The 57,671-nt window shown below is 62.2% G+C and carries 38 protein-coding genes, 1 tRNA gene and 1 pseudogene (2 of these 40 only partly in view); 19 read left to right on the forward strand and 21 right to left on the reverse strand.

The annotated features are described in order from the left end of the window. The 3 genes from JQ848_RS13470 to JQ848_RS13480 all read left to right on the forward strand — a co-directional run. Window positions 1-48, forward strand: the 3' end of a protein-coding gene (locus JQ848_RS13470; RefSeq protein WP_160627856.1) for a DUF1615 domain-containing protein. Its footprint begins 1,059 nt before the window's first position; only the last 48 of its 1,107 coding nucleotides appear in the window; the start codon falls outside the window, past its left edge; the stop codon is at window positions 46-48. 126 nt (window positions 49-174) lie between these two features. Beyond that, complete coding sequence (locus JQ848_RS13475) at window positions 175-576, forward strand: MbcA/ParS/Xre antitoxin family protein (RefSeq protein WP_003446239.1); 402 nt, start codon at window positions 175-177, stop codon at window positions 574-576. Continuing rightward, window positions 576-1,250 carry an RES family NAD+ phosphorylase gene (locus JQ848_RS13480; RefSeq protein ID WP_003446243.1) on the forward strand — a complete coding sequence of 225 codons (675 nt, stop codon included), beginning with the start codon at window positions 576-578 and terminating at the stop codon, window positions 1,248-1,250. The genes JQ848_RS13475 and JQ848_RS13480 overlap by 1 nt, the downstream gene beginning before the upstream one ends. A gap of 34 nt (window positions 1,251-1,284) precedes the next feature. On the opposite strand, the gene JQ848_RS13485 is transcribed toward JQ848_RS13480, so the two are convergent. From JQ848_RS13485 to JQ848_RS13500, 4 genes are all read right to left on the reverse strand, one after another. Beyond that, on the reverse strand, window positions 1,285-1,887 hold the full coding sequence (locus tag JQ848_RS13485; protein ID WP_202210825.1) for a hypothetical protein: 603 nt from the start codon (window positions 1,885-1,887) through the stop codon (window positions 1,285-1,287). Between the two features lie 1,307 nt (window positions 1,888-3,194). Next, entirely contained in the window at window positions 3,195-3,356 is a 162-nt protein-coding gene (locus JQ848_RS13490; protein WP_156428477.1) for a hypothetical protein, read from the reverse strand. Then, window positions 3,353-3,577 carry a hypothetical protein gene (locus tag JQ848_RS13495; RefSeq protein WP_003446247.1) on the reverse strand — a complete coding sequence of 75 codons (225 nt, stop codon included), beginning with the start codon at window positions 3,575-3,577 and terminating at the stop codon, window positions 3,353-3,355. The genes JQ848_RS13490 and JQ848_RS13495 overlap by 4 nt, the downstream gene beginning before the upstream one ends. 40 nt (window positions 3,578-3,617) lie before the next feature. Beyond that, on the reverse strand, window positions 3,618-4,994 hold the full coding sequence (locus JQ848_RS13500; protein ID WP_202210826.1) for an aminotransferase-like domain-containing protein: 1,377 nt from the start codon (window positions 4,992-4,994) through the stop codon (window positions 3,618-3,620). A gap of 85 nt (window positions 4,995-5,079) precedes the next feature. On the opposite strand from JQ848_RS13500, the gene JQ848_RS13505 reads away from it, so the two are divergent. From JQ848_RS13505 to JQ848_RS13530, 6 genes are all read left to right on the forward strand, one after another. Then, on the forward strand, window positions 5,080-6,045 hold the full coding sequence (locus JQ848_RS13505) for a threonine dehydratase (protein WP_003446249.1): 966 nt from the start codon (window positions 5,080-5,082) through the stop codon (window positions 6,043-6,045). A 56-nt stretch (window positions 6,046-6,101) separates the two neighbouring features. Next, on the forward strand, window positions 6,102-6,503 hold the full coding sequence (locus tag JQ848_RS13510; RefSeq protein WP_003446250.1) for a hypothetical protein: 402 nt from the start codon (window positions 6,102-6,104) through the stop codon (window positions 6,501-6,503). 125 nt (window positions 6,504-6,628) lie between these two features. Further along, window positions 6,629-6,967: a hypothetical protein gene (locus tag JQ848_RS13515; protein WP_010656936.1), complete on the forward strand. Its 339-nt coding sequence runs from the start codon at window positions 6,629-6,631 to the stop codon at window positions 6,965-6,967. A 119-nt stretch (window positions 6,968-7,086) separates the two neighbouring features. After that, entirely contained in the window at window positions 7,087-7,641 is a 555-nt protein-coding gene (locus tag JQ848_RS13520) for a UPF0149 family protein (RefSeq protein ID WP_202210827.1), read from the forward strand. Between the two features lie 102 nt (window positions 7,642-7,743). Next, a complete protein-coding gene (locus JQ848_RS13525; RefSeq protein ID WP_003446253.1) occupies window positions 7,744-8,424 on the forward strand; it encodes a hypothetical protein in 681 nt (226 codons plus the stop codon). 67 nt (window positions 8,425-8,491) lie between these two features. Continuing rightward, window positions 8,492-9,343 (forward strand): CAP domain-containing protein, encoded by an 852-nt coding sequence (locus tag JQ848_RS13530; protein ID WP_003446254.1) that lies wholly within the window; start codon window positions 8,492-8,494, stop codon window positions 9,341-9,343. Between the two features lie 79 nt (window positions 9,344-9,422). Here JQ848_RS13530 and mqo read toward each other — a convergent pair whose 3' ends face one another. Continuing rightward, the gene (mqo, locus tag JQ848_RS13535) at window positions 9,423-11,069 is read right to left on the reverse strand and encodes a malate dehydrogenase (quinone) (RefSeq protein WP_003446255.1); all 1,647 of its coding nucleotides are present in this window, start codon (window positions 11,067-11,069) and stop codon (window positions 9,423-9,425) included. 1,109 nt (window positions 11,070-12,178) lie between these two features. Between mqo and JQ848_RS13540 the strand changes: the two genes are divergently transcribed. Then, window positions 12,179-12,538: a hypothetical protein gene (locus JQ848_RS13540; protein WP_003446259.1), complete on the forward strand. Its 360-nt coding sequence runs from the start codon at window positions 12,179-12,181 to the stop codon at window positions 12,536-12,538. Between the two features lie 6 nt (window positions 12,539-12,544). Here JQ848_RS13540 and yghX read toward each other — a convergent pair whose 3' ends face one another. Then, window positions 12,545-13,429 (reverse strand): YghX family hydrolase, encoded by an 885-nt coding sequence (gene yghX / locus JQ848_RS13545; protein ID WP_003446261.1) that lies wholly within the window; start codon window positions 13,427-13,429, stop codon window positions 12,545-12,547. A 65-nt stretch (window positions 13,430-13,494) separates the two neighbouring features. Continuing rightward, entirely contained in the window at window positions 13,495-15,687 is a 2,193-nt protein-coding gene (locus tag JQ848_RS13550) for a GAF domain-containing protein (protein ID WP_202210828.1), read from the reverse strand. 263 nt (window positions 15,688-15,950) lie between these two features. On the opposite strand from JQ848_RS13550, the gene JQ848_RS13555 reads away from it, so the two are divergent. Then, window positions 15,951-16,421, forward strand: a complete 471-nt coding sequence (locus JQ848_RS13555; RefSeq protein ID WP_010657436.1) for a hypothetical protein — start codon at window positions 15,951-15,953, stop codon at window positions 16,419-16,421. 5 nt (window positions 16,422-16,426) lie between these two features. Here the strand turns inward: JQ848_RS13555 and JQ848_RS13560 are convergent, their stop codons facing one another. Then, window positions 16,427-18,430 carry a sigma-54-dependent Fis family transcriptional regulator gene (locus JQ848_RS13560; protein WP_202210829.1) on the reverse strand — a complete coding sequence of 668 codons (2,004 nt, stop codon included), beginning with the start codon at window positions 18,428-18,430 and terminating at the stop codon, window positions 16,427-16,429. Window positions 18,431-18,632: 202 nt separating this feature from the next. On the opposite strand from JQ848_RS13560, the gene JQ848_RS13565 reads away from it, so the two are divergent. The 3 genes from JQ848_RS13565 (at window position 18,633) to JQ848_RS13575 (ending at window position 21,518) form a co-directional block, all read left to right on the forward strand. Then, complete coding sequence (locus JQ848_RS13565) at window positions 18,633-19,640, forward strand: Gfo/Idh/MocA family oxidoreductase (protein WP_127196422.1); 1,008 nt, start codon at window positions 18,633-18,635, stop codon at window positions 19,638-19,640. An 11-nt stretch (window positions 19,641-19,651) separates the two neighbouring features. After that, complete coding sequence (locus JQ848_RS13570; RefSeq protein ID WP_003446276.1) at window positions 19,652-20,446, forward strand: TIM barrel protein; 795 nt, start codon at window positions 19,652-19,654, stop codon at window positions 20,444-20,446. 145 nt (window positions 20,447-20,591) lie between these two features. Then, window positions 20,592-21,518 (forward strand): sugar ABC transporter substrate-binding protein, encoded by a 927-nt coding sequence (locus tag JQ848_RS13575; RefSeq protein WP_010657438.1) that lies wholly within the window; start codon window positions 20,592-20,594, stop codon window positions 21,516-21,518. Window positions 21,519-21,527: 9 nt separating this feature from the next. Here the strand turns inward: JQ848_RS13575 and JQ848_RS13580 are convergent, their stop codons facing one another. Continuing rightward, complete coding sequence (locus JQ848_RS13580) at window positions 21,528-22,433, reverse strand: LysR substrate-binding domain-containing protein (RefSeq protein WP_029613017.1); 906 nt, start codon at window positions 22,431-22,433, stop codon at window positions 21,528-21,530. A gap of 158 nt (window positions 22,434-22,591) precedes the next feature. Here JQ848_RS13580 and ydiJ point away from each other — a divergent pair, with 158 nt between their 5' ends. Continuing rightward, complete coding sequence (gene ydiJ / locus JQ848_RS13585; RefSeq protein ID WP_202210830.1) at window positions 22,592-25,645, forward strand: D-2-hydroxyglutarate dehydrogenase YdiJ; 3,054 nt, start codon at window positions 22,592-22,594, stop codon at window positions 25,643-25,645. Between the two features lie 153 nt (window positions 25,646-25,798). On the opposite strand, the gene JQ848_RS13590 is transcribed toward ydiJ, so the two are convergent. Then, window positions 25,799-25,874, reverse strand: a tRNA-Asn gene (locus JQ848_RS13590). Between the two features lie 64 nt (window positions 25,875-25,938). Beyond that, window positions 25,939-27,135 carry an amino acid aminotransferase gene (locus JQ848_RS13595; RefSeq protein WP_010657441.1) on the reverse strand — a complete coding sequence of 399 codons (1,197 nt, stop codon included), beginning with the start codon at window positions 27,133-27,135 and terminating at the stop codon, window positions 25,939-25,941. Between the two features lie 334 nt (window positions 27,136-27,469). Here JQ848_RS13595 and uvrB point away from each other — a divergent pair, with 334 nt between their 5' ends. Further along, the gene (uvrB, locus tag JQ848_RS13600) at window positions 27,470-29,485 is read left to right on the forward strand and encodes an excinuclease ABC subunit UvrB (protein ID WP_003446281.1); all 2,016 of its coding nucleotides are present in this window, start codon (window positions 27,470-27,472) and stop codon (window positions 29,483-29,485) included. 114 nt (window positions 29,486-29,599) lie between these two features. Here the strand turns inward: uvrB and JQ848_RS13605 are convergent, their stop codons facing one another. Further along, complete coding sequence (locus JQ848_RS13605) at window positions 29,600-30,022, reverse strand: RidA family protein (protein WP_010657442.1); 423 nt, start codon at window positions 30,020-30,022, stop codon at window positions 29,600-29,602. A gap of 148 nt (window positions 30,023-30,170) precedes the next feature. Here JQ848_RS13605 and JQ848_RS13610 point away from each other — a divergent pair, with 148 nt between their 5' ends. Then, window positions 30,171-31,322, forward strand: a complete 1,152-nt coding sequence (locus JQ848_RS13610) for an MFS transporter (protein ID WP_010657443.1) — start codon at window positions 30,171-30,173, stop codon at window positions 31,320-31,322. A 178-nt stretch (window positions 31,323-31,500) separates the two neighbouring features. On the opposite strand, the gene JQ848_RS13615 is transcribed toward JQ848_RS13610, so the two are convergent. Next, window positions 31,501-32,523, reverse strand: a complete 1,023-nt coding sequence (locus JQ848_RS13615; protein WP_202210831.1) for a zinc-dependent alcohol dehydrogenase family protein — start codon at window positions 32,521-32,523, stop codon at window positions 31,501-31,503. A 105-nt stretch (window positions 32,524-32,628) separates the two neighbouring features. Between JQ848_RS13615 and JQ848_RS13620 the strand changes: the two genes are divergently transcribed. After that, the gene (locus tag JQ848_RS13620; protein ID WP_202210832.1) at window positions 32,629-33,510 is read left to right on the forward strand and encodes a LysR family transcriptional regulator; all 882 of its coding nucleotides are present in this window, start codon (window positions 32,629-32,631) and stop codon (window positions 33,508-33,510) included. A gap of 341 nt (window positions 33,511-33,851) precedes the next feature. Here the strand turns inward: JQ848_RS13620 and JQ848_RS13625 are convergent, their stop codons facing one another. The 3 genes from JQ848_RS13625 to JQ848_RS13635 all read right to left on the reverse strand — a co-directional run bounded on the left by JQ848_RS13625 (window position 33,852) and on the right by JQ848_RS13635 (window position 37,918). Next, window positions 33,852-36,269 carry a TonB-dependent siderophore receptor gene (locus JQ848_RS13625; protein WP_202210833.1) on the reverse strand — a complete coding sequence of 806 codons (2,418 nt, stop codon included), beginning with the start codon at window positions 36,267-36,269 and terminating at the stop codon, window positions 33,852-33,854. 159 nt (window positions 36,270-36,428) lie between these two features. Then, entirely contained in the window at window positions 36,429-37,400 is a 972-nt protein-coding gene (locus JQ848_RS13630; RefSeq protein WP_010657398.1) for a FecR family protein, read from the reverse strand. A gap of 23 nt (window positions 37,401-37,423) precedes the next feature. Further along, entirely contained in the window at window positions 37,424-37,918 is a 495-nt protein-coding gene (locus tag JQ848_RS13635; RefSeq protein WP_010657397.1) for a sigma-70 family RNA polymerase sigma factor, read from the reverse strand. Between the two features lie 187 nt (window positions 37,919-38,105). On the opposite strand from JQ848_RS13635, the gene JQ848_RS13640 reads away from it, so the two are divergent. Then, window positions 38,106-38,873, forward strand: a complete 768-nt coding sequence (locus JQ848_RS13640; RefSeq protein ID WP_003444899.1) for an ATP-binding cassette domain-containing protein — start codon at window positions 38,106-38,108, stop codon at window positions 38,871-38,873. A 15-nt stretch (window positions 38,874-38,888) separates the two neighbouring features. Here the strand turns inward: JQ848_RS13640 and fhuF are convergent, their stop codons facing one another. From fhuF to JQ848_RS23090, 5 genes and pseudogenes are all read right to left on the reverse strand, one after another. After that, a complete protein-coding gene (fhuF, locus tag JQ848_RS13645) occupies window positions 38,889-39,653 on the reverse strand; it encodes a siderophore-iron reductase FhuF (protein ID WP_202210834.1) in 765 nt (254 codons plus the stop codon). 85 nt (window positions 39,654-39,738) lie between these two features. Next, window positions 39,739-41,088: a lysine N(6)-hydroxylase/L-ornithine N(5)-oxygenase family protein gene (locus JQ848_RS13650; RefSeq protein ID WP_161719974.1), complete on the reverse strand. Its 1,350-nt coding sequence runs from the start codon at window positions 41,086-41,088 to the stop codon at window positions 39,739-39,741. A 73-nt stretch (window positions 41,089-41,161) separates the two neighbouring features. Beyond that, window positions 41,162-45,220 carry a non-ribosomal peptide synthetase gene (locus JQ848_RS13655; RefSeq protein ID WP_202210835.1) on the reverse strand — a complete coding sequence of 1,353 codons (4,059 nt, stop codon included), beginning with the start codon at window positions 45,218-45,220 and terminating at the stop codon, window positions 41,162-41,164. A 1-nt stretch (window position 45,221) separates the two neighbouring features. Then, window positions 45,222-57,536: a non-ribosomal peptide synthetase gene (locus JQ848_RS13660; protein ID WP_202210836.1), complete on the reverse strand. Its 12,315-nt coding sequence runs from the start codon at window positions 57,534-57,536 to the stop codon at window positions 45,222-45,224. Window positions 57,537-57,622: 86 nt separating this feature from the next. Continuing rightward, window positions 57,623-57,671: pseudogene (locus JQ848_RS23090) on the reverse strand (amino acid adenylation domain-containing protein); its annotated part runs 3,020 nt beyond the window's last position; the annotation flags it as partial.

A 57,671-nucleotide genomic window follows, 5' to 3' on the forward strand; every position in this document is an offset into this window, starting at 1 on the left:
GAGCGGCGCCAGCGCTGCATGAACCGGGCAAGCGCCTTGAAATCCTGAAGGGCCACGGGAGCCTTGTCGCAGCCTGCAGCAGCAAGCCCCCAGACTTATTCGCTTGCGAACATAATGATTGAAAAAGTTCATATGCGGAGTAAGGTAAGTATGACCTTATCCTAGGAGAGCGCCATGGGTCTCGCCGCCAGAAACACCGAACCCGACATCACCACCGGTGATGCCGGCCGCGTCGCCCTGACCTTTTTCTTCAATCTCATGGAGCATTGGGGTTGCAGCAAAGAGCAGCAATGCACGTTGCTGGGGGCGATTGGCAACACCACCTATTTCAAATACAAAAAGCTGCCCAACGTGCGCTTGCCCCACGACACCCTGGAGCGTATTTCGTATCTCATGGGGGTGCACAAAGCGTTGCGCATCCTGTTCAGCAACCAGCCTGAGCGCGCCTACGAATGGGTGCACAAACCCAATGCCGCGGCGCCGTTCAATGGCCTCACGGCCCTGAGCTACATGCTCGGCGGTCAGGTTGTCGACCTGGCTGACGTACGCCGCTACCTCGACGGGGTGCGCGGCTGATGCCCGGGGTTTTGCCCGACTGGGACAAAGCCTGGCGCCTGATCAACAGTGCGTTCCCGCCGATCTCGGTGTTTGAAGACACCCTCGACCCGGCAGACCTCGAACTCGCCTATGCCCTGGAAGGGCTGACCAATGACCGCCTGCGCGATGAAGCCGGCCTGCTCGCCCGGGTCAGGCCTGAAGACCGGCTGTCTGGCCAGGGCTCAACCCCGGTGATGGCGGCCTTTACCCATATCGGCCGGGCCAGCCGTTTTACCGATGGCAGCTACGGGGTGTATTACTGCGCCAGCAGCCTTGAAGCGGCGATCGCCGAGACCTGCTTTCATCAGGAGCAATTCTGGCGAGCCACCCGGGAAGCCAGTATTGAAATCACCCTGCGCACCTATATCAACAAGGTGTGCCGGCCAATGCTCGACGTACGCGCAGAACCCTCCCTACATCAGCCCTCTCCCGCCACTTACGGCATCCCCCAGGCCTTTGCCCGGCCACTACGGGAAGAAGGGGCATGGGGCTTGCTGTACAACAGCGTGCGCCTCGAAGGCCACGAATGCGTGGCCGCGTTTCGCCCGCCGGCACTGACGTTGCCGGTGCAGGGGCCGCATTTTCGTTATGTGTGGGATGACAAGAAGCAGGCAATCGCCTGGGTATTGCAGGTCAGCGAGGTGGTGTTTTAAACCGCCGGGGGTGACATCCCCCCGGCGTATTCACTTACAAGCCATCGCCAGGCTTGAGGGTGCGCTCGGCAACAGCTTCGGCGCTCTTTTCCTGCCATACCGGCCAGTACTCGGCACGTTTTTTCTCAACGCTGGCCTTGACCCGCTCGTACCAGGCCAGGGACTTGGGCGAGTTGGTCACCAGGTCAGTGTCTTCAACCCAGTCCTTGAAGTTTTTCGACTTCAGACTGTGGGACGCATCCGGGTCGTTACTGACCGGCCACAGAGAGAAACGGGCTTTCCACAACCCCATACGCGGTGTTACCAGGGCGTAGTAGGTTTTGCCGGCCACCAGGTCAGCTTCCATAAAGTCAGCCGCCTCGGACACCACCATAAAGGTGTGCTTGCCCGCTGTGACCGGGTGCGCGATTTTCGTACCGTTGGCCATCACCCCAATAAATCGGGTCTTGCCATCCGTCACTTCATACAGCGACGAGGTAATCGCCTTACCGGTAAAGGCGTCGCGCATAAAGACCACTTGTGCCATGTCCGGGGCAGCGGCTGGCAGCGTCTGGTCGGCCACCGGGGTCATCGGGTTGCCGGCGCAGCCGGTCAACAACAGGGTGCCCAACAAGGCAAATACATATAACGCGCGCATCTACAGCTCCTTTGAGTCGCTATTTCCTTACCCGGCGTCTGCCAGGCCGGCGGCATTATCGGTACTCGTTGCCTTGAAGGGAACCTGTGAACTCTTCAGGCCGTCGCAACCCGGATCAACGGAGCCAGGGTTTAGGTGATCGCATTCAAATACTGCCCCGTATGCCACTGAAGCCTGCACCCACGGTCGGATTTGCTTTTTCATCCGAAACGTCCGAATAACTGAGCAGCCGCCTACTACGTCTATAGGAACCGTAGTTAATTGTGAACATAGCTATTCAAAAGACTTCCGCGTCTGGGACGAGGGGGTGGATACAGCAAAAAGCAGGTCGAGGAGCCGTTGAATAGAAAGCGCTTATCACTCGCGCTCACAAAACATCGACCCCTGCCATCTTAAACTTACCTGCGTGCAAACCAACGCTTCGACGGTGTCTTTCCGGGAACACACGCGACTTGCAGAACAGCGCCAACAAAAGCAATCCACCTGACTATAGAGTCACCCTCAAAGCAACCCTTGAAAGGCAAATACAATAAAATATAGCCATCGCGTGCCACACCAAGCTGGATGCCTCCCCAAAGTACGAGAAATATAAAGAAAAACCAAAACCTTCGAGGTGTAAGATTAGCACCCGAGAGGCTTCGTGAGATTGAGTAAAAGATCAGAAAGGCGCCCAGGGATAAAAGAAAATACACGACCACTGCAATGAATTGATTACTGGTCACGACTGCTGGCCTCCACAGACAGGGTGTTTATTGTTGTGGCGTTGGAAATAACTTCAAATGTGAGTGCCGCCTTACTTGAGTGTTCATATCCACGCACAAAATCGGCGCGTACATACCTGAACAAGCGCCATGCTTACAGACGGCCGAATAATCGCAGCGACTGGATTTAGAGGTACCCTTTAGTTGACCCATCTTTCACTCCCAACAACGGTACCCGGCGCTCCCTGTCTGACAACCTTATGGTATCGAACAGCAAAGTATTCCTGCAGATTGACGTCATTAGCCAAGAGTGCGTGACCTTAACCGTCGATCGTCATGTAACAGTCATTATCCATATGCACCACGTCTTTTAATCAGCGGAGCATTCTATGACACGCAACTCATTCAGACCGTAGGATACATCCGAAAAACAACCTGCATAGTTCGAGATCAATAACAGCATATTATTGAAAGACCTGACCCGGCATTTTGCGGGCAGGCTATAAAATTGAATACTCACTTTATGTTGCACTGTTGCCAAACCCAAAAGGTTTAAAAACGGCGTAAACGGTACCTCTAATACCAGAATACTGATTTTGCTGGTAATCAATCCCCTTGGATATCACTGGCGTTGTATACGACATTCAATGCCTGATTTTCTTGCTCGATGGCAACGCTGAAAGACACCAGGCGAGCACTGCAGACATGGAGCAGGCGGTGGACAGCAATGCCATTGCCGTCACCGATATCCGGAAGTGAATCCTTCACACAGTGTATTGCTTGAACAGCTCCTCCTTGATAATCAGCAACGCGTCTTCGTAGTAACGCTCGCCCCGGGCCTCGCTGAGCAATACTGAACGCACACTGCCTTCGCCTTCGCCAGGGGTGTGTTCGCAGGTCAGGTAGAACTCGGCCGTTTCGGGCCTGAATTCCAGGTAGTAAAACAACTCGCGGCCTTCGCGGTGCCAGTAGCCTATTTCTCTGCGCATGGGTGTCCCTGGTCGGAGTTTGCGGCTGATCGCGGCGATGCTATCGCGAGCACGCCCGCTCCTGGAGGTTTTTATCCAGGCCGATGATACCGGCGATGCGCTGCAGTGCCACTTTCAGGGTCAGGGCACTTTCGGCAGCCGTCAGGCTGATGCGCACGCCATTGATGGTGGTGGATTTCACCGCAAACACGTCCCCGGGCACTACATCCACACCGGCGCCGCGACAGGCCTCGGCGAGCGATACATCGCCCTGGGCAACGCTGAGCCAGATATGCGGCGACGGAGTGTCGGACTGGTACATGGCCGCCCCCAGCAGTTTTTTCGCCAGACGCCAGCGCCGGGTCACTTCAAGGGTTTGCCACTGCGCGCGCTCATGGGCCGTTCCATCGCTTATCCACTGGCAGGCAATGGCCACGCACAGCGGCGCAACCCCCCAGTGAGCGGACTGGGCATGGGGGTCAATGCGCTCCAGCAATGGCGCACTCGCCACGATCCAGCCCATGCGTACCCCCGCGGCGACAGTCTTGGACAAGCTGCTCACCAGCACCCCGAAATCCGGTAAATAGCGGTACAGCGGCGGACTGTCGGTCAGCGCCCCGTAGACATCATCTTCGACCACCCAGACCCCGTGGCGCCGGGCGATCCGGGCAATCTCCTGTTTGCGCTCGACACTCATCAGCGCTGAAGTCGGGTTTTGCAGGGTTGGCGTGAGCACTGCAATCCTGGCGCCCGTGGCGCGGATCATGCGGTCAAAATCCTCCGGCACGATACCTTGGCAATCCATCACCACGCCGTGCATCGGCAGGCGTAACTGCGCGCAGGCGGCCTTGATTCCCGGTGCGGTAAAGGCTTCGACCAGGACCGGTTCACCGGCCTGGCATAACGACAGCAACACCGTGAACAGGCCTTGCTGGGCACCGGTGCAGAGCATGATGTTATCTACTGCCAGTTCCAGGCCCCGGCCCTTGAACCATAGCGCTCCCTGCACCCGCGCCCGCAGCAGGTCCGCGGCACTCAGATAACCTTGCAAGCGGATTGCATGGCCGCTAGCCAGCAAGCCCGACAATGCCTGCGCATCGCTTTGGCCGATGTGATCAATGGCCGGGACATTGGTTCGCAGATCGATCCGGGCAGCCTGCTCGTCGACCTGCTGCAAACGAAACAGGGTCGCCTCCTGACTGCCCGCCAGCACATAGGTCCCGCGCCCGACTTCACCCGATACCAGATGCCGGCGCGCAGCCTCGCGGTAAGCCTGCATGGTGGTGCTGGGGTTCCAGCCCAGGGCCCAGGCCAGCCGCCGTTGCGGTGGCAGGCGCGCCCCCGGCTTGAGATCGCCACAGGCAATGGCCCGGGCAATGGCCTCCACCAGCGCCAGATAGCGCGGTTGCGGGGATTCGCCGAGGTCAGGTATCCACATTTATTGTTGGCCATGCAATATAAGGGTCGGCCCATACAATGCCGCGCGCCTAGAATCGAGTCAAACCCCTGGATGACGGTGCGCCATGTTTGATTTGAACTCCCTTCGCCTCGCCGCTACTGATGTGTACCGCAGCATGGCGCCTACCCCGCAACTGGCCTGGCCGCTGCTGGCCGATCGCCTGGGCTGCACGGTGTGGGTCAAGCACGAAAACCACACCCCCACCGGCGCCTTCAAAGTGCGCGGCGGCCTGTTGTATGTGCAGGGCCTGCTTGCGCGCGAGCCCGCTATCAAGGGGCTGGTTACCGCAACCCGTGGCAATCACGGGCAAAGCCTGGCACTGGCCGCCAGCCGCATGGGGCTGACAATCAGCATCGTGGTGCCCGAGGGCAATTCCCTGGAAAAAAACGCCGCCATGCGCGCCATGGGCGCCACCGTGATCGAGTGCGGCAAGGACTTCGATGAAGCCCGCAGCAAAGCCGCCGCCCTGGCCCAAAACCATGATTTGCATCTGGTTCCGGCCTTCCATCCCGACCTGATTCGCGGAGTGGCGACCTACGCTCTGGAATTATTCGAAGCCGTAAGTGAACTGGATACGGTGTATGTACCCATCGGCATGGGCTCGGGAATTTGCGGGCTGATCCGCACCCGTGATCTGCTGGGGCTCAAGACCAGGATCGTCGGCGTGGTGTCGAGCCATGCCGATGCCTTTGCGCAAAGTTTTGAACAGGGCCGGGTCATCTGCACCGATACCGCGCACACCTTTGCCGATGGTCTCGCCTGCCGCCAGCCATTGCCCGAGTCGCTGGCAATCATCGCCAAGGGCGCGGCACGGGTTATTCGGGTGTCGGACCGGGAAATAGCCAACGCCATGCGCCTGTGCCATGAAACCACCCACAACACCGCCGAAGGCGCAGGTGCCGCCGCGCTGGCCGGCTTGATCCAGGAACAGGCGCAGCAGCAAGGCCGGCGGGTGGCGGTGATTCTGAGCGGAGCCAATATTGACCGCCAGCTGTATGCCGGGATTCTGGACGAAGGTTTTGACGCATAAGCCTCTGATAGCGCTGCGTCTGGACGCCTGAACCGCAGCGCGACTATGCTGGGCCGATGACTCCTTCCCCGGCCGTGCGCTCTCCCTGCCCTCCCGGCGCCTGCAATTGCGAGCGGGAACAGCTGTTGGCGACGCCTGAGACCGACCTGCGCATCCTCAGCCTGACCCGCCAGGCTGAGAAAGTCCTGCTGCAACGACTGGAGAACATTCAAAGCCTCAGCGACCTCGAACATATGCAGCGCCGGATGCACGAGCAGTTGGGCATCCGGGTGGCCATCGAGCCCGGCTTCAATGAGGTGCGGACCATGCGCGGGATCGACATCCGGGTGCTGGAGCAACCCGGCCTGTGCCGCAAAACCCGCCAGGAGATCCCAGCAGCCATCCGCCGTGCACTGCAAAAACACCCCGAAATTGCCTACAAGCTGCTGGACAGTCACGACCTGCTGCGCGACACCTGAGTCGCACCGCCCATGGGCTGTTTGATGGCAAAAAGGCCTTATTTGGTAACAGCACACTGAATTAGCTTGCCATCATCGGCGTAGCACCCTATAAGCGCGTCTTTCAAACCAATTAGAGTCTTAACATGAGCTCCGGATTCACCGAGGACGAAATGCGCAGAGCGCTCGGCCTTGACACTCCTGCCACCCCCGTTGCGCCCCCTGTCGTTGTGAAACCCGAGCCTGTCCCGGTCAAGCCTGCGCTGCTGTCGCCCAAGACACCGACCAAGGAGCCGGTCAAGCGCCGCGGCCCGATGCTGCGCGTCACCCTGCAGGTGAGCAAAGAGTACGACGGAGAAGAAACCCGGTTCGTGCATGATGCCAAGACCTTGAGCCGGTTCGATGCGGAACAGGCCGCCAAAAAAGCCCTGGCCAAAGCCGGGTTTAAATACTTTGTGGTCGAGTCTATTGTTCAGGTTGATTGACTTGCAGACCCCATAGGCAATTGGCTCTGGATTAAAGTCGCGGCAGAAGGCATTCTCCGCGACTTTTTAACGCTCAGCCCTGCGTCCCCAAGATGCGCAACCGGTCAAGGAACCTGCCCATGCAAACTCAACCGCTGAACGACGCCGATTTCGAAATCCTCGACGACATCCTGCTCAAACATGGCGACGACCACTCCGTGCTCAACACCTGCGAGCTGGATGGTTTCTTCACCGCGCTGGTCTCCGGCCCGGCACAGGTCGACATCGCTGACTGGTTCCCGGCTATCTGGGGCGGCCAGAACCCGAACTGGGAAAACACCGGTGAAGCCAAGCAGTTCATCGAGCTGAGTGTGCGCCACATGAACACGCTGGCCCGCCAACTGGCCAATGGCAGCGAAGTATTCGCCCCCCGCTTCGAACAAACCGAGCATAACGGCCAGCCCGTTACCCTTGCCGAAGAATGGTGCTTTGGCTACTTGCGCGGTGTCGCCGTGGCCAACTGGACACCCTTGCCTGTGATTCAGGCGCAGCTGCTGCAGGGCATTTCCGAATGTGCCGAACAGGACAACTTCGAGCTGCCGCAGGATCTGGACGTGGCCGCCCATCAGCAACAGGTTGCTGAAATCGAGCCGGCAGCACGTGGCCTGCATGACTTCTGGTTGAGCCAGCGCTAAACCCGCCTGCGCAGTAGCAGCAAGCTTGCTCGCGAGTTGTTGAAGAGCTCGCGAGCAAGCTCGCTCCTGCAGATATATTGCGGCACCCGGAGACAATGATTCATGACCACCCTCACCCACTTCGACACCCCCTGCCCCGAGTCCGTCAACGGCCAGATCCTGCAACTGGTGGTCGACCACCTGACCGACATCAGTGCCATGGAGATTGCCCCGAGCAATCTGCTGTACAGCATCTATCAATATGCAATCGGCTTTGAAGTCCATCTGTACCTGGAAGCACTCGGCGGTGGCAAAGGGATAGCCGTTGAGCTGATAGTCGCCACCGATGACCAGGACCCGGAAAAAGTCACCGGTTTCGTGCTGTACCTGCCGGTCAAGGATGACCCGCAAGCCTGCGGCATCGCTTACATGGCAGAGCTGGCCAGTCATCGACACCTGGGAGTGACTCAGGCAATGGTCCGGGAAGTGGTGCGCCGCTACCCCCATTGCGAATTGACCTGCAGCGTGAGCAAGGTCGCGGCTTTTGAACAATCGGGGTTTCAGGTGCTGGGCACCCGCGGCCCGCAAGTACTGATGAACACCCGCGACCACAGCACTGATGGCCTGATGGGTGTGCTCGACGTGGCCGCCGTCTATAACTCGACCGAAGTGCGGCAGATCCATACCTATCTGCTACAACGCAACGGCAAAAAAGCCATGCTCGATGCCGAGAAAAAGCGCGACCGCCAGATCGATCAACTGAGCGCCAGGGCCAGGGCTTTTGTGGCGCAGGTAAAAGGCTGATAAAGCGATTGCCCCTGCCGGGGTGAAATAACGCATCATGGGCGCACTCCGGACAGAGGAAACCTTTATGCGTGTTCATTTCACCCTGACCCGTTTTGCCGCCCTGGCCCTGGGGCTGGTATTGAGCGGCACGGCTGCAGCCAGCGAAGAGTCGCAACTGGTGGACGCGATCAACGCCTACCGTAGCCAGATCCAGCCCTGTGCAGGCCAGGCCTCGCAAGAGCTGCCGCCATTGGCCGCGGATACCCGCCTGATACTGCCGCCCACCCGCTTTGGTGATCTGCAGGAAGCCCTCGGGCGGGCGGCCTACCCCATGGTTAACGTGCAGGCGATCAATCTCTCCGGGCCACGTGATGCCCAGGCCGCCATGCAGGCCGTCCAGGAAAGCTTCTGCAAAGTGGTACTGGACCCGCAATTTGTCGATATCGGCGTCAGCCATAACGAGCGCGACTGGCGCATCGTGCTGGCGCGCCCCTTGTTGACCGGGCGCCTGGGCGACGCGCAAGCCGAAGGCCAGAAGGTGCTTGAGCTGATCAACAGCGCCCGTACCCAGCCCCGCCAGTGCGGCACCCAGGCCTTCAGTCCCACGACACCCGTCACCTGGAACGCGACACTGGCCACAGCTGCCCAAACCCATACCCGGGACATGGCCAATAACAACTACTTCGATCACAAGGACCGCACCGGTGGCACGCCGGGGGATCGCGCCGAGATGGCGGGCTATATAGGTCAGCAAATCGGCGAGAATATTGCCGCTGGCCTGGACACACCGCGCAAGGTGGTCGATGGCTGGCTGGCCAGTCCCGGACATTGTGCCAATGTGATGAATCCGCAGTTCCGCGAATTGGGTGCCGCTTACGCGGTAGACCCGAAAAGTGACGCAGGGATTTACTGGACCGCGTTGTTCGGTACGCAGTGAGCTGAGCGAGGGGGATGTTGCGAGGGGGTGATACGAAGAAAACAGCCCCGCCCGACCTGCGTCGGGCGGGGCTGATTTTTTACAGCGCCATGTCGGCCGCTGGATTGCTCGGCGCAGGCTTGGCCTGTGCGTCAGCAGGAGTTGCAGTGTGCGTTGCAGCCGGGATTGCCGGCGGCGGAGTCAGTTGCAGGACTTCGGCGGTGTAGGCCCATTCCTTGGCAACGCGATCCGGATCGCCATTGAGCTTGGTGCCATAGCTCGGCACGATCTGGTGCAGCTTGGCTTGCCACTCAGGGCTCGCAACCTTGTCCTTGAACACGGTTTCAAGCACGGTCAGCATGATTGGCGCGGCGGTCGATGCACCAGGCGAAGCGCCCAGCAGACCGGCGATGCTGCCATCTTTGGCGCTGACAATTTCGGTACCCAGTTTCAGCACGCCGCCCTTCTCTTCATCACGCTTGATGATCTGAACGCGCTGGCCGGCCTGCCACAGGCGCCAGTCTTCAGACTTGGCATCCGGGAAGTACTCTTTCAACGCATTGAAGCGGTCTTCGTCCGACAGCATCAGCTGACCGGCCAGGTATTCAACCAGCGGGTACTGTTCGATACCGACTTTGGTCATTGGCCAGATGTTGTGGGTGGTGGTGCTGGTCAGCAGGTCCAGGTACGAACCTTCTTTGAGGAACTTGGTGGAGAAGGTAGCGAACGGGCCAAACAGGATGACGCGCTTGCCATCCAGCACGCGGGTGTCCAGGTGCGGAACCGACATCGGTGGCGCGCCTACCGAAGCCTTACCGTAAGCCTTGGCCAAATGCTGCTGGGCAACAGTCGGGTTATCGGTCACCAGGAACGAGCCGCCAACCGGGAAGCCTGCGTATTCCTGGGCTTCAGGAATGCCGGACTTCTGCAGCAGGTGCAGTGCACCGCCGCCTGCGCCGATAAATACAAACTTGGCGTCGGTGGCAGTTTCAGAACCGTCTTTCAGATTTTTGTAAACCACATGCCAGGTGCCATCAGCGTTGCGAGTGATGTCCTTGACTTCACTCGACAGCTTCAGCGAGAAGTTGGGCTTGGTTTGCAGGTAAGCCGCGAACTGACGCGTGATTTCGCCGAAGTTGACGTCGGTACCCAGTGGAGACCAGGTGGCCGCGATTTTCTGGTTCGGGTCACGCCCTTCCATCATCAGCGGAACCCACTTCTTGATCTGAACCGGGTCTTCGGAGTACTGCATGCCGGCGAACAGAGGGCTCGCCTGCAGTGCTTCGTAGCGCTTCTTCAAGAACTTGATGTTGTCATCGCCCCACACAAAGCTCATGTGCGGAGTGGAGTTGATGAACGAACGCGGATCTTTCAGTACGCCGTTCTTGACCTGCCAGGACCAGAACTGACGCGATACCTGGAAGGCTTCATTGATTTCAATGGCCTTCGGGATTTCGACGTTACCGTTCTTGTCTTCCGGGGTGTAGTTCAGCTCGGCCAAAGCCGAGTGACCGGTACCCGCGTTGTTCCAGCCATTGGAGCTTTCAAGGGCAACGCCATCGAGACGTTCAACCATCTCCATGGACATGCCGGGTTCCAGCTCATTGAGCCAGACACCCAGAGTTGCGCTCATGATGCCGCCGCCGATCAGCAGAACATCCACCTGTTTGGTCTCGGCAGCCTGCACGGACGTAAGTCCCATGGTCAGCGCCAGGCCCAGTAGCCCCTTATTCATTTTTTTAAACATTTTTGGTACCTAAGATAAAACGCCATCTACCCGGCACGCGGTTCATGACAGAGCTCGACCCGGTGCAGGCATGTGGCCTGCAATCGAACCGGTCTTCAAGCCTTGAACGGGTAGAGTTATAAGGCCTATGTACACTATAGACCTCACTTTTATGTACCTTGGGCGCTGATCTCTTATTGATTTTGGCTTCAGCTACTTGGGTGACATTCATGCTTGCAACTTATGCGATCCCTTTGCTCTGCGACCTGCCCGCAGCTCCTTCCGGGGAGCCTGCGTGGACCTTGTAGCCCGGGGCGGCCAGTCTGAAGCCGCGACATTCTACCTCAGGTGGCACTTTGGACGAAAACCGATATTTCAGCGCTGCGCCAGTACCCGGATCGCCGGCAAGCCGGCTCCCACAACAAATGCATCAAACCTGTGGGAGCGGGCTTGCCCGCGATGATTTCAGCGCTGCGCCAATGCCCCCATCGCGGGCAAGCCGGCTCCCACAACAACTGCCGCAAACCTGTGGCAGCGGGCTTGCCCGCGATGATTTCAGCGCTGCGCCAGTGCCTCCATCGCCGGCAAGCCGGCTCCCACAACAAATGCATCAAACCTGTGGCAGCGGGCTTGCTCGCGATGATTTCAACGCTGCACCAGCGCCCCCATCGCCGGCAAGCCGGCTCCCACAACAACTGCCGCAAACCTGTGGGAGCGGGCTTGCCCGCGATGATTTCAGCGCTGCGCCAATGCCCGAATCGCCGGCAAGCCGGCTCCCACAACAACTGCCGCAAACCTGTGGCAGCGGGCTTGCCCGCGATGATTTCAGCGCTGCGCCAGTGCCCCCATCGCCGGCAAGCCGGCTCCCACAACAACTGCGTCAAACCTGTGGGAGCGGGCTTGCCCGCGATGATTCCAGCGCTGCGCCAATGCCCGAATCGCCGGCAAGCCGGCTCCCACAACAGCTGCCGCAAACCTGTGGGAGCGGGCTTGCCCGCGATGATTTCAACGCTGCGCCAATGCCCGAATCGCCGGCAAGCCGGCTCCCACAACATCTGCCTCAACCAGACCCAAAACTCCAAACTCACGTATGATTGGCCCTTTGCCCCGCCCGCCAACAGGATTCACCCATGTCTTTAAGCAAAGCCAACCAGGCCAAAATTGAACGCCGCCTGGTTAAAGCCCTGACCATTGCCTGTGAAAAGGCGAAAAATGAAATCCCGGGGTTTGTCTGGCTGACCCACACCGTCAACTATGAGGCCTTCCCTGCCAGCCTGAAGATAGTCTGGGTGTTCGATACCAAGGACAGCAAAGACTTTGCCCTGGCCGATGGCGAGGCGCACTTCATGGTCGAGTTGACCGACAAGGCCCTGGCTGACGCCGATGTGCGGGTGCGCAACGCCGCCACCCACGTGTATTACGATTCCGAAGAAGAATGCCAGCGGGCCTGTGGCGGCAATTGGCCAAAACGCCTGTCGAACAAAGGCTGAGGCCGGTTACGACAGGTACTTGCCAAACCAGTCCAGGGTTCTGCTCCACGCCAGCGTAGCGGCTGCTTCATCGTAGCGAGGCGTGGAGTCATTATGAAAACCGTGGTTTACATTCGGGTAGATAAACGCCTCGTAGACTTTCCCGTTGGCCTTCAAAGCCTGTTCATAGGCCGGCCAGCCCTCGTTGATGCGCGTATCCAGCCCGGCGTAATGCAGCATGACGGGAGCCTTGATCCGGCTCACTTCATTGGCGCCAGGCTGACGCCCGTAAAAGGACACCGCTGCCCCCAGCTCCGGATACGCCACCGCCGCCGCATTGGCCACCCCGCCCCCATAACAGAATCCTGTGATCCCGACTTTTCCGGTACCGGCATCGTGCTGCATCAACCATTCAATGGCGGCGAAAAAGTCATTCATCAGCTTTTCCGGGTCCACCGTCTGCTGCAGCGCCAGACCTTTTTCGTCGTTGCCGGGATAGCCCCCCACCGACGACAGGCCGTCTGGAGCCAGGGCGATAAAACCCTGCTTGGCCAGCCGCCGCGCAACATCCTCGATATAGGGGTTGAGCCCGCGATTTTCGTGAACCACTACCACCGCGGGCAACTTGCCCTGCGCCTTGGCTGGACGTACCAGATAACCGCGCACCTGCCCGTGCCCCTTGGGCGAGGGATACGTGATGTACTCGGCCAGGATGTCCGGATCGGTGAAAGCCACCTGCTCGGCAAGGGCATAATCGGGGCTGAGTGCGTTCAGTATCGAGAGTGCTGACACGCCTGCGCAAATGACCGCCGCCCGATCCAGAAACTGGCGCCGGTTGATTTTACCGTGGGCGTAATAGTCATAGAGTTCAAGCAATTCAGGAGCAAAGTCTTTAGCAGTGAGACGGGGCATCTGTGCGCTTCCTTTTGAACCTGGTTGAACGTGCATGAGCAAGCGCATCAACCCTGCGCCGGCAGTTATTTTTTTCTGATGGCCTTGAGCAAAATACGGGAAACCTGATCCGCCGAATACGGCTTGGCTAAAAACTCAACGCCCTCGCAAGCACTGCGGGCCAACTCATCACTGTAGCCCGAGGCCAGAATCACAGGCAGTTCGGCGCGCCGCAGACGCAGCTCCCGGGCCAGCGCCACCCCGCTCATGCCGGGCATGACCACGTCCGAAAAAATGGCATCGAACGCCATTGCGTCCGGTCCCACCATCAACAATGCCTCTTGCCCATTGGCCGCCCATGCGGTTTCGTAGCCCAGATCCTGGAGGATCTGATTGGCAAAACGCCCCACTTCAAGATTGTCTTCTACGATCAGCACCCGGTATTTACCCTCCTCTGCGGATGGCTCGCCCCACTGCTGGCCATCGGCAGGCAGCTCATCGACCCCGCTCCCGTCGACCTGGGGCAGATACAGGGTGAACCGCGCGCCCTGGCCGGCAATACTGGACACATCAACGTTGCCGCCTGACTGCTTGGCAAAACCGAAAACCTGGGACAGCCCCAGCCCGGTACCCTTGCCCACCTCCTTGGTGGTAAAAAACGGCTCGAAAATATGCTCCAGCACCCGGGCGTCAATCCCGCCACCGGTGTCCTGCAAGGAAATGGCGGCGAAGCTGCCCCGGGATCCGGCATGGCCACGGATTGGCGGCAACGCAACATTGTGGTCCAGACGAAGTATCAGGCTGCCCTGGCCTTCCATCGCATCGCGGGCGTTCAAGGCAATGTTGATCAGCGCGGTTTCAAACTGGCTGGAGTCGGCACGGATGTAATACGCCTGCTCGGGCAACTGGACATTCACTTGAATACGCGCCCCCGTGAGCGTATTCAGCATGTCGCCAATATCCTGGATCCGCTGCCCGACATTGAACACCTGCGGGTTCAGCGGCTGGCGCCGGGCGAAAGCCAGCAGCTGGCTGGTGAGCTTGCTGGCACGCTCGACGGTGTCGGAGACCGCACTCATGTAACGCTCCCGGCGTTCGTCCGAGAGGTTGGGCATGCGCAGAAAGTCCACCGAGGAACGAATAATGGTCAGCAAGTTGTTGAAGTCATGGGCCACACCGCCGGTGAGCTGGCCGATGGCTTCGAGCTTTTGCGACTGACGCAGGGCCGCTTCGGCAACCAGCAGACGCGCGCTGCGCTCCTGTACCCGCTCCTCCAGGGTCAGGTTCAAGTGCTCCAGTGCGGCCAGCCCCTCACGCACAGCAGCATCGGCCCGGGCACGCTCAATATGGGCCCAGGAACGCTCGGCCACCTCACCCAGCAAAGCCAGCTCGTAAGGTGACCAGGTACGTGGCGCCTTGTCGTGAATGGCCATCAGGGCCGTCAGCTTGCCGCCCTTGATCAGCGGCAGGCACAGGGCGGAGACAATCCCGAACGCACGGAAAGTGGCTGCAACCCCGGGGGCCAGATCACTTGCAATATCATTGATCACCAGCGGCTGGCCGGCGCGAAGGCTGGCCAGCGGCCCCTCCCCGAAATCACCCAGGCGGTATTGACCGAACAGGCTGGTAGCGTCTTCGACGAGCCAGTTGTCACGAATGAAAAAGCCGTCTTCATCGTCCTCCATGTCCGCATAGGCGCAATGGGTGACCTTCAGATACCCGGCCAGTGTGTCCATGGTGGCCTGCATGATTTCCCGGGGGTCGCTGGTCTCGGTCACGGCACTGCCGATGGCATCCAGCACCGCCAGGCGCTGGGTCATAAGAACCGTGGCTGTGGTTTCAGTCACCGTGTTGAGCATCCCCACCACCTGGCCGAACTGATCGCGGATCGGGCTGTAGCAGAAGGTGAAGTACGCCAGCTCGGGCCGGACGCTGCGCTGAATCACCAGGGGAAAGTTTTCGATATAGGTGGCCTGCCCGGCAAATGCGTCATCGGCGATGCCACTGATTTCGCTCCAGGCCTCTTTCCAGACATCACTGAAGGGCCGCCCCAAGGCTTCAGGCTTGGTCCCGAGAATGGGCACAAACCCATCGTTGTAGAGGGTGATTAAATCCTCTCCCCAGACAATCGACTGCGGAAAGTGCGAGGCCAGCACCAGTGCCACGGTGGTTTTCAATACATCCGGCCACCCATCGAGGGGGCCAAGAGAGGTACTGGCCCAGTCATGATTTCTGATCTTTTGGGCCATTACACCGTCGTGCTGGAGCCAGTCAGCCATTGCGCTCTAATCCTGTTTACCACTGGTTGCCGGAAAGGCACCGCCAATTATGGGGCAGGCCATCAGGCCAGTAGACATATTTTGAAAATACTTGGTTCCACCCTGCACACCTAATGAATGCGCCGCGTCCCTGCCTGTCCGGCTCCGGGTGAACGGGCGCCATGACTTTACCGCTGTCACCGCACCGGCCGCACAGCTACCATCCCCGCCGCGCAGGTCTGATGAGGCGCGAACACACAACCTGAATCAGGAGGGAGTAAACGGTGAAAATTGCACTTGTACTGCTGTTGAGCGCGCTGTCCATGCCGGCTTTTGCCGCCAACATCGGTGATCACCTGACACCCTGGACTCTGCAAGACCAGCATGATCAACCCTATACCCTGGATGCCCAGACCCGCGTGCTCCTGGTGGCGCGCAACATGGACGGTTCCAAGCTGGTGAAAGCCGCGCTGGAAAACCAGCCAAAGGGCTACCTGCAAGCCCGCGATGTTGCCTTCCTTGCAGATGTACAACGCATGCCATCGTTGATCGGCAAATTCATCGCCATCCCGGCCATGCGTGACTACAACTACCGCGTGATACTGGATCGCGATGGCAGTATTGCCGCCAACTACCCTGGCGCCGAAGACAAGGTGCTCTGGATGCAACTGGACAACGGCACCCTGGTCGCACAGCAGGAGTTTGCCGATGCCGATGCGCTGCGCGCAGCCCTGGAACAACTGCCGGCCCGTTGAAGGGGCTAATCGGCCCCCGGGCGATAGGCGTCGACGCTGAGCCCGAAGCGCTTGATCTTGTTGTACAGGCCTGCGCGGGACACCTGTAACTGCTGCGCGGCCAGGCGGATATTGCCTTTTGTATCTCGCAGCGCCGCGCAGATCGCATTCGCTTCCACGGCCCCCAAACCCGGCCCGGCGCCAGGCTCGGGCACATCTTCCAGCGCGGCCCGCGGTTGCCCCTGAACGATGTCCAGTGGCAGGTCGCCCACCTCGATCTGCGCGGTTGCGGCCAGATTGGTGGCGCGTTCGATCACGTTTTCCAGCTCCCGGACATTTCCCGGCCAGCTATGGGCCGTCAACATGGCCAGAGCCTGCGGGGATATGCCCAGCACCGCCTTGCGCAGTGAACGGGCGCAACGGCCGAGGAAATGCCGGGCCAGCAGCGCAATGTCTTCACGGCGCATGCGCAATGGCGGAACCGTCAGGTTGAGCACATTCAGGCGGTAATACAGATCCTCGCGAAAAGCTCCATCAGCCACGGCCTGACTCAGGTTGCGGTGGGTGGCGGCAATAATCCGCACATCCACCCGTTGCGACTTCTTGGCCCCCACCCGCGTCACTTCACCCTCCTGCAGCACCCGCAACAGGCTGACCTGGGCATCGAAGGACATATCGCCGATTTCATCCAGAAAAATGGTGCCGCCATCGGCCAGTTCGAACTTCCCCGCCGAGCCTCCACGCGCCGAGCCGGTAAAGGCCCCTTCGACATGACCGAAGAGTTCGCTTTGCACCAGATCACGGGGGATGGCGCCGCAATTGACCGCCACGAAGGCGCCACTGGCCCGCTCGCTGGCATTGTGGATAGCCTGGGCGAAGAGTTCTTTGCCGGTGCCGCTTTCGCCCAGAATCAGCGTGGTTGAATCGCTGCGGCTGGCAATCCGCCCCAGATGCAAAGCATCTTCAATAGCCCGGGACTGCCCCTCAATGGTGTCAAAGGTATAGGTCGCCTGGGTGCCGATGATGCGCCGGGTGATTTCACGAATTCGTCGGTGCTCGCGCAGCGACACAATGCGTCCGCCCTGCTCCAGGGAACACACCGAGACCAGACAGGCCAGGTGGCTGCGATCAGGCAGTACAAAGGTGCAATCCAGATCGCGCAGGCTTTCCCCTGAGTGGAGCAAAATCTCATCCGTCAGCTCGCTTTGCCCCAGCTTGCGGAACGGGCAACCCAGCACATCCAGCCCGACGCGGAACAATTGCCGGCCATAGCGGTTGATGGCCTTGATCCGACCTTGACCGTCCAGCACCACCAGCCCCTCGTTGAGTACCTCGAGCACCGCCTGTTGCTGCTCCAGCAGTTCCTGCAGCGCCAACTGCCGCGATACCGCCTCGGCCGCCGCCTGCACCGTGCCCAGGGTGTGAAAGTGGAACCACCCCGGCTCGGCCGTCAGGGTCAGCATGCCCTGGGTCTTGCCCTGGGCATCGCGGATCGGTGCCGCAGCGCAGTGCATGCGGCGCTGGCGCAAAGCCGTGGCAAAATTTTCTTCAGCCAGTACATACACCGGACGGTCCTCGGCGATGGCCAGCCCGGTGCAGTTGGTGCCCTGCACCGTCTCCAGCAGGCGACTGCCGACCGGCGTCAGGTCCAGGCCACAAAAGTGCAAGGTCACGCCCTCGGCATCGGTGAGATTGATGTGCCCGCGGGGGTTGTAGGCCAGCAACCCGGTCATGACCTGTGCTGCGCCGGCAATCAGATGGCGATTGATTTCCAGCCTGGCGGCCAGCACCTGCGGGTCGACAAAACGGTAGGCGCAATCCTGCGGATCTATCCCGCAAGTCAGGCTGCGCTGCCACGAGTCCCAAATCACCTGCCTTACCCCGGCCGGCCGCGCTGCACTGCCACTGAGGCAATCCTGCCAGGCCTGCTGCACCTCAACGATGGGCCCCTCCCCCAGTGAGGCAGGCCCCAGGGCGGTAATGTAATTGAGGTCTTCGGAACTAAACGCCATCAGTTGATCAACCGTCATGTGTGGTCGCTTCCATGTCCATGTTTTAGACATGTCAGCATAGACATGTCTTAAATATGGACATGACTGCTTAAGCATTTAATTTTAAATCGTTATTTTTCAATGACTTGAACATTGGCACAGGCTTTGCTCCTGGGTCTGGTGAGCACCTGCGCTTCCAGCTGCTCAGCCAACCGCGAACAACAATAAAAGGAGTCATTACATGAGCACGCTTAAAACTATCCGCCTGGGCCTCATCGGTGCCGGGCGCATGGGCAGTTTTCATGGTCAGACGGCTGCCCTGCATATTCCGGGCGCACGTCTGGTTGCCATCGCCGACCCGACCCCGGGCCAGGCTGCGCGACTGGCCGAGACACTGGGGGTACAACGGGTCTACAGCGATCCGCAGCAACTGCTGGATGATCCACAAGTCGACGCCATCCTGATTGCCGCCCCCGCCCGCAGCCACGCCGAACTGGTGATCAGCGCCGCCGAGGCCGGCAAAAGCATTTTTTGCGAAAAACCCATGGCCATCACCTTGGAGGAAGCCGACCGTGCCATCGCTGCTGCCGCCAGGGCCAACGTGACCTTGCAGGTGGGTTTCAACCGCCGTTTTGTCCGGGGCTTTCGTGATGCCCACCTGGATGTACTCGCCGGCCGCATCGGCACTGTGCAATTGCTGCGTTCGCTGACCCGGGACCCCGGCCTGAGCAACCCGGCCGGGGTGCCCCAGTGGACGATATTCCTGGAAACCCTGATTCATGACTTCGACACCCTGCGCTACTTGAACCCCGGTGCCGAAGCGGTCGAAGTCTTCGTGATGGCCGACGCGCTGGTCGCGCCCGCCTACAAAAGCAAGGGCCTGCTGGACACCGCAGTGGTGACGATCCGCTTCGACAACGGTGCGATCGCCACCGCCGAGGCCAACTTCCAGGCCGTGTATGGTTATGACGTGCGCGGCGAGGTCTTCGGCAGTGGCGGCATGCTGACCATGGGCAGCATCGCCCGATCGGACAAGGTCGGCTACCTGGGCGACGGGATCCAGATAGAGACCCGGCGCCTCGACACTGAGCTGTTGCGCGATGCCTATATTGCCGAGCTCAATCATTTCGTCGACTGCGTTCGCACGGGCAGCAAACCACTGGCCAGCGGCGAAGACGCCCGCGCCGCGCTGGCCATTGCCCGCGCCTGTATCGAGTCAGTGCAACAGGCCGGACCTGTCCGCCTTTAAGGAGCAACAGCATGGGTTTTATTCCGTTCAAACTGGCGGTGAGTGCCGAAATGGTGTTTCTCGACCTGCCGTTCACCGAACGCGTCAAACGTATTCATGCCCAGGGCTTCAGCGTTGAAATCTGGGACTGGACCAACAAGGACATCGCCGCCCTGATTGCCACCGGCGCCGACTTCACCTCCATGACCGGCTACATCTCGGGCACCCTGACTGAACCCGAAGGCATTCGCCAGTTGCTCGACAGCGCCCGGGAATCACTGGCCGTGGCCGCGCAGCTGAACTGCCCGAGCCTCAACCTGCACGGCACCGGCCTGGGCGACCAGGGCTTGCCGGTCAAGCCGGTCAGCCATACCACTGGCCGCATGTGGCTGAGTGCCTGCAAGACCCTGGAGCAAATTGCCAGGCTGGGGGAAGCGGCCGGCAAGGTGTTCTTGCTGGAAAACCTCAACACACAGGTGGACCACCCCGGCACCCCGTTCGCCCGCGCCGAGGACACCCTGGCGTTGATCGAAGCCGTTGCCAGCCCGCACCTGAAACTGAATCTGGACCTTTACCATGCACAGATCGGCGAAGGAAACCTCATCGAGCTGATCCAGCGCGCGGGGCCGGCCATTGGCGAAATCCAGGTGGCGGATGTTCCGGGGCGCAAGGAACCCGGAACCGGCGAGATCCATTACCCGGCCATCGCCAGAGCCTTGCACGGCATCGGCTACAGCGGCGTGGTGGGACTGGAAGGCTGGGCCTCGGGCGACAGTGAGCTGGCCCTTGAGCGCTTCCGGCAAGCGTTCACCCTGCCCCGCCCGTAGTCGCTGACGAGGAACGAGGCTGCGAGCCGTTGCAATCGATGGATTCAATTACGGCTGCGGCGCCCCCGATCGCAGCCTCACGACTCGTCAACGATTACAGGTTTCAACGTAAAGGCCTGTTCATAACAACAAAAGGAAAACCCCCATGCGCTGCCGCTCTCTTTTTCTTGCCCCGCTGCTATTGCTCGCCAGCTCACTGGCGCTTGCCGATTACCGTATCGGCGTGAGCATCGCCAAGGTCGACGATAACTTCATGACCTATATCCGCAGCGGCCTGCAAGACGCCGCCAGGCGGGAAAACATCCAGATCCAGTTCGTCGACGCCCAGGGCGATGTGGTACGCCAGCTCAATCAGGTGCAGGACTTTCTCAGTCAGCAGGTGGATGCGGTGATAGTGCTGCCGGCCGACACCGGCGGTACCGCACGCATGACCCGGGCGGCCGTCGAAGCGAAGATTCCACTGGTGTATGTCAACCGCCACCCCGACACCAGGGAGCTGCCCGCAGGCGTGGTCACAGTGGCCTCCAATGACATCGAGGCCGGCCAGCTACAGATGCGTTTTCTGGCCGAGAAGCTCGGCGGCAAAGGCAATGTGGTCATCATCAAGGGCGATCTGGCGCAGAACGCCACCCATGATCGTACCGAAGGGGTCAAGCAGGTGCTCAAGGATTATCCCGGGATCAGGATTGTCGAGGAACAAAGTGGCGAATGGACCCGCAACAAAGGGATGGATCTGACCAGTAACTGGTTGCTGGCGGGCATCCCGTTCGATGCCATCATCGCCAACAATGACGAAATGGCCATTGGCGCCGCCATGGCGTTGCAGCAGGCCGGCAAGACCAAGGGCGAGATCCCGGTGGTCGGCATCGACGGGCTGCCCGACGGCCTCGCGGCGATCAAGCGCGGCCAGCTCGCAGCCTCGGTATTCCAGGACCCCAAAGCCCAGTCAAGCAAGGCCGTGGATGTCGCCCTGAAGCTGATCAAGGGCGAGCCCGTCGAGCCTGAAATCTGGGTGCCCTTCAAGCTGATCACCCCGGATCAGGTGGCGCTGTTTGAACAGAACTTCAACTAGGGGGCGCTCTCAATTGTCCGGAAACGGCAGGCTTTGCAGCCATTCACTGAAGGCAATCAGTGACGGCAGGTTCTGGTACCGGTTGGCATAGGCCAGGTAGTAGCTCCTGCCGCTTTCCAGGGGCTCGAACAGTGTCACCAGGGTGCCCGCCCTGATTTCGTCCTGCACCAGCACCCTTGGCACCAGGCCAATACCGATGCCTGCCACTACCGCCTGAATCAGATGCCCCGTCAGCTCGAAACCCGGCCCCGGACGCATCGCCCGATGATCCAGGCCGTGGCGCTCAAACCAGTCCGACCAGGCGTTGGGCCGTGACACCACACTGAGCAGCGAATGACTGGCAGCAAGGTCTGCCGGACTCATCCCGGCGTATTCAGGCAGCGCGGCAGGACTGGCCACCACCACCAGTGTTTCAGTCAGCAGCTTGTGCGAGATAAAGCCCGGCCATGGCCCTGCGCCCGCCACGATGATCGCGTTCATCTCGCCCGCAGCGCTGGCCAGGTCGGCGTGCATGATGCGCGAATGGATATGCACCACGATCTCGGGGTGCCGGGTGTAGAAGTCATTCATGCGCGGCAGCAACCACTTCGAACCGAACGTGGGCAGAACCGCCAGGTGCAGTGTCCCGCCCCGGGAGCTGAAGGCAATGGTCTGCAGCGTCGCGCTACGAATTCGCCCCAGCGCCGCTGCCAGCTCATGTTGATACAGGGCTCCGGCAGCCGTCAGCTCGATACGCCGCCCTTCGCGATGGAACAGCTCGACCCCGAGCAAAGCCTCCAGTGCCTGCACCTGGCGGCTGACAGCACTTTGGGTCAGTGACAGTTCATCCGCTGCCTTGGTGAAACTGCAATGCCTGGCCGCTGCTTCGAAAGCCACCAGTACCGACATCGAGGGGGTGAGGCGCCTCGGATTCATTCATAAACCTCATGCAAATGCTGCGTGTTTTACGTTTGTCTGCCCAAGTCGTAGCCCTGACAATGGGGTTATACCCAATTTCGCTCTAAGCCCGACTGACAAACGAGCATACGTTAAGCGAATACAGAAACGAATTCACTCAGCAGGAAACGCCGTCAATGATCGCCCGCCTCGCCCCCACGAACAGCCCGCAAGACATCTACCAGGCTTTTGTGCAGCAACTGAAAAACGAAGGGTTCGAAGGCGAGATCGCCAGCGATCATGGTTCACGCACGGTGCTGGCCACCGACAATTCAATCTATCAACGTCTGCCCCGGGCCGCCGTGTTTCCAAAGCATGACGCTGACGTCGGGCGAGTGGCCAGACTCGCAGCTCAGCCCCGGTTCCGCTCGGTGGTACTGACGGCCCGCGGAGGCGGTACCGGCACCAATGGCCAGTCCCTCACCGACGGCGTGATTGTCGACCTCTCAAGGCACATGAACCGGATTCTCGAGATCAACGTTGAGGAGCGCTGGGTGCGGGTACAAAGCGGCGTGGTCAAAGATCAGCTGAACGCTGCGCTCAAGCCCCACGGCCTGTTCTTTGCCCCCGAGCTGTCCACCTCGAACCGGGCCACCATTGGCGGAATGATCAATACCGATGCCAGCGGCCAGGGCAGCTGCACCTATGGCAAAACCCGCGACCACGTATTGGCGCTGTCCACCATCCTGCTGGGCGGCAACAGGCTCGACAGCCAGGCCGTGGAGGCCGGCCATGCCCGGCAGCAAGCCAGCCGCCAGGACATGATCGGCGAGGTCTATCGCTGCACCCAGGAGATTGCCGACAACCAGCAACAGCTGATCCAGGACATCTTCCCCAAGCTCAATCGCTGCCTCACCGGCTACGACCTGGCCCACCTGCGCGAACCCGATGGCCGCTTCAATCTCAACAGCGTGCTGTGCGGTTCCGAGGGCAGCCTGGGGTTCATTGTCGAGGCCCGGCTCAATGTGCTGCCGATCCCCCGCCATAGCATTCTGGTCAACGTGGGCTACGCCGGTTTCATGGACGCGTTGCGCGATGCCAAGGCACTGATGGCGCTCAAGCCGCTGTCGATCGAGACCGTGGATTCAAAAGTACTGATGCTCGCGATGCAGGACATCGTCTGGCACGGCGTGGCTGAATATTTCCCCCAGGACCCCGCCCGCCCCACCCTGGGCATCAACCTGATCGAATTCAGCGACGATGACCTGCAGCGCCTGGAGCAGCGCGTGCATGACTTCACCCGGCACCTGAAGTCCGACACCAGCGTCAGCCGTCTGGGGCATACCCTGGCCGTCGGCAGCGAGGCGGTGAAGCGTGTCTACAGCATGCGCAAACGCTCAGTGGGGCTACTGGGCAATGTCCAGGGCGAAGCCAGGCCCCAGCCATTTGTCGAAGACACCGCCGTGCCACCGGAGAATCTGGCGGACTACATCGCCGAGTTTCGCGACCTGCTCGATAGCCACGGCCTCGAATACGGGATGTTCGGTCATGTGGATGCCGGCGTCCTGCACGTCAGGCCGATCCTTGATATGAAAGACCCGCAGCAGGCGGCACTGATCCGCCCGCTTTCGGACGCCGTCGCGGCACTGACGAAAAAGTACGGTGGCCTGCTGTGGGGCGAACACGGCAAAGGCCTGCGCTCTGAATATGTGCCTGAGTTTTTTGCCGGGCTTTACCCCTCGCTCCAGGCCATCAAGGCAGTATTTGACCCGTTCAACCAGTTGAACCCGGGGAAAATTGCCACACCGGCGACGCTGGCTGCAGCCGCATTGACCCGGGTCGACGAAGTCCCGTTGCGCGGCGACCTCGATCGCCAGATAGATCAACGGGTGTGGCAAAGCTATCAGACCGCCGTTCAGTGCAATGGCAATGGCGCCTGCTACAACTTCGATCCCGATGACGCCATGTGCCCATCCTGGAAAGCCACCCGCAACCGCATCCACTCACCCAAGGGCCGCGCCTCCCTGATACGCGAATGGTTGCGCCTGCAAGGGGCCCAGGGCGTGGACGTACTGGGCAATCAAGCGCCAGCTTCGGCCCTCGGGCACTGGCTTGGCAAAGCCCGCAACACCCTCGCCCGACAGTTGGGGCAAAAGGATTTCTCCCACGAAGTCTACGAGGCCATGAGCGGTTGCCTGGCCTGTAAATCCTGCGCCGGACAGTGCCCGGTCAAGGTCAATGTCCCGGACTTCAGGGCGCGCTTTCTTGAGCTTTATCACAGTCGTTACCTGCGCCCGCTCAAGGATTACGTGGTCGGCTCACTGGAGTTCAGCATTCCCGTTATTGCCCGCTTCCCGAGGCTGTACAACGCCCTGCTGGGCGCCAGGCCGGTCAAGTGGATGCTTGAACATGGGGTCGGCATGGTCGATAGCCCGCTGCTGAGCCTGATGAACTTCGAGCAGCTGTGCGCCACATGGAAGGTGCAGACGGCGACAGTCAAAACCCTGTCCCGACTGACCCCGCAGCAGCGCAAGCGCAGCGTCATCCTGGTGCAGGATGCATTCACCCGCTACTTCGAGACGCCGCTGGCCGCACAGTGGATAGAGCTGATCGCGCGGCTTGGCTATCAGGTCTACCTCGCGCCGTTCTCGGCCAATGGCAAACCCCTTCAGGTGCAAGGCTTGCTGGGCGCCTTCAAGAAAGCCGCAACCCACAATGCCCGGGGCCTGCTGGCCCTGCAAAACTGCGGCGTGCCGCTGGTGGGACTGGACCCGGCGATGACCCTGGTCTACCGCCAGGAATATGCCAAGACCCTGGATCACGGCACGGTGCCCCAGGTTGCCCTGGCGCAGGAGTGGCTGGTGAGCGCCATGCCGATCCAGCCACCGGCCGCCCCGCAAAAGGTCTTTCACTTCTTGCCCCATTGCACAGAGCGCACCAATGAGCCCGCGAGCATTGATCTGTGGCAAAAGGTATTCGCAGGATGGGGGCTGAGCCTCAAGGTTTTGCCCAGCGGTTGCTGTGGCATGTCCGGCACTTACGGCCATGAAACACGCAACGTCAAAACTTCGCAGATCATCTACTCGCAATCGTGGCAGCCACTGGTAGAACAGCATCACGGCGACGGTACGCTACTGGCGGACGGGTATTCCTGCAGAAGCCAGGTCAAGCGCCAGGACGGCAAAGAATTGCTGCATCCCCTGCAGGCGCTGCTTGGGCATTTGCGTGAGGGCGATCACCCCCCCCGGTAATCGCCGGCCGGCGATGATCGACGATAAAACCCGTGACTGCTGTTGGACGCGGCGTTTTTCAGATCATCGCCAGGCAGGCCCGCTTCGACCCGGGCCCGGGCAAAAAATCACGGGCAAAAAAAAGCCGCTATCGCTAGCGGCTTTTTTACTATCTGGCTCCACGACCTGGACTCGAACCAGGGACCCAATGATTAACAGTCATTTGCTCTACCAACTGAGCTATCGCGGAATGGCGTCTATCTTACTGATATAAAAAGAGAAGTCAACACTTTCGATGACTTCTCAGGGATTATTCAGATGACCTGAACAATCGCATCGGTAACCGCTTCAATGTTGCGCTGATTCAAAGAAGCGACGCAGATACGGCCGGTGTCGAGGGCATAGATACCGAACTCGGTACGCAGACGCGCCACTTGCTCAACGGTCAGGCCGGAGTACGAGAACATGCCACGCTGACGCGCAACAAAGCTGAAATCGCGCCCCGGAGCCTTCTTCGACAGCAGCTCTACCATTTGCAGACGCATGCCGCGAATGCGCAGGCGCATTTCAGCCAGCTCTTCTTCCCACATTGCACGCAGCTCAGGGCTGTTGAGCACCGCTGCGGCGATGGTTGCACCGTGGGTCGGCGGGTTGGAGTAGTTGGTGCGGATCACACGCTTGACCTGGGACAGAACCCGGGCGCTCTCATCCTTCGACTGGGTGATGACCGACAATGCACCCACGCGCTCGCCGTACAGCGAGAACGACTTGGAGAACGAGCTGGAAACGAAGAAGCTCAGGCCCGACTCGGCGAACAGGCGCACTGCGGCGGCGTCTTCGTCAATGCCGTCGCCAAAACCCTGGTAGGCCATGTCCAGGAACGGGATCAGGCCTTTGGCCTTGACCACGTCCAGCACGTTCTGCCAGTCGGCCGCCGTCAGATCGACGCCGGTCGGGTTGTGGCAGCACGCGTGCAGCACAACCACGGAGCCAGTCGGCAAGGCGTTGAGGTCTTCGAGCATGCCGGCACGGTTTACGTCATGGCTGGCAGCGTCGTAGTAGCGATAGTTCTGCACCGGGAAACCGGCAGCTTCGAACAATGCGCGATGGTTTTCCCAGCTTGGATCGCTGATGGCGACCACAGCACCCGGCTGCAGCTGCTTGATGAAGTCGGCACCGATCTTCAGTGCACCGGTGCCACCCACGGCCTGGGTGGTGATCACACGGCCAGCGGCCAGCAGCGGCGATTCGGCACCGAACAGCAGCTTTTGCACGGCTTGGTCGTAGGCGGCGATGCCATCGATCGGCAGGTAGCCACGGGATGCATGCTGAGCAACCCGGATCGTTTCGGCTTCGACAACGGCACGCAAGAGTGGAATTCGTCCCTCCTCGTTGCAGTAAACACCGACCCCCAGATTCACTTTGCTGGTACGAGTATCGGCGTTAAATGCTTCGTTGAGGCCCAGGATAGGATCGCGTGGTGCCATTTCGACAGCGGAGAACAGGCTCATTATTACGGCGGCTCTGAATGGGGAATGGAGGGGGTGACAACGCTCCAGCCGATTGCACTAGAGCGGTGCACAAACGGGGAGCAAGTATAAAGGCGATAGCGATTCGGGCAACAGGGGATTCCCGGTTTTGGCCAAGTATTTGCCTTTATTTTCGAGCCACTGGTCCAATTGCATGCTTTGCTCCGATGTCCATGTCAGAACGGCGCCTTGAAACAGTCAGTCACGACCTCCATATTTAGCCGTATCCTGTTTTCTCCTGCGGCTTGCGTCGCATGCAGTCTTTCTCGATCTACCAAGGTCCAAGCCTTTGATAGATGCGACCCAGAGGTCCGTTATGCCCGATTTCCAGCTAGTTACCCGCTTCGAGCCCGCAGGCGATCAACCCGAAGCCATTCGCCAGATGATCGAAGGCATCGAGGCCGGGCTGTCGCACCAGACCCTGCTCGGGGTAACGGGTTCGGGCAAGACCTTCAGCATCGCCAACGTGATCGCCCATGTGAATCGCCCGACCCTGGTGCTGGCCCCCAACAAAACCCTCGCGGCGCAGCTGTATGGCGAGTTCAAGTCGTTCTTCCCGAACAACGCGGTGGAATACTTCGTCTCGTACTACGACTACTACCAGCCCGAAGCCTACGTGCCCTCCTCCGATACCTTTATCGAGAAGGACGCCTCGATCAACGACCACATCGAGCAAATGCGCCTGTCTGCAACCAAGGCGTTGCTGGAGCGCAAGGACGCAATCATCGTCACCACGGTGTCGTGCATCTACGGCCTGGGCAGCCCGGAAACCTATTTGAAGATGGTCTTGCACGTCGATCGTGGCGACAAACTCGACCAGCGTGAACTGCTGCGCCGCCTGGCTGACCTGCAGTACACCCGCAACGACATGGACTTCGCCCGCTCGACGTTTCGGGTACGCGGCGATGTGATCGACATCTACCCGGCCGAATCCGACCTCGAAGCCGTGCGCATCGAACTGTTCGATGACGAAGTCGAAAGCATCAGCGCCTTTGACCCGCTGACCGGCGAAGTCATCCGCAAGATGCCGCGCTTTACCTTCTATCCGAAAAGCCACTACGTGACGCCCCGGGAAACCCTGCTGGACGCAGTCGAAGGGATCAAGGAAGAACTCAAGGAACGCCTGGAGTACCTGCGCGCCAACAATAAACTGGTGGAAGCCCAGCGTCTTGAACAACGCACCCGCTTCGATCTGGAAATGATCATGGAGCTGGGCTACTGCAACGGTATCGAAAACTACTCGCGCTACCTCTCCGGTCGCGAGTCCGGAGCGCCGCCGCCGACCCTGTTCGACTACCTGCCGGCCGACGCCTTGCTGGTGATCGACGAGTCCCACGTCAGCGTGCCGCAGGTGGGCGCCATGTACAAAGGCGACCGCTCACGTAAAGAAACCCTGGTGGAGTACGGCTTTCGTTTGCCGTCGGCCCTGGATAACCGGCCGATGCGTTTTGACGAATGGGAACGCATCAGCCCGCAGACCATTTTCGTCTCGGCCACCCCCGGCAACTATGAGGCCGAGCATTCGGGCCGGGTCGTGGAACAGGTGGTGCGTCCGACCGGCCTGGTGGACCCGCAAATCGAAATCCGCCCGGCACTGACCCAGGTCGACGACCTGCTGTCCGAAATAGCCAAGCGCGTGGCGCTGGAAGAGCGGGTGCTGGTCACCACCCTGACCAAGCGCATGTCCGAAGACCTCACCGACTACCTGGCCGACCACGGCGTGCGCGTTCGCTACCTGCACTCGGACATCGACACCGTGGAGCGGGTCGAGATCATCCGCGACTTGCGCCTCGGGGTATTCGATGTGCTGGTGGGGATCAACTTGCTGCGTGAAGGCCTGGACATGCCCGAAGTGTCGCTGGTGGCGATTCTCGATGCCGACAAGGAAGGCTTCCTGCGTTCCGAGCGTTCATTGATCCAGACCATTGGCCGTGCCGCCCGTAACCTCAATGGCCGGGCGATCCTGTACGCCGATCGCATCACCGGTTCGATGGAACGGGCGATTGGCGAAACCGAGCGCCGTCGCGACAAACAGATCGCCTTTAACCTGGCCAACGGAATTACGCCCAAAGGCGTGTTCAAGGATGTCGCCGACATCATGGAAGGCGCAGTGGTGCCCGGCTCGCGCAGCAAGAAGCGCAAAGGCATGGCCAAGGCGGCCGAGGAAAACGCCAAGTACGAAAACGAACTGCGTTCGCCGAGCGAAATCAGCAAACGCATCCGCCAGCTGGAAGAAAAAATGTACGCCCTGGCCCGCGACCTGGAGTTCGAGGCCGCGGCACAAATGCGCGACGAAATCGGCAAGCTCAGGGAGCGGTTGCTGCAGGTTTGAGCCCCGCCCAACCCTGACCCTGACCTGTAGGAGCGAGCTTGCCTCGCGAGCTTTTGATCTTGAAAGAGCTCGCCAGACAAGCTCGCTCCTACAGGTTGTGGTGTTTGCGGTGCCTCAGTCAGCCACCGCCGCCACCGCTTCTACCTCAAACAGCATCGCCTCCAGCGCCAGGCGCGGCACCGGAATCAAGGTGCAGGCCGGCGCCGGTAGCGCTCCCCAGACCCGCGCAATTTCCGCCCCCAGAATATGCAAGCGCTCCTGACTGTGATCAACGATCAGTACCGTCAGCTTGGCCACATCCTTGATCTGCGCATCGGCAGCGGCCAGGGCAATCTGCAGGTTGGCGAACGCCTGTCGTACCTGCCCGGCAAAATCCGCCGCAAGCACACTGTCGGCGTTCTCTCCCCCCTGACCCGCGGTGTAGACCAACCGCACATTCGGCGCCAGGCGGGCCACATGGGAATAGCCATTGCCCGAAGGGTCATACAGACCGGCAGGGTTCAGCAGTTGCACGGCGGGGTGAAGATTCTTGTCCATAAAAGTCGCACCTTGGGCAGTTGAATTTGCAAGCGCGCCATTCAACCACTGCCGCCCGTGCCTGTACCAGTGCCCTCGCGGCACAGGTCGCAAATATGTCAGGATGATGCGCAGCTGCGCGACACAGACCCGACACCCAAGGATGAACATGACCGCCATCAACACTCAGACGCCTTTTGTTCCAGGGCGCCTCGAACAAATGTCGACCCGCATCGCCTTTTTTATCGCCGGTTTCGGACTGGCCGCATGGGCGCCACTGGTGCCCTACGCCAAGGCCCGGGCCGGGCTCGATGAAGCCACCCTTGGCCTGTTGCTGCTGTGCCTCGGTGCGGGCTCGATTCTGGCAATGCCCATCGCCGGCCTGCTGGCCACGCGCTTTGGCTGTCGCCGGGTGACGATTGGCGGCACCCTGCTGATTTGCCTGGCGCTGCCGCTCCTGGCCACCGCCAGCTCCATACCGCTGCTGATCGCCACATTGTTTGTATTCGGCGCAGGCCTGGGGGTCGTTGATTCCACCATCAACCTGCAAGCGGTGATCGTCGAGCGCGCCAGCGGCCGCAACATGATGTCGGGCTTCCACGGTCTGTTCAGTGTCGGCGGGATTGCCGGTGCGGCCGGTGTCAGCGCCCTTCTGGCGCTGGGGATGACGCCGCTGTGGGCAATTATGGTGGTGATTGTGCTGACCCTCGCCGCCTTGCTCAAGGCCGCGCCGCACCTGCTGTCTTACGGCAGTGAGAGCACCGGCCCGGCGTTTGCAGTGCCCCACGGCGTGGTGCTGTTTATCGGGCTGCTGTGTTTTACCGTGTTCCTGGCCGAAGGCGCGATGCTCGACTGGAGCGCGGTGTTCTTGACCACCGAGAAACAGATCGGCGAAGCCTATGCCGGGCTTGGCTATGCCGCCTTTGCCGTGACCATGACCGCTGGCCGCTTGACCGGCGACAGCATCGTCAGACATCTGGGGGCGCGCCGGGTGATAGTCCTGGGCGGTCTGTTCGCCGCAGCCGGGCTGGCGCTGGCAACCCTGGCGCCGGGCTGGGAACTGGCCCTGGCCGGCTATGCCCTGGTGGGTATCGGTTGTTCCAATATCGTGCCGGTGCTGTACACCGCGGTCGGCAAACAAACCGTAATGCCCGAAAACATTGCCGTACCGGCCATCACCACCCTGGGCTATGCGGGGATACTGGCGGGCCCGGCGGCCATCGGCTTTGTCGCCCATGCCAGCAGCCTGAGCATTGCCTTCCTGTTGATCGCCGCCATGCTGGTGGCCGTAGCCATCAGCGGACGGATCCTGAAGGTCTAAAAATAACCCCGCCCTCTGCAGGAGCGAGCTTGCCTCGCGAGCTTTTCAAGATCAAAAGCTCGCGAGGCAAGCTCGCTCCTACAGGGGAAATACCCGTGCATTGGCTGAAGGTCCAAAAATGGCCCCGCCCAGGTTGCCGGCTGGGCGGCCAGTGTCACTGCTGTCGTGGTGATGAAAATCAGGCTTGTCGACCTGAAACATCCACCACGATTTTCCCCAAATGGTTGCCTTGAGCAAGGGCCTTCAGCGCCTCTGTGGCCTGCTCAAAGCCAAAGACGCTGTCAATTATCGGATGAAGCCTGGCTATGCCTGCAAAGGCATTGAGTGCTTCGAACATCTCTCTGGAGCCCACCATCATCCCGCGCAAAATCGCGCTCGTTTGTAAAAGGCTCAGGGCATTGATCGTTTCACCGGGAGGCACTCCAAGCAGAATGACAATACACCCTGCGCGGGCACTTGCAATTGATTGAACGAGGCTTCCCGGCGCCCCCGTCTCAACAACATAGTCAGCGCCCATGCCGCCTGTAAGTCGCAGAACTTCCTTGCTCCACTGCGGCGTCGTACTCGTATTGATAGTCTCTATCGCACCTAACTTGCGAACTTGAACGAGTTTTGCTTCTTTCGACGATGTAGTGATAACCCGGGCACCTGCGGCAAGGGCTATCTGGGCCGCAAAGATTGAGACTCCACCAGTACCCAGGGTCAGTACCGTCTGGCCGGGTTGTAGCGCTTTGAGGCCATACAGCGCGTTCCACGCCGTCACACCTGCTACCGGCAAGGTTGATGCCTCGCGATATGACATGTGCTCAGGGATCGCCACTACGCCTTGTTGATCGAGAACGACGATCTCCGCCAGCATTCCATCGAGCGAGCCGCTGAGCATGTTGTCAAAGGCATCGTCTGGTTGTCGTCCGCCAAACCAGTTCTGTACAAAGATTCCAGCCACACGGTCGCCGACTTCCCAGCGCGTTACACCTTCTCCGATTGCGATGATTTCACCCGCGCCGTCAGAAGCCGCTATAGCCTGAGGGCTATGGACAGGGAATCCGTAGCCCTTGCTTGCCAGCAGCACATCGCGAAAATTGAGTGACACCGCGTGTACTCGAATCGCAACCTGTCCACGACCAGGCTCGGGATCAGGACGCTCTACCAGCTTCCAGGTATCAAGACCGCTTTGATCGCCAATTTCATAAGCTCGCATTTTTGAATCTCCTAACAATCAATCATTAATCGAAGGAGAGTCTACCCGCCCCGGGGTAGAATTTATGGCTCAACACATTTGATCCAATGGTGAGGAAAATTCAACATGAAAGCGAAGATGAGCGAGCTGTCTGCTTTCGTTGCTGTCGCCACACACCTCAGCTTTCAAAAGGCAGCAATTGAGCGCGGAGTCACACGTTCGGCGATAAGCCATGCAGTCAAAACCCTGGAGCAACATCTAGGCGTCAGACTGCTCAACCGCAACACCAAAGCTGTGACCTTGACCGAACCGGGTGAGGAATTACTGCAACGCCTCAAGCCTGCTTTCGATGAGGTTGCCAGTGCACTGGACGATCTTAATAAATTTCGGGGTACGCCCTCTGGCACGGTCAAGCTAACGGTGCCCCGGGCCGTAGCGCACCTGATTCTTGGTGGGGTCCTGGCCAAGCTCTTGCGTGAGAACCCCGGCCTTTGTGTTGATGTATCGTGCGACGACAGTCTGGTTGACATCGTGGCAGGAGGTTTTGACGCGGGCATCCGATTTGGCAGGAGCTTGAGGCCTGACATGATCGCCATACCCTTGAAGCAAACCCTCGAATTTGTGGTTGTTGGCTCGCCGGAATATTTTCAAGGACATGACGTACCGAAAACGCCGGAAGACCTCTTGGCTCACAGTTGCATTCGCTACCGCCTCGCCAGTGGTGTGGTTTTTCCGTGGGAGTTTGCCAAGGGAAAAGAACAGCTAAGCGTCGAAACCAACGGCAGGCTGACGCTGGACGACCAGCGAATGATGATCGAGTCTGCCCTGGCGGGATCAGGATTGGCCCTGGTTTTTTCAGACCTTGTAAAAGCTGAAATTGAGAGCGGCCAGCTTGTCCGATGCTTGAAAGGGTGGACATGCTCAATTGGTGATCTTTACGTTTATTACAGCAATCGACGTCACGTCCCCGCAGCGTTGAGGGCACTGATCAACGCCCTGAAGCAATAGTAAGCATGGGGCATAAATAGCCCCGCATTCCGTAGGAGCGAGCTTGCCTCGCGAGCTTTTCAAGATCAAAAGATCGCGAGACAAGCTCGCTCCTACAGGGGTAAATCCCGTGCCCTGCCCGAAGATCCAAAAATAGCCCCGCATTCTGTAGGAGCGAGCTTGCCTCGCGAGCTTTTCAAGATCAAAAGATCGCGAGCAAGCTCGCTCCTACAGGGGTAAATCCCGTGCCCTGCCCGAAGATCCAAAAATAGCCCCGCATTCTGTAGGAGCGAGCTTGCTCGCGAGCCTTTCAAGATCAAAAGCTCGCGAGACAAGCTCGCTCCTACAGAGACGGGCGGGTTTCAGAAGCCCACGCTTGCCTGGACGAAGAAGGTGCGGGGTTCTCCGAGGTAGATCCCGGAGTTGTTGTCGCTGGAACGGGTGAAGTACTGCTGGTTGAACAGGTTCTTGATCCCCGCGCCCACTTTCAGGTTCGAAGCCTCAGGCCCGAAGTCGTAGCCCACACGGGTGCTCCAGGTCGCATACCCCGGAATGTCTCCGTATTGACCGTCCGCGGTCGGGTCGGTGATGTAGGTGCCGCCGGTACCCGGCGCATGCTGTTTGGACTGGGCAAAGATGTCGAGGTTGTAGGTCCAGCGGTTGACCGCATAACGCGCCCCCAGGTTGGCCACCTGACGCGAATACAGCGGCAGGTCGCGGCCCTTGAAGTTCATGATGTCACCCTCGGCCACCGCCTTGGTGTAGGTGAACCCCGCATTGACCGACAGCCCGTCGAGACGGGCATCCAGCGCCGCCATGTCGTAGTGGATCGAGGTCTCGATACCCTGGTGCCTGGTGGCTCCGAGGTTGGTCCAGCCCACATCGTTGCTGATGTATTGCAGCTCATCGGCAAAGTCGATGTAAAACAGTGTCACTTCACCGCCCCACACCCCATTGTCATAGCGCGTCCCCAGTTCATAGGTCTTGGCTTTTTCCGGACGCAAACCTGCCGCCGTCTGGTCCCCCGTGCCACCCTGCCCCAACTGGAAGTACTGCAGGCTGCCAAACGAAGTCTCGTAGTTGGCAAACAGCTTCCACGCGTCCGAGAGGTGGTACATCACGCTCAGGGCCGGCAGCGCTTCGCTACTGTCGATGCTGCGGTTTTTCTCCGGCACCGGCACACCCTTGCCATCCAGCACCGGGCGGTCGTGCCAGTTGGTGCTGATGCGCTCGAAACGGATCCCCGGAGTGACCGTCCAGTTACCGACATCGATCTTGTCATCGATATAGAAGGCGTTGGCCTCCGTGCCCCCGGTTCGGTCCTGATACACATGACCGTCGCCTTTGGGCCCCGGTACCGGCACGTTATCCACCAGTTCCAGCATGCTCGCCTGCTCGTGCATCGCTTCCTTGAGGTAGCGATAACCGACCCCGACCTCCTGGGTCACCGGCCCCAGCGTGAAGACATGGGACACCCGCGGCTCGATGCCGAAGGTGTGATAGTTACGCGGGTAGGCCGACAGGGTTTGCAGGTTGCGCGCGGCAATATTGCTGCCACGGAAACTGTCGGTGTAATAGGTCAGGACTTCAAACTGGGTCTGGTCGTCGATCTGGCGCAGGTACTTGAAGGACACGTCCTTGCGCCGTCCGCTGAAGTTGTCGTAGTCGCGCACCGACTGGTACGGATCGGCGTCGAACTGCGCCTGGGTCAGGCCCCCGGGCATGTCCGCCGTGGCGTCGTAATAATGGAAGTTGAGGCTGAAATCATCCTGATCGGTGGGCGCCCAGTGGGTCTTGAGCAACACGTCAGTGATGTCGTTGTCATTGTTGCGTGCCCGATAGCCATCACCCTTGACCCCGGAGTACAGCAGCGCCGCACCGATACCATTGTCGGCGGTACCGCCCAAAAAGGCCGACTCCATGTGCTTCCAGCCACCACGCTCGGAGGTCTCCAGGGTGGTGCCGACTTCACCGGCAAAGGTTTCGGGAATCGCCCGGGTCACAAAGTTGATCACCCCGCCCACGTTCTGTGGTCCGTAACGCACCGAGCCGGCACCGCGCACCACGTCGATGCTGTCCAGGTTGCCCGAGGAAATCGGCGCCATTGCCAACTGTGGCTGGCCATAAGGGGCGAAGGCCGCGGGCACTCCGTCAATCAACACCGTGGAGCGCGGCGACAGGCGCGAGGTCAGGCCACGCACCCCCACGTTCAGGGAAATATCACTGCCACCGGTACCATTGGGCGCCTGTACCTGGACCCCGGGGATCTTCTTCAGCACGTCGCTGACATTCATCGCGCCCTGCTCGACCATCGCTTCGCGGCGCACCACGGTACGGGCGCCGGGATGGTTCTGCACCACCGCCGCATTGGCATCACCCAGCCAGTCGCCCACCACTTTCACATCCACCGGGCCCAGTTCCAGCGGGCCGGAAGCCGCTGAAGCACTGACCGCAGGTGCTGCCTGCAGGATCACCGCATCGCCGTTCAATTCGTAGCTCAGGCCGCTGCCCTGGAGCAATGCGTGCAATGCCTGCTCCGGCGACAAGTTGCCATCGACCGCCGGGGCCTGTTTGCCGGCCACCAGCTGCGGGCTGAAGAACACCTGCAATGAAGTCTGGCGGGCCAGCTGGCTCAGCGCTGCGCCCAAAGGTTGGGCCTGAATATGGATGGTACTGGAGGCAGGCTCACCGGCAAACGCAGCCGGCAACCCCGCACTGACGGCCAGGGCCAGGGCCAGCGGCAACCAGCGGCCTGGTTTAATCGAAAAAGAGCAGCTCAAAGGTGTTTCAAGCGCAGAAAGTCGCCCACGGAGATTGTTATTTTTCACGTCGAGTCTTGCCCTGTAGATCGCACTTGAGTGCGACTGTTAATGCAAACCAGTTGCAGTTGATCTAGAAGACGAAGAACTCGGAAAAAACCTGAATCCAGCAGCCAATTATTATCGGGCCACTATTTCCTGACTGCCGTCCGCACGGGTGTTAATGGCCACCGGCAAGATTCGCGGCAAGGCCTTGAGCAAGGCATCGGTGTCAGCGGTTTTGAACACGCTGGTCAGCCGGAGCCGGGCCACGGCCGGATCGGTCACGTGCAACGGCTGCTGACGATAGCGCGAGACCTCGGCGGCCACTTGCGCCAGGCTTGCATCATTGAACTGCAGTTGCCCCGTGCGCCACGCCGTCAGCGCCCGGGTATCCACCGCCAGCGGTGCGTCTACCTGCCCCTGTGCATCGACCCGGGTGCCAAGGCCCGCGGTCAGGCTGACCGCGCCCGAGGCATCGCTACCCTGCACCCGGACATGCCCCGACTCCACCGCAACCCGGGCCTGATCACCGTCGCGACGGACATCAAAGCGGGTGCCGGTAACCGTCACCTGCCCGGCACCGGCGCGCACCACAAAGGGTCGGGACGTATCATGGGCAACGCTGAACATCACCTCGCCCTGCTCAAGCTCGACCCTGCGCTGCTGCCCCTCGAAGCTGACCTTGACCCGGCTGCGACTGTTGAGCTCGATCGATGAGCCGTCGGGCAACTGCACTTCACGGTATTCACCCGCCAGTGTGGAAAATTCGCCGTGATAAGCACCCGGCTCCTGCCATTGCAGGCTTAAACCGGCCCCCAGCGCCAGCAACAGGCTGGCGGCCAGCCCCCAGGCCATGACCGAACGGCGTTTGGGCGCTCTGTCCGGCAGTTCACACAGCGCCTGCAAGCGGGCTTTTGGCAGCAGATCGGTGGCCGACCACAGGCTTGCCAGCCATTGGTACTCAGCCTCATGGCTGGCATCCCGGGCGCGCCAGGCCTCGAATTCGGCCTGCTCGGCAGGGCTCAGGGACTGTGCCTGCACCCGCGCAAACCAGGTCGCGGCGGCATCGCGCACGCTCGCGCTGTCACCCGTACAGTCACGGCTATCCATCATCCTGTCCTTATCTGATGTCGTCACGGCGCCTCCACCCGCTCACGCAGATGGCGCAGCGTGCGGATCATATACTTTTCCACCATGTTCCTGGACAGCCCCAGGCGCTCGGCAATCTCGGCCTGGGTCAGGCCTTCGATCTTTTGCCAGACAAACACCTTGCGGCAATTGAGCGGCAGTTCCTGCAAGGCTCTTTCAACCGCCTCGGCCAACTGGTAAGCGCGCATGTACTGCTCCGGATCGCCCGTTTCGCACGAGCTTGGGGGAACGGCAGCCTGCTCCTTGGCATCGCGTAACTCTTCCCGGCGAAAACCGTCGACCGCGATATTGCGCGCGGTCTGATGCAAATAGGCACGGGGCTGCTCGACCGCATCCGGGCCGGATTCGAACACCCGGACAAAAGTGTCATGAGCCAGATCCTGCGCCTGCTGACGATTGCGCAGACGGCGGGTCCAGGTCCCGATCAACTCATCGTAATATTCAAGAAAACCCGCCCGGCGGGGCGCTTTACGAGTCATCGCTCTGGACTACAAAGGTGGGGGTGCGAATAGTAATGCTTCCTATTAATGCAGGCAATGACTTGCCCATGGCGCTGCCGCCCCCGCCTGCCCGACAACCGTCACCGGCAGCGGTTTGCGCCATACAATCTTTGATAATGGTTCTTATTTGCTCTAGATTAGGCTCCTTTTGCCCCAGGACCCTCCCATGTTCGAGTTGCAGGCCGTCTCTTTCGACATTCCCGAGCGCACCCTCCTGTACCCGCTGGACCTGACCCTGCCCCATGGCCAGATCATCGGCCTGATCGGGCATAACGGCTCGGGGAAATCGACCCTCATCAAGTTGCTGGCCCGCCAGCAAGTCGCGAGCCAGGGCACAGTGAAACTCGATGGCGTGCCGTTGCCGGCCTGGAAAAACCGCGAATTCGCCCGCCAGGTGGCCTACTTGCCGCAACAACTGCCGGCCGCCGACGGCCTCACCGTGCGCGAACTGGTGCGCTTTGGCCGCTATCCCTGGCATGGCGCCCTGGGACGCATGAGCGAGGAGGATCACGCCCAGGTCGAACAGGCCATGGCACTGACCCACACCGGCGCCTATGCCGAGCGCCTGGTGGACAACCTCTCCGGCGGCGAACGCCAGCGGGTCTGGCTGGCCATGTTGCTGGCACAGAACAGCCGCTACCTGCTGCTCGACGAACCGACCTCGGCGCTGGACATCGCACATCAGGTAGAAGTGCTGGGGCTGATTCGCGAACTGAGCCACAAACTGGATCTGGGGGTGGTGGTGGTGCTGCATGAAATCAACATGGCGGCGCGCTACTGTGACCACCTTGTGGCGTTGCACAGCGGCCGTTTACTGATCCAGGGGCCACCGGCAGAGCTGATGAACAGTGCCGTGCTGGAATCCATCTACGGCATCCGTATGGGCGTCATGCCCCACCCCCACGACGGCTCGGCAATCAGTTTTCATTACTGAACCGGTGGCGGATTTTTATCCCGCCCGCACGCAAGCCGGCTTGCCGGACGGCTTGACCTTCAACGGGCAGTTGCCGCACAGCTCGAGTTCCGGCAGCAGGTAGCGCACGCAACAGACCTTGCGCTCGCGGCGCATGGTCGGCTGGCCCTGTTCGTCGGTGACCGGCAGGTACTGCACCGGCTGGAACAGCGGGTTGCGGCTGCCATCGGGGCGGACCCGGGTTTCCAGCAGCGCACGCCCCGCAGCCAGGCGTTCGGCAGGCATGCCGGCCCTGGCCATCAGGTTGAGCAGATTTTCGAAGTAGTTGCCGGCATTGCTCCACAGCACCTTGGGTGAAACCTTGACCTGGCTGGCGATGGCCTGGAACAGCGGCTGCAAATGGTCGTCCAGCAAGCCCGCGAACAGCTCGAACGGATCACTCACCTGGGGCGCGAACGGCTCGCCCTTGCCCGACAGGCGAAAGCCCTGGGGCAGATACCCCTCGTCCAGCAGCACGGCGGTGTCGGCGAGAGCCAGCGGCAGGCGCCAGCGCAGCAATAATGTGGCGCCCATCACCGGCGGCAACAGCTTGACGATGTAGTGCTTGGCCCACAAAGACGCCAGGGCCCGCCGGTCGTCGCCGTTATAGCGCTGAGCAAAACCGCCCAGCACGTCGCTGAAGGCCGCAGGCGCCAGGAGCGCGTCACAGGGAATGGCCGGACGAGGATCGTCGGCCAGCACCAGCACCTCCCGGTAGGCTTCAAAATCACCGCGAAACAGCGGTGCAAGCACGTCGATCATCAGCCCCTGGCACCCTGTACAAAAAGGTAAATGAGAAACAGCATCATTCACCCAGCATACCCGAACCGCCGCCGGGATTCAGCCATCAGGCCGAAACGCTGTGCAGGGCCCGTGCTTCCTGGCCCGCATGGGGCTGGCGAATGCCATCCAGACGTTGCTCCAGGGCGGCGGCAATTTCCCCCGAACGGGCCGGCAGCACGGACAACAGGGTGTCGCTCAGGCCATGGGAATGCTGGCTGAAACCCTGGATAAACACCGGGGTTTCCAGTTCCGGGCTTGCCAGCAGTTGATAGTCGCGATCGACCCGAAAATCGTCCAGATAGTCCTTGAGCGGAGCCAGCAGCTCGCGATGGGAGCGACGTTCGTAGCCGGTCGCCAGGATCACCGCATCGTAACGCCGCGCCTCGCTGCTGCCGGTGGCCAGATCCCGCAGTTGCAACTGCACGCGGCCATCCACATCAATGGCGCTTTCGATCATGCGCCGGCAGAGGAAGGCGTGGCGCTCGCTGCCGCTGACTTTCTGGCGATAGAGAATGGCGTAGATGCGCTCGATCAGGTCCAGGTCCACCACCGAATAGTTGGTGTTGTGGTATTCGCGGATCAGCCGCTCGCGCTCGGTTTCCGGCTGATTGAACACCAGGTCGGTGTAATCGGGGCCGAAGATCTCGTTGACGAACGGGCTGTCGTCGGCGGGCTTGAGCACGGCCGCGCGCAGGATCATGTCGACCTGCACGTTCGGGTAGTTGTCACTGAGGTCGATAAAGGCCTCTGCGGCGCTCTGCCCGGCACCCACCACGGCAATCCGCATTGACTCGCCACGGTTGCACGCCTGGGTGGCCATGGCCGACAGGTAGCGCGCATGGTGAAACACCCGGGGGTCGTCCTTGAACCCGGCAAAGGCCGGGGGAATCTTCGGCGTACCGCCGGTGCTGACGATCACCGAGCGGGTCTGGCGACTCACTTCACGGCCTTGCTGGTTCTGGCTGATCACATTCAGCCGCTGCACCCGGCCGTCCGCTTCCACCACCGGCTCGACACGCAGCACTTGCTCGCCATAGCGGCTCTGCCCGGCGAACTGCACGGCGACCCAGCGCAGATAGTCGTTGTACTCCATGCGGCACGGATAAAAGGTGCCCAGGTTGATGAAGTCCACCAGTCGGCCATGGGCCTTGAGGTAGTTGACGAACGAGAAGCGGCTCGACGGGTTGCGCAGGGTCACCAGGTCCTTGAGGAACGAAATCTGCAGTTCGCTCTGGGCCACCAGGGTATTGCCATGCCAGTTGTAGTCGGGCTGGCGCTCCAGGAACAGCGCGTCGAATGCCTTGCCGCCCTGCTCCGCGCGCTCTTGCAGGGCAATGGCCAGGGCCAGGTTGGAAGGGCCGAAGCCGATGCCGATCAGGTCGTGGGTGGCCGTCGGGTTGAAGTGCTGGGTCATGGGACCGATTCCTTCCTGTAGAGAGTGAGAGAGCGGTGGCCGGACCCGGGTCCGGCCGCTGGAGAATGTGTCTTTAGAAGACGCTTGCGGCCTCGGCGAATTTAACCCCCTCTGCCTGGCCATTGAGTTCAAGAGCCGCCAGAGCCCGGGCAAAATCGGCCATGAAGACCGGGTGACGGATGATGTCCAGATGGTGCGCATCGGCCACACAGCTGTGCTCGATCACCTCCACCAGCGCGCTCCAGTCCCGCAGGCGCTCGCTGCGGGTCAGGGAATCGGCGGCCTGCCAGACATGGGCCGCCACCGGCAACGGCACGTGCACATGGCGGGCGGCTTTCAAGCGTTTGTCGAGCAAGGCCCATTGTTCGAATTCCCGGGACAGCAAGTCCGGTCCGTCGCTGGGCAATTGCCCGTCGTGGGCCAGCACATGCTCGGTCAGGGCATCACGCTCGCGCTGGTCCATCAGCGCGAACAATTGCCGCCACTGTCTGGCCATGGCCGAGCGTGCCAGCCAGCTTTCCAGCAACGGTTGTGCCCGGGCATGTGCGCCCTCGTCGAGGGCCTGGCGCGGGTGAAACGGCACCGACTCAAATACATCCACCAGGCCAAGGAACTCGACCTGCGCCCGTCCTTGCAGCAGGCGCGCGGTTTCCAGCGCCAGCTCGCCCCCGGACGACCAGCCGAGCAAGGCGCAGCGCCCGCCCTTGACCGTGCGCGCGATGTAGTCGGCGTACTCCCGGGCCAGCGCGGGCAGATCATAGCCACGCCAGCGTTGCTCGGTGTAGACGTGACTGACGAATCCATACACCGGCCGTGAGCCGCCCAGGGCATCCACCAGCGGCTTGAATTCACTGCTGTTGACGATCAGCCCCGGCAGGCAGAACAGCGGCACTCCGCGCCCCGAACGCGACAGGAACACCACCTGCGGGTCGTTCACCGGCGGTGGCGCCAGACGTTCGGCCAGCGCCGCCAGGCTCGGGGCATTGAGCAAGTCGGCCAGGGTCAGCTTGCGCTCACCCTGCAGGCCCTGCTTGCGGATGCGCGCCAGTAACTTGAGGCTCAGCAGCGAATCGCCCCCCAGTTCGGTAAAGGAGGCGTCGCGGCAAATAACCGCCTGCCCCAGCAAGTCGCTCCACAGCTGCGCCAGCGCCTCTTCCACCGCACCGCGCGGGCCCTCGCCCAGGGGCCGGACCGTTTGCGCCAGGGTCAGGGCGTGCCGGTCAAGCTTGCCGTTGGCAGTCAGCGGCAGCTGCTCCAGCACTGTCCAATGGGACGGCACCAGGGCGTCCGGCAATTGCCTGGCCAGGGACTCGCGCAGGGCTTGCACAGCGATGCCCGGCTCCAGCACCAGACAGGCATGCAGTTGATCGCCGCCCTCTTCCCCGGGCATGGCGATCACGGCCGCATCCCGCACCCCGGCCAGACGCCGCAGCGCGGCACTGACTTCGCCGGGCTCGACCCGATAACCACGGATTTTCACCTGGTCATCGCTGCGGCCCAGGTATTCCAGGCTGCCGTCATCCAGCCGGCGTACCCGGTCACCACTGCGATACAGGCGTGTACCGGGTGCGCCGAACGGGTCCGGCACATAGCGCTCGGCAGTCAGCCCCGGGCGGCCCGCGTAGCCCTGGGTAACACCCGGGCCGCCCAGGTACAGTTCACCGCTCACCCCTCGCCCCACCGGGTTCAGATAAGCATCCAGTACCCGGGCCACAACGGCGGCCAGCGGAGTGCCGACGGGCAAGGTGCGGGCGCGCAGCGGGTCGGCAGCGGCGGCGTCCTGGCACAGCGCCCCCACAGTCGTCTCGGTGGGGCCGTAGTGGTTGAACACCCGCAACTGCGGGGCCAGCTGGCGAATCTGCTGCAGCAACCCCCAGGACGTGGCTTCGCCGCCGAGGATCAAGCTGTGCCGCGGCAGCACCCGGGCCGGATCGCGGGCGTTGAGCAAGGCCTGCAAATGACTGGGGGTAATTTTCAGCACGTCGGCTCCCTGTTCGCTTTGCCAGTGGGCAAAGGCATCGGGGTCGAAGGCCTGATCATCGTCGGCCAGGTGCAGCAGCCCGCCCTGGCTCAGGGCGCTGAACAGCACCGTGTGCCCGAGGTCGGCGGCCACCGTCGAGACCATGGCGAAGCTGCTGCGGGCCGGCAATTGCAAGCGCTGGCTGAGCCCCGCGACATAGGCGGCCAGGTTGCCGCGACTGGCGACCACGGCCTTGGGCGTGCCACTGGAGCCTGAGGTGTAGATCAGGTACGCGGGCAACTGCGGCACCCGGGCTGGCCAGGCCCTCAGCACCGCGGGCAGGGTCGAATCCGTCTCCAGCGCCAGCCAGTCCAGACCCGGCACCCCGGGATCGGCACCCAGCACCAGACACGCCCCGCTGTCGGCCAGGACTGCCGAGCGGCGTTCGGCCGGCCAGCGCGGGTCCACGGGCACATAGGCGGCGCCACACTTGAGGGTGGCCAGAATGCCGGTCACCAGCCCCGCTGTACGTCCGGTCAACAAGGCCACCCGGTCACCGGGACCGACGCCCCGGGCCAGCAGCTGTTGGCCAAGGGCCTCGGCGGCGCGGTCAATATGCCCGCGGCTGAAAGTCAGACCGTTGCAGGTCACGGCTGCGGCGTCAGGGCTGAGCAGATGCTGGCGCTGCCAGGCATCAAGCACATCCTCAGTGGCGATTGCCGGTGCTTCGGGGTGGTATTCAGGCTTGACGGCAAGTTCCAGCAAGGGTTGCTCCGGCGCCAGACTCACGGCTTCGGCCAGCACCCGCAGCTCATCCGCCAGGGCTTCGATGCGCCCGGCATCGAACAGGTCGCAGGCATAGGCGATCAGCACTTCGATGCCATCGGCGCGGTCTGTGAAGTCCACACTCAGGTCGAAATGCACTTCCCCCGCCACCAGCCCGTCCAGTCCCATGGACAGATCGGCGAAGCGCTGCGGGCGGCTGGCCGACTGCTCGGTGCACTTGACCTGGAACAGCGGGTGAGTGCCCGCCTCGCGGGGTGGCGCCAGCGCTTGCAAGAGCTGGTCGAACGGCAGTTGGGAATGTTCCTGGGCCTGGAGCAAGGTGCCGCGCACCTGATGCAGCAGCGCAGTAAAACTGCAGCGCTCATCGACCCGGTTGCTCAACACGCTGAGGGTGGTGAAGTAGCCCACCACCCGCTGGGTTTCAGCCCGCGAGCGGTTGGCCAGCGGCGAACCGATGCGCACGCTGTCGGCGCCGCTGTGGCGGGCGAGCAACAGGTTGAGCAGCGCCAGCATGGCCATGAAGGTGGTGGCGCCGCCGGCCTTGGCCAGGTTGCGCAAGCGTTGGCTGGTATCACCGGGCAATTGCAGGCGCACACTGGCACCGCGTGACTCGCGAACAGCGCTGCGGGGGCGGTCCAGCGCCAGCGCCAGGGGCGTGTGATCGTCCCCCAGTTGTTTGCGCCAATAATCCAGTTGCCGGGTTTGCTCCCCCGCATCCAGCCAGCGTTGTTGCCAGCCGGCGTAATCGGCGTATTGCACAGTCAGCGCCGGCCATTGCGCGGCCTGCCCCTGACAGCGCGCGGCATAGGCCGTGGCCAGATCTTCGATGATCAGGCCGATGGACCAGCCATCGGCAAGGATGTGATGCAGCACGATCACCAGCCGGTGCTGCCGGGTATCAAGGCGATGCAGTTCCAGTCGCAGCGCCGGTTCGGCCAGCAGGTCAAACGCCTGGCACGTCAGCGCCTGGGCCCTTTGCCGCGATGCGCCCTCGTCCAGTTCCAGGCAGACCAGTGGCTGGAACTGCTGCGGGTTGACCCGTTGCTGCGGTTCGCCGTCGACGTCCTGGGTAAAGGAGGTACGCAGCGCTTCGTGACGGGCGCGCAAGTCGTTGCAAGCCTGCTCCAGGGCCTCGACATTCAGCAGCCCCCCCAGACGCAGGCTCCCCGCCAGGTTATAGGCTGGGCTGTCCGGCTCGCGCTGCCAGGCAATCCACAGGCCGCGCTGGGCGGCGGACAGAGGTGAGGCATCCGGCCGGGGCAGCGCGACCATCGGCAGGTCGGTAAAGCGGATGCCGTTTTCCTCGAGCCTGGCGAGAAAAGCCTGGCGCCGCTCGGGGGACAGTTCGGCGAAACGCCGGGCGATTTGGTGCGGATCAATACTCATCTCAAACCTCGATTTCATCCAGCCAGCGGGCCATGTCATCCAGGCGCTCGCGATGCTCGACCGCCGCAGCGAACAAATCGCCCGGCAGTTGTAGGGCCAACTTCTGCACGGTGACGTGATCGAAGAAGGCGTTGATCGGCAGGTGACAACCGTGGCGCTGCTGCAGTTGGGCACGCACTTGCATGACGCTCAGGGAGTGCCCGCCCAGTTCGAAGAAACTGTCGGTGACGCCGATCTGCTCCAGCCCCAGTACTTCGAGCCAGATGGCCACCAGCGCCCGTTCGGCATCGCTGCCCGGCGCTACATGGCCGCTGCTCGCGCCCTGCCCTTCGGGTTGCGGCAACTGCTTGCGATCCAGCTTGCCGTTGGCCGACAGCGGCATCGCCGGCAATTGCAGCAGGCGCCACGGCACCATGTATTCAGGAACGTGCTGACCCAGATGAAATTTAAGTGCCGCTTCGTCGATCTCAGTGCCGACCCAGTAACCGAGCAGTTGATTGTCCCGGGCTATCACCACGCATTCGTGCACCGCGGCATGGGCCAGCAACACTGCTTCGATCTCTCCCAGCTCGATTCGCTGGCCGCGCAACTTGACCTGATGATCCAGACGGCCCAGGTAGTCGATGGCACCGTCGGCGCGCCAGCGCGCCAGGTCGCCACTGCGGTACATGCGCTCGCCGGGAGCACCGTAGGGATTGGCGACAAAGCGTTCCCCGGTCAACCCGGGACGACCCAGATAACCCCGGGCCAGATTGACCCCGGCGATGTACAACTCGCCGGCCACCCCCACCGGCACAGGATTGAGATCGGCATCGAGAATATGGATTTGCGTATTGGCGATCGGGCGCCCGATCGGCACGCTGTTGCCGTCCTCGCGGCAGGCCCATGACGTGACGTCGATGGCCGCTTCGGTCGGGCCATAGAGGTTGTGCAACTGGCTGGCAGTTTGCCCCAACACCTGACGCTGCAACTCGGCCGGCAAGGCTTCACCGCTGCAAATAATCCGCTTCAGTGAGGTGCAAAGGGGCAGTTCGCCGGCAGACACAAAGGCCTGCAACATCGACGGCACGAAGTGCAGCGTGGTGATGCCGTGCTCGACGATCAATTCGCGCAATATCTGCGGATCACGGTGGGCACCGGGGGGGGCCATCACCAGGGCCGCGCCGCTGAGCAGCGGCCAGAAGAACTCCCAGACCGAGACGTCGAAGCTGTAAGGGGTTTTTTGCAGCACCCGGTCGCCGGGGTTCAGGCCGTATTCGGCCTGCATCCATTGCAAACGATTGAGCAGCCCGGCATGACGATTGCCGACGGCCTTGGGCTTGCCGGTGGAACCCGAGGTATACAGGCAGTACACCAGGTTTTCCGGGCCGATATCGACCTTGGGTGCAGTCTGCGGCTGAGTCGCCAGCGCCAGGTTTTCCAGTGCATGCATCGGTACCCCGGCAGCGCCGGACCAACTGTCCAGCAGGTGCGCCTGGGTCAGCAACAACGGGCTGCCACTGTCGGCCAGCATCCCTTGCAACCGCTCCCGCGGGTGGTCCGGGTCCAGCGGCAGATACGCGCCACCGGCCTTGATCACCCCCAGCAGTGCCACCACCAGCTCCACGGAGCGTTCGGCACACACCGCCACCGGCACATCCGGGCCAACGCCCTGAGTTTGCAGCCAGTGGGCCAGTTGATTGGCCCGGGCATCCAGTTCGCCATAGCTCAGTTGCATGTCTCCATACACCAGTGCCAAGGCATCGGGGGTGGCGCGCACCTGTTCGCCAATCATCGCCGCCAGGTGCGGATGCTCGGGGTAGCGGTTGGCGGTGGCATTCCACGTCTGAATCTGGCGGGTCTCGGCCGGGCTCAGCAATGTCAGGCTGGCCAGGGGCCGGGTGCTGTCTTCGAACTGTTGCAGCAAACCGCCAAGGTGCTCGCTGAAGCGCACCACGTCGGCTTCGGCAAAGGCGTCCCGGCGATAGCTGAATTCGATCTGCAACTGCGCACCGGCATGGATCACCAGGGTCAGCGGGTAGTGCGTGGTTTCGTGGCGCTGCAGCGGCGAGAAAGCCAGACCGCTGGCTTCGCCAAGGGCCTGTTCCACCGGATAGTTTTCGAACACCAGCAAGGTGTCGAACAGGGCCTGCCCGCCCTGCCCGGCCCAGCCCTGAATCTCGAACAGGGGCGTGTGTTCATGCTCGCGCAACGCGCTGTTGAAGGCCTGCAACTGGCGCAGCCAATCCCCGAGGGGCTGTTGCGCCGGCGGCGTCTGGATCACCGGCAAGGTGTTGATGAACAGCCCCAGGGTACGTTCGGCATCCACCAGTTGCGCCGGTCGCCCGGCCACCGTGGCGCCAAACGCCACCGTGGCCTGGCCGCTGTAGCGTTGCAGCAACAGGCTCCAGGCACCTTGCACCAGTGTGTTGAGGGTCACCCGCTCGCGACGGGCGATGGCCACCAGCCGCGCGGTCTGCTGCGCATCGCACTGCCAGTGGTGCTGGCGGTGACCACTGCCCACGGCTGCACCCTCGACGCTATTGGCCAGCAGGGTCGGCGCGTCCAGCCCGGCCAGACGCTCACGCCAGAAGGCCTGACGCTGGGCCGGGTGACGCTGTTGCAGCCACTGCAGGTAATCGACGAAACGCCCCGCCACTTCGGCGGGCGGTGTGCCCCGGTAGTGCTGCAAGACCTCGGCGATCAGCCGCGACGAGCTCCAGCCATCGAGCAACAGGTGATGACTGCTGAGGATCAATTGGTAGCGCTCATCCTCCAGGCGCACCAGCAACACCCGCAGCAAGGGCGCCCGGGCGAGGTCGAAACCGTCCTCGCGCTCTTCCCGGGCCAGATCCTCCACCGCCGTGACCCGGTCGCTGCGCTCGCGCCAGTCGAGCAGGCGCACCGGCGACGGCACGCTGCGGCGCACGGCCTGCAATGGCTGGTCCAGTCCTTCCCAGAGGAACCCGGTACGCAATACGTCATGCCGGGCCACGGTGCTGTCCCAGGCCTGGGCGAAGCGCGTGGCGTCGAGGCCGTCGATGGCCAGGCTCAACTGGTTGAGATAATGACTTTCGCCGGGGGCCTGCAAGGCATGGAACAACATGCCCTGCTGCAAGGGCGACAGCGGATAGAGCAACTCGGTATCGGCGGGCAGTTGCAGGCGCTCCAGGGCCTCCTGATCCAGCGCCGCCAGCGGGAAGTCCGACGGCGTGAAGCGTTGCGCGTCGGGGTTCAGGCAATGTTCGATCAAGCCTTGCAACTCATCCCGGCAAGCAGCGGCCAGCCCCTCGACCCAGGCCCTGGACAGCCGCGCGCCGCTGTATTGCCAGTTCATCTGCAATTCACCCTGGCGCACCTGGGCATTGATGATCAATTCGTTGCCCAACGGTGCATCGGCCGCCTGATCGTCACCGCCGCGCTCGGCAGCGATGCTGAACAAGGCCTGGTGATCCAGGCCGCGATCGGTCTGGCCCAGGTAGTTGAAGGTGATCGACGGTTGCGCGGCATCAGCCAGCTCGGCGCGCACCCCGGGCTCGCCGAGATAGCGCAGCAAGCCGTAGCCCATGCCCTGGTCGGGCACCTGGCGCAGTTGTTCCTTGATCCCGCGAATCGCCACCCCCGCAGCCACGCCCGGGTCGGTTTGCAGACGCACCGGATACAGGCTGGTGAACCAGCCCACGCTGCGGCTCAGGTCCACATCGCTACAGCCCGCCGGCACTTCGCGGCCATGGCCCTCGAGGCCGACCAGCAGGCTTTCGCCACCGGTTTCGCGCAGCACCACCCGGGTCAGAGCGGTGAGCAGCAGTTCATCGACGCGACTGCGATAGGCCAGCGGTGCGCGGGTCAGCAACTGCCGGGTCAACGACTGGTCAAGCCGCACCTGGCACTCGCGCACCTGATCGCGGCGGCGACTGCCCGCCGGGTCCAGCAAGGGCAGACTGACCGCCCCCGGGGCCAGGGTGGCGCGCCAGAAGTCCATCTCGGCCAGACGTGCTGGCACCTCGGCCTGCAGCACTTCGCCCCAGCGCTGGAAAGCACTGCTTTTGTTACCAAGATCCAGCGCCTGGCCGGCCTGCAACTGGCCATAAGCGCGCTGCAAGTCTTCCAGCAGAATGCGCCAGGACACGCCGTCCACCACCAGGTGATGGGCGGCCAGCAACAGCCGCTGGCCATCCCCGGTGTCCAGTAACAGACCGCGCAACAGCGGCCCCTCACTCAGGTTCAAGCCGGCCTGAACGATGCTGCAAACGCTGGCCAGTTGCGCCGGGGCGCTGACCCGTACCTGTTCAAGGGGTACCGCCGCCGTGTCGGCGTGACTTTGCTGCCACACCCCCTGGGCGTCCTGGGTAAAGCGCAGGCGCAAGGCATCGTGCTGGGCCAGCAGCGCTTGCAGGGCGCGCTCCAGCAGCAGCGGGTCGAGGTTTTCCCGCGGTTGCAGCAATACCGACTGGTTCCAGTGCTGGCGAACCGTGATCGGGCTGTCGAAGAACCAGGCCTGGATCGGCGTCAGGGCCGCCGGCCCGGTCACCGGGCCCTGGACCCGGGCCACACTTGGCGCAACCCTGGCCACCTGGGCCAGAGCACGAATGGTCTGTTGCTCGAAAACATCCTTGGGGGTCAACAGCACCCCGGCCTGACGGGCACGCCCCACCAGTTGCAGGGAAACAATGGAGTCGCCGCCCAATTCAAAAAAGTTGTCGCTGGCGCCGACCCGCGCCGTACCCAGCAACTGCTGCCAGATCCCGGCCAGCACGGTTTCCACTTCGCCCAGGGGGGCGACGAATTCGCCGTCCTGCACCTGCCAGTCCGGGGTCGGCAAGGCCGACCGGTCGAGCTTGCCGTTCGGCGTCACCGGCAACTGCTCCAGCCAGATCAGCCGGGCCGGAATCATGTAGTCCGGCAAATGCCCGACCAGGGCCTGCTTGACCCGCGCTTCCAGGCCCGGCTCGGCGGCCGGGCTGCTGGCCACGCCGTAGGCGACCAGTCGCGGGCCGGTGGGTGAAGGCAAGGCCAGCACCACGCACGTCTGCACCTGCGGGTGTTGCTGGATATGCGCCTCGACCTCCCCGGGTTCGATGCGATAACCACGGATCTTGATTTGCTGATCGATGCGGCCGACGTATTCGATCACCCCGTCGACGCCCCACAACACCCGGTCACCGGTGCGGTACATGCGCGCCCCCGGTGCGCCGAACGGGTCAGGCACGAAGCGCTCGGCGCTCATGGCCGGGTGGCGGTGATATTCCCGGGCCAGACCGCTGCCTCCCAGGTACAGCTCGCCACTGACCCCGGCCGGCACCGGCTGCAGGCGCGCGTCGAGAATGTAGGCACGCCGGTCGCCGACAGGACGGCCGATGGGTGCGTAGGCCGACAGGCAGGCCTGACTGGCCGGCACCTTCCACACTAGGGGGGTGACCACGGTTTCGGTGGGGCCATAGCCATTGATCAGGGTGCGCGGCGCCAGGGTCTGGCGGATCAGCTCGAAATTGGCCTGGGGCATGGCTTCACCGCCGAAGGAGTACAGATCCAGCGCCGGGGCACGGCCCCGGGCCCGGGCTTCGGCGGCCAGTTGGGTCAGATACACCGGCGGGAAGCCGGCGTTGGTGACCTGCTGCTCTTCCAGGGTCTGCAGGGTGCGCGCCGCAGACCACAGTTCTTCGTCGCGCAGCACCAGGCTGGCACCGCAGGTCAGTGCAGTCAGCCAGCGCTCATGGGCACCGTCGAAAGCAAAGGAGATAAAGTGGAACTCCCGGGATTCGGCGCTCATGTCGTACAGCGGCGCAGTGGCATCACAGTGCATGGCCAACGGGCCATGGGCCACGGCCACGCCTTTGGGCGTGCCGCTGGAGCCGGAGGTGTAGATCAGGTACGCGAGATTCTGGGCATGCACCTGAACCCCGGGCACCTGATCGCTGTAGTTGTCCAGATCCAGCCGGTCGAGGTCGAGCATGGCCAGACCCGGGGTTTGCGGCAGGCGATCCAGGGCCATCCCCTCGGTGAGCAACAGGCTCATGCCGCTGTCGGCCAGGACGAAGCCCAGACGTTCGCGCGGGTAATCCAGAGCCAGGGGGACGAAAGCCGCACCGGCCTTGGCCACTGCCAGCAACGCCACCAGCAGGCGGTTGGAACGCTGCAAAGCGACCCCGACCCGAACCTCGGGTCCGATACCACGGGCGATCAAGGCATGGGCCAGGCGGTTGGCCTGTGCCTCCAGTTCGCCACGGCTCAACTGCTGCCCCTCGCAAATCAGCGCAATGCGTTGCGGATCGGCCGCGGCATGGGCAGCAATACGCTGCTGGACACTGGTGAAGGCCGGGGCCGCGTAGTCCGAGCGGCTCCAGGCCATGAGTTGAGCCTGTTCGCCCGCGCTCAGCGGGCTGAGTGCGGCCAACGGCTGCAGCGCATCGGCACACAGGCCAAGCAACAGCTGCTGCAGGTGTCCGGCCAGGGCCTCGACCCGCTCCGGGGCGAACGCATCACGGCGGTAGCCAAAGGTGATGTCCAGGGTCTCGCCGGCGAAGATCGCCAGGGACAACGGATAGTGGGTGGCTTCAAGGGTGCTGGAGGCTTCGATACGCACGCCGCTGCGCTGGCGCATGGCGTGATCGACCGGGTAGTTCTCGAACACCAGCAGGCTGTCGAACAGGCTTTGGCCGCTGAGCCCCGCCCAGCGCTGGATATCGGCCAGCGGAGTGTGCTCGAACTCGCCGGCATCGGCACTGCTGGCCTGCAGCTCGCGCAACCAGTCGCCCACCGGCTGTGCCGGAGCACCGCCAGCGATCACCGGCACGGTATTGATAAACAGGCCGACCACCGCTTCGGCATCATCCAGGGCCGCAGGACGGCCCGAGACCGTGGTGCCGAACACCACCCGGGACTGGCCGGTGTAGGTTTGCAGCAGCAGAATCCATGCGCCCTGCACCAGGGTATTGAGGGTCACCCGCTGGCGCCGGGCAAACTGGCGCAGGCGCTGGCTGTCTGCCGCCGACAGACCGCCACGGATCACCCCGTGACCGAGGGCCTGAGCAAGGTCCCGGGTGTCCCGGGGCGGCAGGCTCTGGGCCAGCAAAGTCGGGCCATCCAGGGTTGCCAGACGCCCTTGCCACCAGGCCTCGGCCGCCTGTTCATCCTGGGCGCCGAGCCAGGCGATGTAGTCGCGATACTGGCTGCGGGGTGCTCGCGGCCGTTCACCGGCGTAATGTTGCAGCACTTCGCCGATCAGTCGCGCGCTGCTCCAGCCGTCCAGCAGGATGTGGTGGAAGGTCCAGATCATCCGGCAGCGAGTGGCGTCCAGACGTAGCAACTGCACCCGTTGCAGCGGCAAGCGGTCCAGCTCGAAACCTTCGGCGCGTTCGCGGCGGGCCCAATCATCCAGCTCTTGCTGGCTGAGCCCACGGGCGTCGTGCAATTGCGCTACGGCCGGGCCACGGCGCAATACAGCTTGCAACGGCGTATCGAGCCCGCTTTCCCAGAGGAACAGGCTGCGCAAGGTCGCGTGTTGCTCAACCGTGGTTTCCCAGGCCTGCAGGAAGCGTTGCAGGTCGAGGCCTTCGAGCACCACGTCGATCTGGTTGACGTAGGCCGACCGGGCATCCCCTTGCAGGCTGTGGAACAGCAGCCCCTGTTGCAGCGGCGACAGCGGGTACAGGTCCTCGACATCGCGGGCCGCCAGGGGCAAAGCGTCGAGCCGGGCCTGGCTCAAGCCCGCCAGCGGCACATCGGCCGGGGTCAGCGCGGCGTTTTCCGGGATCAGGCAATAGGCGCCAAGCAAGCTCAGCTCGGCGCGCAGGTCGTCCAGCAGGGCTTCCAGCTGCGCAGCGCTGTAGTGCCGGGCATCGGCGCGGCCGTCGAATTGCAACTGGCCTTCCACCAGGCGGGCGTTGAGGGTCAAGGTATGGCTCAGCGGTGCAGCATCGTCGCGCTGGCGGCCCTGGGGTTCGCCGGCCAGGGCAAACAGGCGCTGGCCATCGAGGCTGGTGTCGTACTGCCCCAGGTAGTTGAACATCACCTGTGGCCGTGGCTGTGCCTCAAGCAATGCCCGGGCAGACGCCGGGCCGAGATAGCGTAACGCGCCGTAGCCGATGCCCTTGTTCGGCACCTGACGCAGTTGTTCCTTGATCGCCTTGATCGCCGAGCCCAGATCCCCCGGGCCCGGGCTCAGACGCACCGGGTACAGGCTGGTGAACCAGCCGACGCTGCGCTCGATATCCAGGCCTTCGCCGAAAGGTGCGGGCAACGCATCGCGGCCATGGCCTTCGAGCTCGACGCTCAGGCCGTCCTGTGCGCTCTGGCGGCACAGGACCCGGGCCAGGGCCACCAGCAACAATTCATCCAGACGCGTGCGATAGGCCGCCGGCGCCTCTTTTTGCAAACGCCGGGTCAGTTCCGCCGGCAGGCGCAGGCGGCGCTCCACGGCCTGGCCTTCACAGCCCAAAGCCATTAGCGGCTGCCCTGCGGTCTGCGCGCACCAGTAGTGCAGTTCATCGAGCAGCGCCGGGCTGGCGGCGAATGCCTGCAAACGCTGGCCCCACTGGGCGAAGCTGGCGCCCACCGGTGCCAGGGTCACGCTCTGGCCGGCCGTCAGCTGGCGATAGGCCTGCTGCAAATCTTCCACCAGGACACGCCAGGACACGCCGTCCACCACCAGGTGATGAACCACGATCAGCAGGCGCTGGCTGCCATCCCCCAGGGTCAGCAAGGCGGCCCGCAGCAGAGGGCCGCGGCCCAGATCCAGGCTGGTCTGCAAGCGCTCGGCCTCGCGCAGGAACACCTCGGCGTCCGGGGCATCCACTTCCACCAGCCAGTCCTCGGCGCAGTGCTCGCTGTAGCCTTGTTGCCAGACGCCCATGGCGTCCTGTTCGTAGCGCAGGCGCAGGCTGGCATGCTGTTGGGCCAGGGCCGCCAGGCTGGCGCGCAGGGGTTCGACCTGCAGCGCCTGCAACGGGCGCAATAACGCCGACTGGTTCCAGTGCTGACGCTGCGGGATATCCTGGCCGAAAAAATACTGCTGGATCGGTGTCAGTGGCGCCGGGCCGACCGTTACCGCCTGCTGCAGCTCGCCACCCTGGGTCACGCAGCGCGCCGCCCGGGCCAGGGCCGCCAGTGTCGGGTGCAGGAACAGGTCCCGGGGGCTCAGTTGCCAGCCGGCCTGACGCACCCGGCTGATCACTTGCAGGGACAGGATGGAGTCGCCGCCCAGTTCGAAGAAGTTGTCGCCAAGCCCTACCTGATCCTGGCCCAGCACCTCGGCCCAGATGGTCGCCAGGGTCTGTTCGATTTCGCTGGCGGGTGCCACATAGTCTTCGGTCACCTGCCCCTGGGGTTGCGGCAACTGCTTGCGATCCAGCTTACCGTTGGCCGACAGCGGCATCGCCGGCAATTGCAGCAGGCGCCACGGCACCATATATTCAGGGAGGTGGCGGGCCAGATGGGCCTTGAGGACATCCTCCTCGATGGCAGCGCCCACCCAGTAGCCGATCAGCTTGTCGTCCCGGGCTATGACCACGCTTTCCTGAACATTGGCGTGGCTCAGCAACAGCGCTTCAATCTCCCCCAGTTCGATACGCAGACCACGCAATTTCACCTGATGATCGAGACGGCCCAGATAGTCGATGGCGCCATCGGCGCGCCAGCGCGCCAGATCGCCACTGCGGTACATGCGCTCCCCGGGAGCGCCGTAGGGATTGGCGACAAAGCGTTCGGCGGTCAGCGCAGGACGCCCCTGATAACCCCGGGCCAGATTGACCCCGGCGATGTACAACTCCCCTGCCACGCCCACCGGCAGCGGATTCAGATCGGGATCAAGAATATGGATTTGTGTATTGGCGATCGGGCGGCCAATGGGCACGCTGTTGCCGTCTTCGCGACAGGCCCAGGAGGTGACGTCGATGGCCGCTTCGGTCGGACCGTAGAGGTTGTGCAACTCGCTGGCGGTTTGCCCCAGCACCTGACGTTGCAACTCGGCCGGCAAGGCTTCACCGCTGCAAATGATCCGCTTCAGCGAAGTGCAAAGGGGCAGTTCACCCGCCGATACAAAGGCCTGCAACATCGACGGCACGAAGTGCAGCGTGGTGATGCGGTGCGCGACAATCAGTTCACGCAAGGCCTGTGGATCACGGTGGGCACCCGGTGGCGCCATCACCAGTGCCGCGCCGCTGAGCAGCGGCCAGAAGAACTCCCAGACCGAGACGTCGAAGCTGTAGGGGGTTTTTTGCAGCACCCGGTCGCTGGCGTTCAGGCCGTATTCGGCCTGCATCCATTGCAGGCGATTGAGCAACCCGGCGTGGCGGTTGCCCACCGCCTTGGGCTTACCGGTGGAGCCCGAGGTGTACAGGCAGTACACCAGGTTTTCCGGGTTGATATCGACCTTGGGTGCAGTCTGCGGCTGGGTCGCCAGCGCCAGGTTTTCCAGTGCATGCACCGCTACATCGGCAGCGCCGGACCACTTCTCCAGTAAGTGATTCTGGGTCAGCAACAACGGGCTGCCACTGTCGGCCAGCATCCCTTGCAGACGCTCAAGGGGCAGATCCGGGTCCAGTGGCAGGTACGCGCCACCGGCCTTGATCACCCCCAGCAGCGCCACCACCAATTCCACCGAGCGCTCGGCGCACACCGCCACCGGTACGTCCGGACCAATGCCCTGGCCTTGCAGCCAGTGGGCCAGTTGATTGGCCCGAGCATCCAGCTCGCCATAGCTCAGTTGCGTGTCGCCATACACCAGCGCCAGGGCATCGGGGGTGGTAAGCACCTGTTCGGCGATCAGGGCTGGCAGGCTCGGGTACTGCGGATAGTCTTCGCGGGTGGCATTCCAGCCTGTCAGTTGCTGTTGCTCCGCCGCTGTCAGCGGCTGCAGTTCATGCAGCGCGCGTTGCGGCTGCTCCAGCAATTGCTCGAGCAGGTACAGAAAATGCGTGTGCCAGGCGTGCACGGTGGACGCTTCGAACAGGTCGGTGGCGTAACTGAAGGTGGCCGTAATCTGACCCTGAGGGTTTTCCTCGGTGGTCAGGGCCAGGTCCAGCTGAGCGGTTTCGGCAGCCTGCTCCAGGCGCTCGAACACCAGCCCGCCCGCCTGCAACTGGCTGTCGCCGCGCTGCAAGTGGTTGTACAGCACCTGGAACAGCGGGTTGCGGCCAAGGCTGCGCTGGGGTTGCAGCGCTTCGACCAATTGTTCGAAAGGCAGGTCCTGATGGGCCTGGGCCTGCAACGCTTGCTCACGCACAGCCTTGAGCTGATCGATAAAGGATTGGCGGCGCGAGATCTGCAGCGGCCAGACCTGAGTGTTGACGAAGCAACCGATCAAACCCTGGGTCGCTTGCGCCTGACGATTGGCCACCGGGATCCCGACCCGCAATTGCCCCTGGCCGCACAGGCGGCTGAGCCACACACCGTAGGCGGCCAGCAGAACCATGAACGGCGTGGCCTGTTGCTCCCGGGCGAACTGGCGCAAGCGCCTGCTGGTGGCATCGGGCAAGGTCTTGCCGACCCGCGCCCCGCGGTAGCTGGGCAAGCCGGGACGCAGGTGGTCCACCGGCAACTCCAGCACCGGTTCCTCACTACCCAGGCGCTCGCGCCAATAGGCCAGTTGCTGCTCGCTCTCGCCGGACTCCAGCCACAGCCGCTGCCAGCGCGCATAGTCGCTGTATTGCACATCGAGGTCGGGCAAAGGGCTGGCGTCGCCCCCCAGGTGACGGGCATAACCGCTGGCCATTTCCTGGACAAACAGCTCCATCGACACACCGTCGGCAACGATGTGATGCAGGGTCACCAGCAAGGCGTGACGCTGCTCGGCGCAACGCACCAGACACAGGCGCAGCAAAGGCCCCAGGGTCAGGTCGAAGGGTTGCCGCGCCTGATCCTGGGCCAGGCGCATCAAGGCCGCGTCCCGGGCCCGGGTCGACAATTCGCTGAGGTCTTCGCGAGCGAATACCAGCCCGCACTCAGCGGCGTCATGTACCCGCACCCGGGGCTCGCCGCCCTCTTCGGGAAAGTCGCTGCGCAGTACTGCGTGGCGGGCGACGATATCGGCCAGGGCAGCGTCCAGCGCCGCCTCGTTGAGTTCCCCGGTGAGTTGCAGCCCGCCGGTAATGTGATAAGCGCTTGAGGTCGGTTCCAGTTGCCACAGCAGCCACAGCCGGTGCTGGCTGTAGGACAGCGCACCCGCAGCCCCGGCAGGTGCCGGGACTATTGGCAGACGCCGGGCATCGATGCCTTTTTCCCGCAGCTGTTGCAGGAACAGCCGCTGCTTTTCCCCTGGAAGAGCATTGAGCCGTTCGGCCAGCGGGCGCAACGGATCGTCACGGTGGCTGGGGCCTCGGGCTTGGCTCAGGTCATTCATTCAATGCGCTCCAGTTCATTCAGCAATTGGGTCATGGCGTCCACCTCATCTTCGGGGGCGTGCGCCGGAATGTGCTCCAGGTGCCGAGCAAGCGCCTCGACCGTCGGTGTTTCGAACACCGCGCCGAGGTGAATC

This window comes from Pseudomonas paraversuta (assembly GCF_904067025.1).
Taxonomy (GTDB): Bacteria; Pseudomonadota; Gammaproteobacteria; order Pseudomonadales; family Pseudomonadaceae; genus Aquipseudomonas; species Aquipseudomonas paraversuta.

Bases quoted from the DNA above. Each gene is read 5' to 3' on its own strand.
- JQ848_RS13635 (WP_010657397.1), bottom strand. From the start codon at position 37,918: ATGACTCGTAAAGCGCCCCGCCGGGCGGGTTTTCTTGAATATTACGAT.
- JQ848_RS13655 (WP_202210835.1), bottom strand. From the start codon at position 45,220: ATGAGTATTGATCCGCACCAAATCGCCCGGCGTTTCGCCGAACTGTCC.
- JQ848_RS13500 (WP_202210826.1), bottom strand. From the start codon at position 4,994: ATGTGGATACCTGACCTCGGCGAATCCCCGCAACCGCGCTATCTGGCG.
- JQ848_RS13605 (WP_010657442.1), bottom strand. From the start codon at position 30,022: ATGGACAAGAATCTTCACCCCGCCGTGCAACTGCTGAACCCTGCCGGT.
- JQ848_RS13515 (WP_010656936.1), top strand. From the start codon at position 6,629: ATGAGCTCCGGATTCACCGAGGACGAAATGCGCAGAGCGCTCGGCCTT.
- JQ848_RS13495 (WP_003446247.1), bottom strand. From the start codon at position 3,577: ATGCGCAGAGAAATAGGCTACTGGCACCGCGAAGGCCGCGAGTTGTTT.
- JQ848_RS13530 (WP_003446254.1), top strand. From the start codon at position 8,492: ATGCGTGTTCATTTCACCCTGACCCGTTTTGCCGCCCTGGCCCTGGGG.
- mqo (WP_003446255.1), bottom strand. From the start codon at position 11,069: ATGTTTAAAAAAATGAATAAGGGGCTACTGGGCCTGGCGCTGACCATG.
- JQ848_RS13575 (WP_010657438.1), top strand. From the start codon at position 20,592: ATGCGCTGCCGCTCTCTTTTTCTTGCCCCGCTGCTATTGCTCGCCAGC.
- JQ848_RS13620 (WP_202210832.1), top strand. From the start codon at position 32,629: ATGAAAGCGAAGATGAGCGAGCTGTCTGCTTTCGTTGCTGTCGCCACA.
- JQ848_RS13630 (WP_010657398.1), bottom strand. From the start codon at position 37,400: ATGGATAGCCGTGACTGTACGGGTGACAGCGCGAGCGTGCGCGATGCC.
- JQ848_RS13480 (WP_003446243.1), top strand. From the start codon at position 576: ATGCCCGGGGTTTTGCCCGACTGGGACAAAGCCTGGCGCCTGATCAAC.
- uvrB (WP_003446281.1), top strand. From the start codon at position 27,470: ATGCCCGATTTCCAGCTAGTTACCCGCTTCGAGCCCGCAGGCGATCAA.
- JQ848_RS13610 (WP_010657443.1), top strand. From the start codon at position 30,171: ATGACCGCCATCAACACTCAGACGCCTTTTGTTCCAGGGCGCCTCGAA.
- JQ848_RS13510 (WP_003446250.1), top strand. From the start codon at position 6,102: ATGACTCCTTCCCCGGCCGTGCGCTCTCCCTGCCCTCCCGGCGCCTGC.
- JQ848_RS13505 (WP_003446249.1), top strand. From the start codon at position 5,080: ATGTTTGATTTGAACTCCCTTCGCCTCGCCGCTACTGATGTGTACCGC.
- JQ848_RS13615 (WP_202210831.1), bottom strand. From the start codon at position 32,523: ATGCGAGCTTATGAAATTGGCGATCAAAGCGGTCTTGATACCTGGAAG.
- JQ848_RS13660 (WP_202210836.1), bottom strand. From the start codon at position 57,536: ATGAATGACCTGAGCCAAGCCCGAGGCCCCAGCCACCGTGACGATCCG.
- JQ848_RS13650 (WP_161719974.1), bottom strand. From the start codon at position 41,088: ATGACCCAGCACTTCAACCCGACGGCCACCCACGACCTGATCGGCATC.
- JQ848_RS13560 (WP_202210829.1), bottom strand. From the start codon at position 18,430: ATGACGGTTGATCAACTGATGGCGTTTAGTTCCGAAGACCTCAATTAC.
- JQ848_RS13550 (WP_202210828.1), bottom strand. From the start codon at position 15,687: ATGGCTGACTGGCTCCAGCACGACGGTGTAATGGCCCAAAAGATCAGA.
- JQ848_RS13485 (WP_202210825.1), bottom strand. From the start codon at position 1,887: ATGCGCGCGTTATATGTATTTGCCTTGTTGGGCACCCTGTTGTTGACC.
- JQ848_RS13520 (WP_202210827.1), top strand. From the start codon at position 7,087: ATGCAAACTCAACCGCTGAACGACGCCGATTTCGAAATCCTCGACGAC.
- JQ848_RS13475 (WP_003446239.1), top strand. From the start codon at position 175: ATGGGTCTCGCCGCCAGAAACACCGAACCCGACATCACCACCGGTGAT.
- JQ848_RS13640 (WP_003444899.1), top strand. From the start codon at position 38,106: ATGTTCGAGTTGCAGGCCGTCTCTTTCGACATTCCCGAGCGCACCCTC.
- JQ848_RS13565 (WP_127196422.1), top strand. From the start codon at position 18,633: ATGAGCACGCTTAAAACTATCCGCCTGGGCCTCATCGGTGCCGGGCGC.
- JQ848_RS13570 (WP_003446276.1), top strand. From the start codon at position 19,652: ATGGGTTTTATTCCGTTCAAACTGGCGGTGAGTGCCGAAATGGTGTTT.
- ydiJ (WP_202210830.1), top strand. From the start codon at position 22,592: ATGATCGCCCGCCTCGCCCCCACGAACAGCCCGCAAGACATCTACCAG.
- JQ848_RS13525 (WP_003446253.1), top strand. From the start codon at position 7,744: ATGACCACCCTCACCCACTTCGACACCCCCTGCCCCGAGTCCGTCAAC.
- JQ848_RS13580 (WP_029613017.1), bottom strand. From the start codon at position 22,433: ATGAATCCGAGGCGCCTCACCCCCTCGATGTCGGTACTGGTGGCTTTC.
- JQ848_RS13595 (WP_010657441.1), bottom strand. From the start codon at position 27,135: ATGAGCCTGTTCTCCGCTGTCGAAATGGCACCACGCGATCCTATCCTG.
- JQ848_RS13540 (WP_003446259.1), top strand. From the start codon at position 12,179: ATGTCTTTAAGCAAAGCCAACCAGGCCAAAATTGAACGCCGCCTGGTT.
- yghX (WP_003446261.1), bottom strand. From the start codon at position 13,429: ATGCCCCGTCTCACTGCTAAAGACTTTGCTCCTGAATTGCTTGAACTC.
- fhuF (WP_202210834.1), bottom strand. From the start codon at position 39,653: ATGATCGACGTGCTTGCACCGCTGTTTCGCGGTGATTTTGAAGCCTAC.